Origin of the sequence: Streptomyces sp. NPDC058401, from assembly GCF_042722885.1 — a bacterium.
Classification (GTDB): Bacteria; Actinomycetota; Actinomycetes; order Streptomycetales; family Streptomycetaceae; genus Streptomyces.
This window is the reverse complement of the sequence record NZ_JBHXKA010000004.1, coordinates 51462-107644: the sequence shown is the minus strand read 5'-3', so window position 1 is coordinate 107644 and position 56183 is coordinate 51462. Positions and strand designations below refer to the sequence as shown.

Sequence of the window (56183 nt, the reverse complement as noted above, 5' to 3'; positions counted from 1 at the left end):
GCCGCGAGACGCCCACGTGTTCCATCTTCGCGATCAGCCGCGGCAGCGCCGACTCCGAGGAGGAGGTGGACAGGATCAGCAGGAACTCCCGGCCCAGGTAGCGCAGCAGGGCGAAGACGCTGATCCCCGTACACAGCCGCAGCAGCGTGCCGAGGACCACGAAGACGAAGAGCAGACAGGTCGTGTAGAAGCCGATCATGATGACCGCGAGGGACTTCAGCGCGTCCATTCCGGTCGCCCCGACCACCGCGGCGATCGCGCCGAACGCGCCCACCGGCGCCGCCCACATGATCATCGCGAGCACCCGGAACACCAGCTTCTGCACGTGCCCGATGCCGCGCAGCACCGGCTCGCCCGCCGCGCCCATGGCCTGCAGCGCGAACCCGCAGAGCAGCGCCACCAGCAGGGTCTGCAGCACCTCGCCCCCGGTGAAGGCCGACACCAGCGTGGTCGGGATGATCCCCAGCAGGAACTCCGGCGTGCTCTCGGCGCCGCCGGCCTTGGCCTGTGCCTCGCCCGCGTGCCGGGCCGCCTCGGTCAGGTGCAGCCCGCTGCCCGGCTCCAGCAGATTGCCCACCACCAGCCCGATGGCCAGCGCCACCGTGGACATCACCATGAAGTAGCCGAGCGCCAGCCCGCCCACCGCGCCGACCTTGGCGGCCTTGCGCACCGATCCGATGCCCAGCACGATCGTGCAGAAGATGACCGGAGAGATCATCATCTTGATGAGGTTGACGAAACCGGTGCCCAGCGGCTTGAGCTCCACGGCCGCGCCGGGCGCGGCGAACCCGACGGCGATGCCGAGCAGCACCGCACCGATCACCGCGATGTACAGATAATGCGTCTTGTCGCGCCTGGCGGCCACGATGCCTCCCGGTAGTGCACTTCGCCTCCCCGATGGCGAAGGCGTCCCGGGAGGACCATCGCCCGCCGCTGTGACCCCGGTCACCCTTGCGTTCATAGAGTTCACGCCCGGGTGCACACTGAGCGCCATGTTCCGCTTCCCCCGGCCGCCGCGCAGCCTCGCCGGTCAGCTCTTCGCCATGCAGGTGGTGCTGGTCGCCGCGGTCGTCGCCGGTTGCGCCGTCTTCGCGTACGCGACCGCCCGCGACCAGGCCGAGGAGGCCGCCCGGAGCCAGGCCGGAGCGGTGGCCCGCGCGGTCGCGGACTCCCCGTCGGTACGGGAGGCGGCCCGGGGGAACGGCCACGAGGCCCTACAGCCCTACGCGGAGCGGGTCCGCATCGACGCGGGCGTGGACTTTGTGACGATCATGGCTCCGGACGGACGGCGCTGGACCCACCCCGACCCGATGCGCATCGGCGAACCCTTCCTCGGCAACACCGCCCCCGCCCTGCGCGGCGAGACCTTCAGCGAGACCTACACCGGCACCCTCGGCCCCTCCCTCCGCGTGGTCACCCCGATCACCGACGACGGCCGGGTCATCGGCATGGTCGCCGCCGGGATCACCGTGCGCTCGGTCAGTGCCCGCCTCGCCGCGCGGCTCTCCGCCCTCGCCTGGGTGGCCGGCGGGGCCCTCGCCCTCGGCGGAGCGGGCACCTACGTCGTCAACGCCCGGCTGCGCCGCCACACCCACGGGATGAACGCGGCCGAGCTGAGCCGGATGTACGACTACCACCAGGCGGCCCTGCACGGGGTCCGCGAAGGACTGCTCATGCTCGACGGCCGGCGCCGGATCACCCTCGTCAACGACGCGGGCCGCGAACTCCTCGGCCTGCACGGGGAGGTCAAGGGGACCGCGGCCGCCGACCTCGGCCTGCCCGCCCCCCTCACCGGGGCCCTGCTCTCCGACCGCCCCCGGGTGGACGAGGTCCACCTGACGGTGGACCGCGTGCTCGTGCTCAACAGCGCGCCCGTCGCGGGCGGCGGCCGCCGGGGCACCGTGATCACCCTGCGCGACCACACCGAACTGCTTTCGCTGACCGGAGAGTTGGACCAGGAACGCGGATTCACCCGGGCGCTGCGCGCACAGGCCCACGAGGCGGCCAACCGGCTGCACACCGTGGTCTCCCTCATCGAACTCGGCCGCAGCCGGGAAGCGGTGGACTTCGCCACCGCCGAACTGTCCCTGGCCCAGGCCCTGACCGACGAGGTGATCGCCGCCGTCGGCGAGCCGGTGCTCGTCGCCCTGCTGCTCGGCAAGGCCGCGCAGGCCCACGAACGGGGCGTCGAGCTGGTCGTCACCCCCGACAGCGGAGTCATCGGCGCCGGGCCCGGCGGCCCGCCCGCGCGGGACCTCGTCACCGTGCTCGGAAACCTCGTCGACAACGCCGTCGACGCCCTGACCGGTGTGCCCGGCGGGCGGATCTCCGTCACCATCCGCCCCGACGGCCCGGACGGGCCCCACGGGCGCGGGGTGCTGATCGGCGTGGCCGACAACGGCCCCGGACTCCCCGAGGGAGCGGACGTGTTCCGGCGCGGCTGGTCGGGCAAGGGTGAGGGGCGGGGCCTGGGCCTCGCCCTGGTGCGGCAGGTGGCCGACCGGCACGGCGGCAGCGCAGACGCCGGCCGACTGCCGGACGGAGGCGCGCGGTTCACCGTACGACTGCCGGCGCGCAGGGAGCCGCGCGGGGAAGGGGACGCATGAGCACGTCCGAGGTGCGGGTCCTGGTCGTCGAGGACGATCCGGTGGCCGCCGACGCGCACGCGCTCTACGTCGGGCGGGTGCCCGGCTTCACCGCCGTCGGGGCCGTCCACTCCCTCGCGGAGGCGACCCGGGTCCTGGAACGGACCCGGATCGACCTGCTGCTGCTCGACCTGACCCTGCCCGACGGGCACGGCCTGCGCTTCGCGCGCCGCCTGCGCGCCGCGGGCCACCCCGCCGACGTGATCGTGGTGACCTCGGCGCGGGACCTGGGGGTCGTCCGGGAGAGCGTCTCCCTCGGGGTGGTGCAGTACGTACTGAAGCCCTTCGCCTTCCCCACCCTGCGCGAACGGCTCCTGCGCTACGCCGAGTTCCGCGCGTCGGCGGCGGGCGAGGCGGCCGGCCAGGACGATGTGGACCGCGCGATGGCGGCCCTGCGCTCACCCCGGCCGGCCGAACTCCCCAAGGGCATCGGCGGGCCGACCCTGGACCGGGTCGCCGCGCTGCTGCGGGCGGCCCCCGAGGGGCTGACCGCGGGCGGGACGGCCGAGGCGGCCGGGATCTCCCGGATCACCGCCCGCCGGTACCTGGAACACCTGGTGGACACCGGCCGCGCGGACCGCACCCCCCGGTACGGCCAGGTCGGCCGCCCCGAACTGCACTACCGCTGGCTGGCGGCGGCCCCGGCCGGGGCGAGCACCGGCTCGGTGTCGAAGGTGTAGAACTTCCGGTGGTCCAGCATGTCGGCCGGGGTCACGTCGTTCCACGGCCGCATGGTGTCGTTGAGGTCCACGACGTTCGGGGTGCCGGCGGCCGGCAGGTAGGCCGACTGCGGGTGCAGCGCCTGCCAGTCGGCCCACAGCTTGTCGATGAAGGCGTGGTGCATCCAGAACACCGGGTCGTTGGGGGAGACCCCGGTGGCCATCTGGCCGCCCACCCACACGTGCACCCGGTTGTGCAGGTTGGCCCCGCGCCAGCCCTCCAGGGCGTTGCGGAAACCGCCGGAGGAGCTGTTCCAGGGAGCCGCGTCGTACACCGGCATCGCGAGGACGGCGTCCACCTCGGCCCGGGTCGGCAGCTGGGCCACCCCGGTGCCGAGCGCGCGCCGCAGGTAGGAGCGCCCGTCGACCCGTACGGCTATCTCCCACTTGCCCGCCGCGTACGCGAACGCTCCGTCGAGCACCTGCCCGTCCCGGGCCCGCCCGGTGCCGCCGAGGAAGTCGGCGGCCCAGAGGGAGGAGCGGGCGGTCCGGTCGGCCGTCCAGTCCCAGTAGGGCAGGGCCACCGACGGATCAACCGCCTGCAGCGCCGCCTCGAACTCCAGCAGGAACCGCCGGTGCCAGGGCAGGAAGGAGGGGGAGCGGTGGCCGACCCGGTCACCCGAGTCGGTGTCGCTCATGATGAAGCCGTTGTGCGTGGTGACGAAGCGGTCGTAGCGGCCGGTGCGCTTCAGCTCCAGGAGCGCGGCGACGAACGCCCGCTTCTCCTCGGGGGTGAGCGCGGCCTGGTTCTTGCGGATGGTCATCACATGCCGCCCATCGGGAGGAGGACGGCGCCCTGGAGATCGCGCACGGCGGCGCGGGCGAGCGGGAGCGGGCCGGAGAAGGTCTCGTAGTGGTTGACCACGCTGATCCAGCTGCCGTCGGCGTTCCGCATCACGTGGAGTTCGCGGCCGTCTATGAGGACGGTCGGCAGACCGGGGGACTGGTGGCCCCCGTGGTGGCCGCCGTGGTCGTCCCCGCCGCCCGCGGCGGGGACTATCCGTATCCGGCGGCCCTGGTAGACCTCGTCGACGGTGCCCGCGGGGGTGGCGGGGACAGCGGTACGGGATCCGGTGACGGCGGCGTGCGCGGTGGCGCCTGCGAGGCCGAGGGCGGTGAGTGCGCCGGCAGTGGCGCCCAAGGCCTGTCGGCGGGTGATCTTGTTCATGGCCGAAGAGGTATCAGGGCGCCGAGAACAGAGGACTGCTATCCGGACATGCGCGGATAAGTTGCCGGTCGAACTAGTTGGATGATCTTCCCGTCCGCACCGGCTCCAGCGGTCCGGACGGGAAGACCTATGCAAAAAAGCTTAATGGACAGGAAATCCTGCGGTCACACGGGGTGGCTATGGAAGGGATCACACCGAGGAGTCGGCCGGAAGCCGCAGTGAGAACCGCCCTCCGGGGCCCGGTCCGGCGTTCAGCGTCCCCCCGTGCGCCGCTGCGATGTCCCGCGCGATGGCCAGCCCGAGACCGGTCCCGCCCGCGTCCCGGCTGCGCGAGGCGTCGAGCCGGGTGAAGCGGGTGAAGATCCGCTCCCGGTCCGCCCCGGGGACTCCGCCGCCGTCGTCGCGGACCTCCAGGACGACCTCGCCGGGTCCGGTGGTGACGGTCACCGTGACGGTCTCGCGGGCGTGCCGCTGGGCGTTGTCGAGCAGGTTGTCCAGCACCCGGGCCAACTGCCCGCGGTTCCCGCGGACCAGGGCAGGTGCCCCGGCGGTGCCCGCCTCGGCCGGCGCCGATACCGATGCCGACACCGGTACCCGCCCTTCGGGGCGCCGGGCCAGGGTGTCCCGTACGAGGTCGCCGAGGTCGAGGGTGGTCCGCTCGGGGGTCTGGCCCGCGTCGAGGCGGGCCAGCAACAGCAGGTCGTCCGCGAGCTGCTGTACGCGGATCACGTCGTCCAGCAGCTCTCCGCCGTGCAGGAGCCGCGGATGGGCGATCCCGACCTCCACGTGCGCGCGGAGCGCGGCGATGGGATTGCGCAGCTCGTGCGAGGCGTCGGCGACGAACCGGCGCTGACGGTCCATGGACTCCTCCAGCCGGTCCAGAGTGGAGTTCACCGTCCGGGAGAGCCGGGCGACCTCGTCGCGCGAGGCCGGCACCGGCACCCGGCGGCCCAGGTCCCGCTCGGTGATCTCCGCGACCTCGGTACGGATCGCCTCCACCGGACGCAGGGCCCGCCCGGTGGAGCGCCAGGTGACGGCGGCCACGAGGAGGACCAGCAGCGGGATGCCGGGGACCATGGAGCGCAGGATCAGGCCCTGGGTGTACCGGGCGGTCTCCAGACTGGTGGCGGCGTACACGGTGACCCCCGCACCGTCCGCGGTCTTCGCCCGGACGGCGACGAGCCGGAACGGGTGGGGGCGGGGATCGGGTCGCAGCGCCAGGTCCAGGCTGCGGGCGGCCGCGTCGTGGCCGTCGGCGGGCTCGAAGGAGGCCACGGGGCCGCGGCCGGCCAGGTTGTGGCTCGCGGCGAGGACCCGGCCGTCGTCGGTGACCACTTGGAGCAGGCTGTCCTCACCCTCGGGTACGGCGAGGCGGTCGACGAGCCGCCCCGAGCCGGTCACCCCGGCGACGGCCTCGGCGCGGGTCAGCGCGGTGCGCTCGGCGGAGCCGACCAGCCCGTGGCGGATCACCCCGAGCAGGCCCGCGCAGGCGGCGAGCAGTGCGACGGTGACGATGGCGACGGCCCCGAGCATGGTCCGCACGCGGACCGAGCCGAGCGGCAGCCGGAAGCGGGGGGAGCCGGAGGAGGCGCGGACGACTGAGTGGGGCCGCGGCCGGAGGCGCTTCACGGGGTGGCGGCGGGCTGCGGGACGAGCCGGTAGCCGATCCCGCGCGCGGTGTGCAGCAGCGGCTGCGCGGTGTCCCCGAAGGGGCCGTGGAGCTTGCGGCGCAGCGCGCTCACGTGCACCTCCACCACGTTCGGATCGCTGTCGGCGGGCAGGTCCCAGACCTCCTCCAGCAGGGCGCCCTTGGAGACCGCGACCCCCGGCCGCCGCGCGAGCGCCGCGAGGAGGTCGAACTCCTTGGCGGTGAGCGGGATCTCGGCACCGGCCCGGGTGCACCTCCTGGTCCCGGGCTCCAGTACGAGGTCGCCCGCCTCGACGACGGCCGGCCGGCCGGCGGCCCCGCGCCGCAGCAGGGCGCGCAGGCGGGCCTGGAGCACCAGGTAGGAGAAGGGCTTCGTGAGGTAGTCGTCGGCGCCGGTGTCGAGGCCCTCCGCCTCGTCGTACTCGCTGTCCCTGGCGGTGAGCATCAGGATCGGAGTCCAGAGACCGGCGGCCCGTACGGTCCGGCACACGCGGTGTCCGTCGAGGCCCGGCAGCATCACGTCGAGGATGATCGCGTCGTAGGCGTCGGTGAGCGCGAGCCGCAGACCCTCCTGCCCGTCGTGGGCCACGTCGACCCGGAGCCCCTCGGCCTCGAATCCGCGGCGCAGGACGGAGGTCAGGGAGACCTCGTCCTCGACGATCAATATGCTGCTCATTGTCCGGATCCTACCTATTGGTGTGGGGTCTCCTCAGCGGCGGGTGTGCTGCGACCAGTCGTAGTGGTCCTGTCCGAGGTTGTCGGAGCGGTCGCGGATCTCCTGCTCGGAGGGGCGGCCGGAGCTCCTGCCGTCGCCGCTGCCGCTGCCGTTTTCGGGGTCGTCGCCGTTGTCGTTGCGGCGGTCCTCCTCCTTCTGGTGGCGGGCCACCCCGCCCGTCTTCGCGCCGATGTCGATCGCGTGCCGGACCGGGCCGTCGCTGACCTCGATCTGCCACAGCGGCCCGCCCTCGGTGCCCTGGATGGACAGTTCGGAGACGAAGCCCGCGCCCGCCTTCGCCACGGCGGTGCGGACCGCGTCCTCGCGGTCCACGCTCGCGGCGGCCAGTTTGGCGAGCGGGATCTCCAGGTGCTGGCGGGCCCGTTCCGGCATCCGGTCGGCCCGGTTGCCCAGCAGCGCCCCGGTGGCCGCGTCCACGGTGAGGTTGTGCACGCGCGGCTCGGCGGTCACGACGTCGATCGCCCAGACCTCGGTGCCGTCCTGGGTCTCCAGTTCCACGTCCGTGATCCTGCCGCCGGGCACCGACTCCTCGGCGGTCGCCATGGCCTGGATGCGGGAGGTCTGCGGGCCGCCCTGTTCGGCCGGGCCCTGCTCCGGAGCCGCCGCGGGGGTGCCGGAGGGCTCGGGGGCCGGCGCCGAGGCCGCGGCCGGGGCCGCGCTGCCGGCGGCGCGGGCCTTGTCCACGCCGGCGTCGGAGCCCGAGCCGCCGCAGGCGGTGAGCGAGAGGGTGAGGGCCCCGGCCGCGAGGGTGGCGGCCAGCAGGTGGCGCCGGCGCGCGGCGGCCGGGGCCTTCCCGGCGGCCGTGGCCGTGGCGGTGACTGTCGTGGCGGCGGCGGCGGTGGCGGTCGTGCGGACGTGCATGGGGCCCTCCCGAGCGGCTGTCTCACCGGCTGGTGATGACTCCACTCTCGGGGGCCCTCCTGAACCCTCCCTGAAGCATCCTGAAGGCGACTTCAGGATGATCCGTCCGGGTTGATCCCGATATAGTCCCGCTATGGCTCTCCACGAGACGAAGGACCTGCGTGCCCGCGACGCCGAGACGGACGTGTTCGCGTCCACCCTCAGCGGCGAGATCCTCCCCAAGTACCGGATGCCCGAGGACCACTCGCCCTCCGAGGTGGTCTACGAGCTCCTCCACAACGAGCTGCTCCTCGACGGCAACGCCGCCCAGAACCTGGCCACCTTCTGCACCACGTGGTCGGACGACGGGGTCCACCGGCTGATGAACGAGTGCCTCGACAAGAACATGATCGACAAGGACGAGTACCCGCAGACGGCCGAGATCGAGGCCCGCTGCGTCAACATCCTGGCCGACCTGTGGAACGCCCCCGCCGGCACCACCGGCACCGGCTGTTCCACCACCGGCTCCAGCGAGGCCGCCATGCTCGGCGGCCTCGCCCTCAAGTGGCGCTGGCGCGAGCGCCGCCGCGCCGCCGGCCTGCCCACCGACCGGCCGAACCTGGTCTGCGGCCCCGTCCAGGTGTGCTGGGAGAAGTTCGCGCGGTATTTCGACGTGGAGCTCCGCCAGCTCCCCCTGCTGCCCGGAGCCACCGGACTGAGCCCCGAGCAGCTCGCCGCCAACGTCGACGAGAACACCATCGGCGTCGTCGCCATCCTCGGCGTCACCTACACCTGCGTCTACGAGCCCGTCGCCGAGATCGCCGCCGAACTCGACCGGATCCAGGCCGAGCACGGCTGGGACGTGCCGATCCACGTGGACGCCGCCAGCGGCGGCTTCGTGGCCCCCTTCCTCCACCCCGACGTGGTCTGGGACTTCCGGCTGCCGCGCGTGGCCTCGGTCAACACCTCCGGGCACAAGTACGGCCTCGCCCCGCTGGGCGTCGGCTGGATCGTCTGGCGCACCGCCGATCTGCTCCCGGCGGACCTCGTCTTCTCCGTGGACTACCTCGGCGGGGACATGCCCACCTTCGCCCTCAACTTCTCCCGGCCGGGCGGCGAGATCATCGCCCAGTACTACCTGTTCCTGCGCCTCGGCCGGGGCGGCTACCGCCGGGTCCAGCAGGCCTGCGCCGACACCGCCCAGTACCTGGCCCGGGAGATCGAGACCATCGGCCCCTTCACCCTGCTCTACGACGGCCAGGGCGCGCTGCCCGCCGTCTCCTACCGGCTCACCGACCCGGAGGGAGCCGGCTTCACCCTGTACGACCTCTCCGACCGGCTCCGGATGCGCGGCTGGCAGGTGCCCTCGTACCCGCTGCCGGCCGAGCGGGACGACACGGTGATCCAGCGGGTCCTGATCCGGCACGGGGTGACCCGCGACCAGATCGCCCTGCTCGTCTCCGACCTGCGCCTCGCCGTGGAACACCTGATCGCGCACCCGCAGCCCGTCCCCGCGGCGCCGCCCCGGTCCGGCTTCCACCACTGACCCGGGGTCAGGGGCGTCCGCCCGCACGAGCGGGCCCGGCGGGACGGGCGGCCCCGGCGCTCAGGGCGCCGGCCAGCGCATCCCCAGCTCCGTCAGCGCGGCCGTCCGCTCCGGGGTGAGGGACGCCGCGCGGGAGCGCTGGTTGGCGATCCAGGAGCCGAGGCGCAGGTCGCGGTCGCCGACCCGCTCCACGTGCGCGCGCGGCACCCGCAGGTGGCGCTCGCGGTCGTGGAACCGGCGGGCCGCCTCCAGATGGGCCGCCCACGCGTCCGAGTGGGCGACCCGGGGCCTCGGCCGGTCCGCGCCCTCGGCCGGGGTCACCCCGAGGGTGTGCTCCAGCAGCCAGCGCTGGGCCCAGGCGAGGCGCTCCCAGGACGCGCGCTGGCCGCGCAGCCACACGCCGAGGTCCTCGCCCTGCGCCACGGCCTCCCCGGGGCGCACCGGGAGCCCGCCGCCCGCGTCCAGGTGGACCCGGGTCAGGTGGAAGGCCCGCTGCCAGGAGATGTCCCAGGACGGACACCAGGAGGCGTCGAGAGCTTCCAGAGCCTCCCGGCGCTCCTCGGACAGGGCGCCGGGCCCCTCCCGGCGGGCCGCCGCCCGCTGGTTCTTGACCCAGACCCCGACCGGGGCGCCGCGCCAGGTGGCGTCCACGGGAGGCAGCAGGTGACCGTGCTCGGCGGCCCAGCCGCTCGCCGCCGCGAGCCCCTCCTCGAACGCCACGTCGAAGTGGCTCCACACCATGCCCAGTTCGTCGAGCTGCGCCACCCGCCGGTGGCCGAGCGCCCCGCGCCGGTACGTGCGCCGGGCATCGGCGATCCACTGGCCGAGCGGGAACCGGGCCAGCCCCGGCGGCCACGGAGCCCCGGCTCCCGATTCCTCCCTGGCGGCGGCGTCCGCCCGCGCGTCGGCCCGTACGTCCGTCTTCGCGTCGGCCCGTACGTCCGTCTTCGCGGGCACCTTGAACGCGAAGGGCACCTTGAGGTCCCCGGCGAGCCCGGCATAGATGCGGGCGGCCTCCACCCCGCGCCGCCAGTGCTCGTGCTCCGGGTGCAGGACGCGCAGCCGGACGAAGGCCGCCAGCAGAGCCGGGTCGCGGGGGGTGGAGAAGCTCAGCAGGGACTGCGCGCCGTCGCGCAGCCCGGGGCCGGCCACGGACTCCGCGCCGCCCGCAGCCGGGCGCCGGCTCGGGGCCTGGGGCTGCGCCAGGGACTCGACGAGCCGGGTGTCGTGGGCCCGTAGCGCCTCCAGCAGCCGTGCGAGGTCCCCGTACGCTCGTGAGGTCAGCATCGTCTCCGGGGACTCGCCGGGCCCCAGCAGCACCGGCACCACGAGGGAGGCGACCTTGCCCTCCCCGGGCCGGATGCGCAGCGCCCGGCCGACGGCCTGGACCAGGTCGGGCATGGAACCCCGTACGTCGGCCCAGAACACCGAGTCGCACTCCTTGGTGTCCACGCCCTCGCCCAGCACCCGCACACTGCCCAGGAAGGCCTTGTCCGCGACCCGGTCGTCCGCGAAGGCGGACAGCACCCTGCGCCGGTGCGCCGCCGTGTGCTGGCCGCAGAGCCAGTCCGCCCAGACGGTGCGCGGGTACACCGGACGCGGTGCCCAGCTCTTGGCGCGCAGCCGGGCGGCCACCGCCGGCAGCCCGGCCGCGAAGGCCTCGGCCTCCTTGGTCAGGTGGTGGAAGACGAGGGTGCGCCGGAACCCCTGCTTCACGGCCGCCGTCACCAGCGCCGTCTGGAGCGCCGCGAGCCGCACCCCGCGCACGGCGTCGGAGCGGCCGTCCGCCCCGAGCAGTACCGACGCCTGGAACTCCGGATCGCTGACGTCCACGCAGACCACCCGGTAGGGCGCGCAGATGCCCCGGTCGACGGCCTCCGAGAGGGTCAGGGTGTAGCAGCGCGCGCCGAACGGCCCGTCCGGATCGTCCTCCATGGAGGCCACGAGGTCGCCCCGGCCGCGCACCCCCTCCGGCTGGTCGGAACCCCCGGCGGCCTCGTCGCCCTCGGCGGACGCGGAACCCTCGCCGTCCTGCCAGACCCGCGGAGTTGCCGTCATGTACAGCCGGCGGACCGAAGGGATCCGGACGTTGTCGTGCACCACCGCCCAGGGCTTGCCGATGCGCCCCGAGGTCCGGTGCGCCTCGTCGACCACGATCAGGTCCCAGCCGGGCAGCCCCTCGCGGTGCGCGCCTTCGATGGTGCCCAGGCCGAGCGAGGCGTACGTGGCGTACACCGTGACCCGGTCGACGGGCGGGCCCGCCCAGCCGGCCAGTTCGGCCGGGTCGGTGGTGGTGGGCACCCCCGCGTCCTCGCCGCGCAGCGAACACACGGCGAAGGCACGGCCGGTGCGGCCGCCTTCGCGCCAGGCCGCCGCGGTCTGTACGAGGAGGTCCAGGGAGGGCACCAGCACCAGGACCCGGCCGGCCCGCAGTTCCTCGGCCGTGTGCACGGCCACCAGCGACTTGCCGGAGCCCGTTGCCATGATGACCTGCGTACGGAGCCCGGTCCGTGGGACCCTGCGCCCGGCGGGCAGTTCCAGCGCCCGCACCGCGGCGTCGACGGCCTCGCGCTGGTGCGGACGGAGCCTCTGCCTGCTGATGCGCCCCACCTCCCACCGTGATCTGCCGGTTTGCTTCCAGCTCCTATCTTGCCCCCATTTTGAATCATTGCGGGGAGATCGCGGAGACGGGGGTGCGGCGGAGCGTGGCGGAGCGCGACGCAGCGTGGCGGGAGGGCCCTGCACGCGGGGTGGCGGGGCCCCTCATGCGGGGTAGCGGGAGGCCCTACATCCGGGCCCCGAAGTTCTGCGTCCACCACGGACCGCCCGCGCCCGTGTGGATGCCCACGCCGATGTCCTTGAAGGAGCAGTTGAGGATGTTCTCGCGGTGGCCCTGGCTCTTCATCCAGGAATCCATGACCTGGGCCGCGGTCCGCTGGCCCCTCGCGATGTTCTCGCCGTAGGTGGACCAGCGGTACCCGGCGGCGGTGGTCCGCTTGCCCGGATCCGCGCCGTCCGGGTTGGTGTGCGAGAAGAAGTCCCGCCGCGCCATGTCGTCGGAGTGCCCCTGGGCAGCCGTACGCAGCTGCGCGTCCTCCTTGAGCGGCCCGCAGCCGGCCTTCGCGCGCTCGGAGTTGACCAGGGAGATCACCTGCGCGGCCATGCTGCCGCCCGGCGGGGCGGGAGCCGGGCTCTTCGGCGGGGTGGACTTCGGGGTCGGCTTCGGGGTGGGCGTGGGGGTCGCGCTCGGACTCGGAGTCGCGCTGGGGCTGGGGCTGGGGCTCGTCGAGGCGCTCGGGGAGGCGGACACCGAGGGGCTCGGGGTGGGGGAGGCCGCCTCGGGGGGCAGCGCGGTCCCCGATTGCGGTGCCACGAGCGCGGCCGGCGGCACCTCGGGGGAGCCGGTGCCGGGACGGGTGGCGAGGTAGGTCACCCCGCCTCCCACGACACAGGCGGCGAGCACCGCGCCACCGATGACCCGGCGCCGGCCGCGGGTGCGCCGCTGCTTGCGCAGCGAGGCGCGGCCGTCTCCGGGGCCGCCCGTCACGGCGAACTGCGCTTCGGGGCTGCTGCCGCCGCCCGCGTGACCGCCGCCCGCGTGGCCGCCGCCTGCGTGCCCGGCGTCCGCGGGGGAGCCGCCCGGGCCGTACGCCCCGGCGGCGGTGGCCAGGCCCGCGGAGGCGAAGCCGGAGTCCATGGCGGCCCGTACGCCCGCGACCAGCGCCACCGAGACCGGCAGCAGCGCCAGTCCGGCCAGCAGCCCTTCGGCCGGGACCAGTCCGTTCCACAGCCCGGCGCACCGCAGGCACTCCCGGGCGTGCCTGGCTATTCGCTTGCGCCACAGCGCCGAGGGCAGCCCGTCCCAGCTCGCCGCCATCGCCCGCAGGTCCTCGCAGGGCGGCTGGGCGCCCAGCGCCCGCTCCACCACCCGGGCCGCCTCCAGCTGCGCCTTCATCCGCTGCACCCGTACCGCGGTGTGCCGCGGGGACAGTTCCAGCGCGTCCGCCATCTCCGCGCGGGTCAGCTCCCCGGCGCACTCCAGCCACCACAGGGACAGCAGCGCCCGGTCGTCGGGCTCCAGCCAGCGCGTGGCACGGGCCGTCTCGCGCCGCTGACCCTCCAGCTGGAGCCGTACGACGGTCAGGTCCACGAAGTCGGCGCCGGGATCGGCGAGCTCCCAGGCGGCCTCGAGGCCGCTTTCGCCGGGGGCGCTCCGGCGGGCCTGCCAGTGGGCGCGCACCCGGTTCATGGCGATCGCGACCAGCCAGGACCGGAAGCTGTGGTCGTCGCGCAGGCCGCCCAGCCCGTCGAGCGCCCGCAGCATGGTGTCCTGCACCACGTCGTCCACGTCGACGGACCCGTTCAGGGCCCGCCCGACGATGTTGTAGACCAGCGGCAGATAGGCGCTGACCAGGTCGTCCTGTGCGCGGGGATCGCCCGCGCGGGCCGCGGCCACGAGTGCTGCCGTGTGCTGAGTGCTCATAGAAAAGTCCCTGTCCGTACCGGCGCTCGATGATGCCCAATACCTGGGAGACCGTCGAGGGGGACTTCGATAACGGTTATCCGCCGACCGGTTCCGCGGATGCGGAATCCGGACCGGCCGGCCCCGCTTCCCGGGCCGGGGCGAGGCGGGCGGCCAGCGCGTCGAGATCGGGCAGGAACCAGATGTGGCGCCCCTCGTTCGACTCCCGTACGAGATCGCGCAGGGCCCCGCTCGCCTCCAGGTGGTGTGCGAGATCGCCCACGACCACCAGGCGGACCCGGTAGTTCACGAACTTCTGCATGATCGCCCCGGCGAGCCCGCTGCGCAGGTCGAAGAAGCCGGCGTCCAGGCGTTCCACCGGGACGGCGACGATGTCGGTGCGGTAGAAGGCCCCGCCGATCAGCTGGTCGAGGGCGTCCTGCTCGGTGGCGACGGGCGGGCCGTCGGCGGCGCAGACCAGGACCGGTATGCCGTGGTGTTCCACGAGGAGGTCAGCCACGGTGCGCCGCCCCCGTGGCGGTGGCGGTGCCGGTGTCGTGGCCGTGGCCGGTGTCGTGGTCCAGGGCGTTCCCCATGCCGTTGCCCGGCCCGAGCACCCCGTCGACCAGGTGCAGCAGATCGGCGGTGGTGGCGGCGTCGCCGAGGATCACGATCTTCATGCGGGCCCTCTCCTTGTCGTAGACCGTCTGGACGCGCAGCGTGGCCGGGGTGTCCCGCGGGGACTGCGCGCTCGCCGTGACGAGGTTGGCGAGCCGGTTCGCCGCGTCGGGGCCGATCGCGTCGATCTGCACGATGCTCGACACCTCCAGATGCCGCCGCGGGGCCTCACCGCCGGCGGGAGCCTCCCCACCGGCAGGAGCCTCCTCGTCGGCCGGGGCGGGGAGGCTCGTGAGGGCCTCGAAGTCCGCCCGGCTGATCCGGTACTGCTTGCCGATCCGGACGGCCTTGAGCCGGCCGTCGCGCACGTAGTTCCGGACGGTGCGCACGTGCAGCCCGAGCAGCTCGGCGACCTCGCCGACCGAGTACAGCTCACGTCCTTCGTCACTCATGCTTCCGGATCCTACCCTTAGGTGAGTATGAATAGGGAATGATGCGGAAGGTTAGGGAATCCGGAGGAGGATGTCGAGGAGTCGCTCGGGGGCCCGCAGGGGCAGGTAGTGATCGGCGCCCGCCACCACCTCCCGGCGCGCGCCGGGGATGCCGTCGGCGAGACGGCCTGCGATGACGCCGATCTCGGGGTGGTCGTGATCGCCGACGACGATGGCCGTCGGAACCCCGATCCGGTCCAGCCGGCCGACCGCGGGCGCGTCGGGGTCGAGGGCGTGCCCCTTCTCCGCGGCGGCCCAGGCTTCGGCGTTCTCCCGCACCATGGGCTCGATGACCTCGTAACCGGGCGCCCGGTCGCCCAGGCCCGCCCAGAGCCCGAGCTCCAGCTCGGCGATGCGGCTGCCGACCGATCCGCGGCGGGCCGCGGCGTACGCGTCCGTCCCGGGGCTCCGGGGCCATTCGTGCCCACCGGCGGACGCCGCGATCAGCGTCAGCGACCGGACCCGCTCGGGGTGCTCCAGGGTGAAGTCGAGCGCGACCTCGCCGCCCATGCTCAGGCCGGCGAGTCCCGCGGTCCGGAAGCCGAACCGGTCCAGGACCGCCAGCAGGTCGTCCTCGTAGCGGAAGGGCCCGGTCGGAAGCGTGGAGCGGCCGTGGCCCCTGGCGTCGTAGCGGACCACGGTGCGGTGCCGGGCCAGCCCGGCGAAGACACGGTTCCACACGCGGCCGTCGTGGACCGATCCGTGGAGCAGGACGAGCGGAGGGCCGTCCCCGGCCTTCTCCGCCGAGATGCGGCCTCCGCCGGGAACGTGGATCAACTCGATGGTCATGCCCCCGATTCGATCACGGCGCCGTACCGCCGGGAGGTGCGGGGGCGCCCCGGAAAACCCGCTTCGGCCGGGCCCGGGCATGCTCCTAGGATCACCGGATGACGGATCCCCGCTACCCCGCCAAGCCCCGCCCCGGAGACCGCGTCGCGGTGCTCTCCCCGTCGGCCGGTCTGCCCGCCCTCTTCCCGCACCCCTACGAGCTGGGACTGCGCCGGCTCCGGGAGGAGTTCGGACTGGAGCCGGTGGAGTACCCGAGCACCCGGAAGGCGGGCGCGACGCCGCGGGAGCGGGCCGCCGACCTGCACGCCGCCTTCGCCGACCCCGCGATCAAGGCGGTGATCGCCAGCATCGGCGGCGACGACCAGATCACGGTGCTCCCGCACCTCGACGCCGAGCTCCTGCGCGCCCACCCCAAGCCGTTCTTCGGCTACAGCGACAACACCAACCTGCTCCTGCACCTGCGGGACCTCGGGCTGGTCGCCTACCACGGCGGCTCGGTGATGGTCGAGCTCGGACGGCCCGGCGCCATGAACCCGCTCACGGCCGAGTCCCTGCGGGCGGCCCTGTTCACCTCGGGCGAGTACGAGCTGACCGCCGCCGGCGCAAGCGGGGACGTCAACGGCCCCTGGGACGACCCGCGCACCTTCGACGCCGAACCCGCCATGGAGCCCGCCGGCGGCTGGACCTGGCACAACGCCGACCGGGTGGTCGAGGGCAACAGCTGGGGCGGCAACCTGGAGATCATCTCCTGGCTGCTGATGGCCGACCGTGCGGTGCGGCCCGTCGAGGAGTACGCCGGCGGGGTGCTCTTCCTGGAGACCTCGGAGGACATGCCCCGGGCCCATGACGTCTACTGGATCCTGCGCAGCATGGGGGAGCGCGGACTGCTGCGACAGTTCCCCGCCCTGCTGATGGGCCGGGCGAAGAGCTGGTCCTTCGAGAAGCGCTTCGATGCCGAGGAGCGGGAGCGCTACCGCGCCGAGCAGCGCGAGGCGGTCCTGCGGGCCCTCGGGGAGTACGCCCCCGGCACCATGGCCGTCTTCGACGTGGACCTCGGGCACACCGACCCGCAGCTCGTGATCCCCGTCGGGGGCCGGGTCCGGGTGGACGGCCCGGCCCGCCGCATCCTCGTCACGTACTGACGAACATCCGCCCGAGGTAGCCCCGTTGGGGTTACCTCGGGCGGGTCCGGGGTGACAATGGGGCTCCCACGGGACGTGTTGGGGGCGGCATGTCGGCGTTGCTCTTGAGGGGATCCGGCCGGGCGCGGGGCTGGGCCGGATACCTCGGTTCGGTAGGGCTCGGAGCAGGTGCGGTGGCGCTGGCGGCGGTGTGGACCTCGGGGCCCTGGGCCGCCGGGATCGGCGCGGCCGTCACCACGCTGGCCGGACTCGCCGCCGAGCGGATGAGGCCTTCCGCGGAGGGTCCTGACCCCGGGGCCGCCGGGGAGGTGCTCCGTACGGCGGCGGGCCGGATCCCGCTGCTGCGCCACGTGGACCGCCCCGAACTGGCCGGAGCCCACCCGGCCGAGGCCCCCGCGGCCCCGCCCGCGTACATCCGGCGCGACGCCGAACCGGGGCTGCGCGCCGCCCTGGAGCGGAGCCGCTTCATCCTCGTGGTGGGGGAGTCCACGGCGGGCAAGACCCGGCTCGCCTACGAGGTGGCCCGCAGCCGCTATCCCCGGCACGCCTTCGTCCGCCCGCTCACCCGCGCCGCACTGCCCGAAGCGGTACGCATCGCCGCGAGGCGGCGCCGCGCCGTGCTGTGGCTGGACGATCTGGAGGACTACCTCGGCGCGGGCGGCCTCGGCGCCGCCCAACTGGCCTCCCTGCGAACGACGGTGGTCATCGCGACGATGCGGGTCCAGGAGTACCGGCGCTACGACGCCCGGGAGGAGAGCAGACTCACCGGCTCCGACCGGGACGCCTGGCGGGCCCAGCGCGACCTGCTCCACCAGGCGGCCGTCATCAGACTGCCCCGGCACTGGTCCGCGTCGGAACGCGGCCGGGCCGCCGCCCACCGGGGCGATCCGCGCATCGGGGCCGCACTGCGCGCGGGCGAACGGTTCGGGGTCGCCGAGGTGTTGGCGGCCGGCCCGGAACTCCTGGCGGCCTGGGAGAACGCCTGGGCCCAGGGCGCCAATCCGCGCGGCGCCGCCGTGGTCGCGGCGGCGGTGGACTGCCGCCGGGCCGGACTGCGCCGACCCGTGAGCCGTGCATGGCTGCGCGAGCTGCACGCCCCCTATCTGGCGGCCCGGGGCGGCGGGGACCTCCAGCCGGAGCCGTTCGCGGAGGCGATGGACTGGGCCTGCGCCGCCGCGTACGCCACGAGCGGGCTGCTCATCGGGAACTTCGGGGCCGGATTCACCGCGTTCGACTACCTGTTGAACGCGCCGGGCAACGCCCCCGTGCCCGACCACCTGTGGCGCGGGCTGCTGCCCCTGGTGGAGCCCGCCGACGCCTACGACATGGGGCTCGTCGCCCATCAGGACGGCCGCCTCGCGCGGGCCGTCGAGGCCCTCGCCCTGGCCTCGCGCGGCGGGGTCCCCGGCGCCGAACTGCCGCTGGCCATAGCCGTCGGGGACTCAGGCAAGCCGCGCCGGGCCGCCGCCGACCTCGCCGGGATCGCCCGCAGGCGGGCCGGCCGGCTCGGGCCCAGGCATCCCGACACCCTGGCAGCCAGGCATCAACTGGCCTTCTTTGTAGGGGAGTCAGGGAATCACAGGGCTGCCGCGGCCCAGTTCGCGGAGCTGCTCGCGGATGTCGCCGAGGTGCTGGGGCCCGACCATCCGGACACCCTGGCGGCCCGGCACCAGCTGGCCTACTTCACCGGCGAGGGCGGTGATCACCGGTCGGCCGCCCGGCAGTTGGACCTGCTGCTGGCCGACCGCCTACGGGTCCAGGGCGTCGGGCATCCCCAGGTGCTGGCGACCCGGCGCAGCCTGATCTGGTTCCGGGCCGGGGAACCAGCTGCTGCGGAAGCAGAGTTGGGGCAGCTGCTCGCGGAAGCCGAGGAGGCCGAGGGGATCGGGCCCGACGACCCGCACACGCTCGCGGTCCGGAGCAGCATGGCCTCGCTCGCCGCCCGCGCGGGCCGCACCGCCGAGGCAGTCGAGGCCTGGGCGGAACTCACCGCCGACCGGACCAGGGTGCTCGGCGAGGACCACCCGCACGTGTTCTACTCCCGCCTGGAATGGGCCCGAGCCCTGCTGGCCCGGGACCGGGCCCCCGAGGCGGCCGCGGTGCTGACCGAAGCCCTGGCCCGGGCCGGATCCGTCCTGGAACCGGGCCACCGGCACCTGCGGACGGCCCGGGAACTGCTCACCCGGGCCGGTGGCCACGCCCGGATGCCCTAGGCCTACAGCAGCGGCGCCAGTGCCCGGGTGGCCGCGAGCAGGGAGGGGGCGTAGGCCTCGATCTCGGTGCGGGAGACCAGGAACGTGACGGTGGTGATGCTGACTCCGCCGATCGGGCGGCCCCGGGGGTCGAGGATCGCGGCGCCGATGCAGCGGATGGTCGCCTCGTTCTCCTCGTCGTCCAGGGCGAACCCGCGCTCCCGTACGGCCTCCAGCTCGGCCTCCAGGGCCTGCGGTGTCGTGAGCGTGTTCGGCGTGCGGCGCGGCAGCCCGGCCGAGGCGACCAGCTCGCGGGCCTCGGCCCCGGGCAGGTGGGCCAGGATGCTCTTGCCGATCGCGGTCGTGTGCAGCGGCATCCGCATGCCGACCCGCGAGGCGGTCTGGAAGGGCTGCTCGCTCTCCAGTTTCCGGATGTAGGTGATGGTCTCCCCGCTGTGCAGGGCGAGGTGGACCGCCTGACCGGTGGCCTCCTGCAGGTCCCGCAGGATCCGCTCGATGCTGGCCGGCTCCCCGCCGGTGACCAGGGCGGACAGCCCGCGCAGCCGGGGTCCGACGCCGTAGCGGCTCTCGCCCTCGGAGCGTACGAAGCCCTGCTCGATCAGCGAGGCCAGGATGCGGAAGGTGCTCGACTTCGGCACGGCCGCCGCCGCCACGACATCGGTGAGCCGGTGCGGGCCGCCGGGGGCGGCCACGGCCTCCAGGATCCGCATCGACTTCTCCAGCGCCGTACCCGCGGCGGAGGTCCGGCCGCCGCGGGAAGTGCTTTCGGCCTCTGCGTTCTCGGGCCTTTCGTCCGTGGACAAGGGATCTCCAGAGATGGGTATGGTCTGCATCAGAAGTTCCGTTACACGATACCAAGTTCCAGTACGTGGAACAAATGGAGGGTCCTTTGTCCTGTCACCCGTATGCGGCCATCACCGCGCAGCGCCTGCTGCCGGTCCTGCGCAACGCCGACGCGGACGAGGCCGTCCGCCACACCACCGCCCTGCTCGCCGCCGGCTGCCGCGCCGTCGAACTCACCACCTCCACCCCCGGCTGGGCCGAGGCCGTGGCCCGTACCGTGCCGCTCACCGACGCGCAGGGCCGGCCCGCCCTCATCGGAGTCGGCACCGTCACCACCGCCGCGGCCGCGCGGACCGCGCTCGACGCGGGCGCCGCCTTCCTCATCTCGCCCTACCCGGACCCCGAGGTCCGCGAGGTCGCCGACGAGCGCGGGGCCGTCTTCATCGAGGGCGGCTTCACCCCGGGGGAGATCGCCGCCGCCGTCCGCTCCGGCGGCGCGGCGAAGGTGTTCCCGGCCCACGTGGGCGGCCCGCAGTTCATCCGCTCCCTCAAGGCCGTGCTCCCCGAAGCCCTGATCATCCCGACCGGCGGGATCGCGCCGGGCGAGGTCCGCGACTGGCTCGCCGCCGGGGCCGCCGCCGTCGGGATAGGCAGCGGCCTGCCCGCCGACCCGGGCGAACTGGCCGCCGTCTTCGCCGACCTCGCCCAGCCCTGCTGCGGCCACTGCGCGGGCGCGGAGGTCCGGGCGTGAGCGGGGCCGGGGCCGGGGTCGGGTCCGGGGCCGGGCGTGAGGGCGGGCCCGCTTCCGGGGGGCAGGGGTATGACGTCCTCGTGCTCGGCGAGGTCCTCGTCGAGATCCACGCCGAGACGGCCCTGCGGGACGCCGCCGACGGCACCTCCGCCCGCGTCTCCTTCTCCGGGGACGCCCTCAACGCCGCGGCCGCCGCCGTCGCCGCCGGAGCCCGCACCGCCCTGCTCGCCGTCGTCGGCGAGGACGAGCTGAGCGTCCCGCTGCTGGCCCGCGCCGCCGAACTGGGCGTGGACGTTTCCCACGTACGCCGCTCCCCGCGCCCGAACGGCGCCTACCTGCTCTGCGCCGACACCGAGGGTGACCGCGAGTTCGTGTACTGGCGCACCGCCAGCGCCGGTTCCACCCTCTCGGTGGAACACGTCGAGTCCTGGCGGGAGTTGCTGACCGGCTCCAAGGCCCTCATCACCAGCGGCATCGCCGGCGCCCTGTCGCCGAGCAGCCGCGAAGCCGTCCTGCTCGCCGCCGCGACCGTGCACGAAGCCGGCGGGCACCTCTCCTACGACCCCAACTTCCGCTCCCGGCTCACCAGTCGGGAGGAGGCGCGCACCCTCCTGGCCCGCATCGCCCCGCTGGCCGGGCTGCTGAAGACCTCCTGCCCGGCCGACGCACTGGCCATGGTCGCCACCGACGACCCGGCCGAGGCCGCCGCCCGCTACCGGGCCCTGGGCGCCCGTACCGTCGCGGTCACCGCGGGCGCCGACCGGCTGCTCCTGGACGACGGCGCGCAGGCGGCGTACCTCCCGGTCCCCGTCAACCCCGACCCGGTCGACGCCACCGGCGCCGGGGACTGCTTCACCGGCACCGCCACCGCCCGGCTCGCGCTGGGCGACAGCCTCGCGGACTCCGTCGCGTACGCGATGGCGGCCGCCTCCCTCTCCGTGTCCGGCCGCGGCGGCACCGGACGCATCCCCGATTTCACCGAAACGGCCGCCCTGGCGGCCGCCCACCGCGACCACCTCCTCGGCACAGGACAGGCGACGACATGAGCACTGTGGACAGCAAGGACGCTGCCACCCCGACGACCGTGCGGGCCGAGGGAAGGGGAAGCGCGGAGACGGCGCCGGGCGCACTGCCGCCCCGCCCCAAGGGCCGCAAGAACAACCTGCGCTGGTACATGACGGGCCTGTGCTCCCTGGCCTTCGTCTTCAACTACATGGACCGCACCACCCTCAGCGTGGCGCTCCCGTTCATGGGTGACGACCTGCACATCAGCGAGGCCACCCAGGGCCTGCTGCTCGGCGTGTTCTTCGCCGGGTACGCCTTCTGCCAGCTCCCCGCCGGAAAGCTGATCGACAAGTACGGCGTGAAGCCCGTCTTCGCGATCGGCGCCGTCATCTGGGGCTCGGTCACCGTGCTCACCGGCCTGGTCCGCGGACCGGTCGAGCTGGTCCTCGCCCGGCTCGGCCTCGGCGTCGGCGAGGCCAGCGCCTACCCGGCCTCGGCCAAGGTGGTCTCCCGCTGGTTCCCGAAGCACGAGCGCACGATGGGCAATGCGATCTGGGACTCCGGCTCCCGGATCGGCGCGGTCATCTCGCTCCCGATCATCACGGCGCTCATCGCCTGGGCGGGCTGGCGCATGGCCTTCTACGTCGCGGGCGCGCTCGCGATCGGCTGGGTCCTGCTCTGGTGGAAGGCCTACCACGACCCGCAGGACCACCCGAAGGCCACGGCGGCGGAACTCGACTACATCCGCAAGGGCGGGGCGCGCCTGGAGGACGTGAACGAGGGACGGCAGCACCGCGGTCTCCAAGGTGAAGTGGAGTCAGCTGTTCCGGTACCGCACGGTCTGGGGCATGATGATCGGCTTCTTCTGCCTCAACTACAGCAACTTCTTCTTCATCACCTGGTTCCCCGCCTTCCTCGTCAAGGACCGCGGCTTCAACCTCGCCGAACTCGGCATCTTCGGAATGATCCCCGGATTCGTCGCCATCGGCGGCAGCCTCGGCGGCGGAGCGGTGGCCGACTCCCTCCTCAAGCGCGGCTGGTCCGTCAACCGGGCCCGCAAGACCTGCCTGGTGGCGGGCATGACCGGAGCCTCCGCCATCGCCCCCGCCGTCTTCGTCGAGAACGCGGCCGGCATGATCGCACTGCTCTCCGTCTGCTGCGCCTCGCTCGCCTTCGCCGGCGCCTCGGTGGCCTCGCTGCCCGCCGACGTCGCCCCCGAGCCCGGCCAGGTCTCCTCCCTCGCCGGCATCCAGAACTTCGCCTCCAACATCGCCGGCTTCGTCGGCCCGATCATCACCGGCGCGATCGTCGCGGCCACCGGGTCCTTCATGTTCGCCCTGGCCCTCTCCGGAGCCCTCGCCGTCGTCGGCGCCCTCTCGTACGGCCTGGTGATCAAGAAGGTCGAGCCGCTCCCGGTCCCCTCCTCCTGAACCGCCCCCGACCGACCCCCGCCCCCAACCCCCCGCCCCCACCCCCCCCCTTCCCCCTCTCGAAGAAGCGAGGCAGAACCCGCCATGAGCACGATCGTCGAAGCCAAGGTCATCGTCAGCAGCCCCGGCCGCAACTACGTCACCCTCAAGATCACCACCTCCGACGGGGTCACCGGCATCGGCGACGCCACCCTCAACGGCCGCGAACTGTCCGTCGCCTCCTACCTGGAGGACCACGTCTGCCCGCTGCTCATCGGCAAGGACCCGGCGGCCATCGAGCGGATCTGGCAGTACCTCTACAAGGGCGCCTACTGGCGGCGCGGCCCCGTCACCATGACCGCCATCGCCGCGGTCGACGTGGCCCTGTGGGACATCAAGGGCAAGGTCGCCGGTCTCCCCGTCTACCAGCTCCTCGGCGGCGCCGCCCGCGACGGGGTCACCGTCTACGGCCACGCCAGCGGCAACGACATCCCCCAACTCCTCGACGACGTCGCGAAGTTCCGCGACCGCGGCTTCCGCGCCGTCCGGGCCCAGGCGGCCGTGCCCGGCGTCGCCAAGGTCTACGGCATGCGCAAGGGAGACGGGAACACCTACGAGCCGGCCGACGGGGAACTGCCCTCGGAGGAGTGCTGGGACACCGGCAAGTACCTGGACTGGGTGCCCCGGTACATGGCCGCCGTACGGGAGGAGTTCGGCTACGACTTCCACCTCCTGCACGACGTGCACCACCGGCTGACCCCCATCGAGGCCGCACACCTGGGCAAGTCCCTGGAACCCTTCAGGATGTTCTGGATCGAGGACCCGACCCCGGCCGAGGACCAGGAGGCCTTCCGCCTCATCCGGCAGCACACCACCACCCCGCTGGCCGTCGGCGAGATCTTCAACTCCATCTGGGACTGCCAGCACTTGATCACCGAGCGGCTGATCGACTACATCCGCACCTCGGTCTCCCACGCGGGCGGGATCAGCCACCTCCGCAAGATATTCTCGCTCGCCGAGCTCTACGGCATCCGCTCCGGCTCCCACGGCGCCGGCGACCTCTCGCCGGTCTCCTTCGCCGCCGCCCTGCACGTGGACCTCTCCGTTCAGAACTTCGGGATGCAGGAGTACATGGAGCACCTGCCGCCCTACCAGGAGGTGTTCACCACCTCCTGGACCTTCGAGGACGGCCTCATGCACCCCGGCGACGCCCCCGGGATCGGCGTCGAGTTCGACGAGGAGGCCGCGGCCCGCTTCCCGTACGAGCGCAAGTACCTGCCGGTCAACACCCTCGCGGACGGCTCCGTCCACGACTGGTAGCCGGCCCCGGCGCACCGGGGGCTACGGGGCAACGAGACCGCGGAGCTACGGGGCTGCGAGCAGGGCCGTCTCCTCGGCGGTCAGCCGCAGCGCCCCGGCGGCCACGTTCTCGGCCAGGTGCTCCGGGTTCCCGGTGCCCGGAATGGCGAGGACGTGCGCGCCCCGGCTCAGGGTCCACGCCAGCCGGAGCTGGGCCGGGGACACGCCGTGGGCCCGCGCGAGATCGCGTACCGCCGGGCCCTCCTCGGTGACCCCGCCGGCCTCCTTGCCCGCGCCCGCGATCGCGAAGAAGGGGACGAAGGCGATGCCCTGCTCGCCGCACGCGTCGAGGAAGGCGTGCTCCTCGGCCGGCGAACCGATCCCGTACGCGTTCTGCACGCAGACCACGGGCGCGATGGCCAGCGCCTCGGCGAGGTGGTCCGGCCGGGCGTTGGACACGCCCAGGTGCCTGATCAGCCCGGCCGTGCGCAGCTCGGCGAGCGCCCCGAAGTGCTCGGCGATCGAACCGGTCGTCGCCTGGCGCGGGACGCGCAGGTTGACCACGTCCAGGTGGTCGCGGCCGAGCTGGCGCAGGTTCTCCTCCACCTGCCCGCGCAGCTGCCCGGGCGTCGCCCACCACCACGCGCCGGCGGCATCGCGGCCCGGCCCGACCTTGGTGGTGATGACCAGCTCGTCGCCGTACGGGGCGAGGGCCCGGTTGATGAGCTCGTTGGCGGAGCGGGTCGGGGAGAAGTAGAAGGCGGCCGTGTCGATGTGGTTGACGCCCAGTTCGACGGCCCGCCTCAGCACCCCGGTCACCCGGTCGCGGTCGCTGGGGGAGCCGTCGGCGAGGTGCGTGAGGCGCATCGCGCCGAACCCGATGCGGCGGACCGGGAGGTCGCCGAGGAGCCAGGTGCCGGAGTCGGCGGCGTTGATCTTGTCGGAACTCATCAGGTGAGGGTAGCGGGGTCGGCGATCCAGCCCGCGAACAGCACGAGACCGGACTCCCGGTCGACGGCGAGGAAGCCGAAGGGCCGGTCCACCTCGAACGCGGCCTCCCGGACCCGGTACGACCGCACCCTCGCGGCACCGCGGGACATGCCCACGGCGGTGACGGCCGCCGCCTCGAACCCCTCCGCGTGGAAGCGGGCCACGGCCGACTGACGGGCGGAGCCGACCGCCAGCGGGACGGCGGAGACGCCCGGGAAGTGACCGGGACGGGCGGCCGCGGAGGCGAGCCCGAACAGTGCGGCGTGCGCCAGCAGATCGTGCTCGGCGCGGATGTCGAAGGCCACCGTGCCCACCCGGACCACGGGCCCGGGACGGGCCGAGTCCACGGTGCGCAGCGACAGCCCGGGCCCCGCCCCGCCGTCGGGAAGCTCCCCTGCGGTCGAGGAGGCGAGCGCGCCGGTGACCTCGGAGATCCCGGCCGTCAGTACGTCACCGGGCGCCGCCCCGGGCTCACCGAGCACCAGGTGCACGTCCACTCCGCGGGCGCCGGGCGCGCCCGGGACGCGGAGCAGGGTGACGGGGCCGGCGGGCCCCCGGGCCACTCGGACCCGCTCGGGGAAGGCGTGGGTGAGGGCCAGCCCGCGCAGGGAACGCCCGCCCCACGGGCCGTGCGCGGACCGCACCGGCCGCTCGGCGAAGGGCTGCTCCCAGGTCAGGTGCAGCGCGAGCGCGGAGGCCAGGACCAGGTCGGCCCCCGGCCCGGCCTCGACCGGCATCCTCTCGACGAGGCCGCCGGTGCGATCGGCGGCCCAGGCGTCGAGCGCCTTGCGGTCGGTGTTCTCGTCACCGCTGAGGACGGCCCGGGCCCCGGCGGGGAGCCGGCCGGACCAGCCCGCCTCCAGCGGAAGGTCCCGCCGCGTCCACAGTCCGGTCGCGGCGCGCAGTCCCCGTACGCCGTCCAGCGAGGCCAGCAACTCCCCGGCCGCCCCGGCCGCGGTGCCGGCGGGTATGCCGAGGGCCTCTTCCAGCTCGCCGCGGGCCGGGCCGTCGGCGCCGTCGGCGAGCAGGGCCAGCAGCGGCCAGACCCCAGCGGCGGTGAACACCGTGCCCTCGGCCGCGTCCGCGGACTGCGCCGACCAGCGCGCAGCCCACCGTGCCGTCAGGCGGTTGACCGCCTCCACCGTCGCGTTGTCCATAGAACGGAGCGTACGACGCGAGGAGGAGCGGCACCGATTCAACTCCAGCCCTCGGCATCAGCCTTCGCCCACTCCTCCTCTTCGGCGGCGGAGTGGTCCTGCTCCACGTAGGCGAGGGGCTCGGCCACCCAGCCCGCGGCGAGGACGAGGCGGGAGGTCCGGTGGACGGCGAGGAAGCCGAAGGGGCGGTGGAAGGCGACCTGGGCCCGGCGGACGCGGTACTTGAAGCGGGGTGCGCCGGCGCCGACCGCGCCGATCGCGGTCACGGCCGCCGCCTCGAAGCCCTCGGCGTGGAAGCGCGCCACGGCCGACTGCCGCGCCGAACCGACGGCCAGGGGCCGGCGGCTGATGCCGGGGAAGTGTCCGGTCCGCGCGTCCGAGGCGCTCCTCAGCCCGAACAGCCCGGCGGAGGCGAGGAGATCGTGCTCGGCCTGCACCTCGAAGGCCACGGTCGCGATGCTCAGCCACGGTTGGCGGTCGACGGACGGCACCTGGTCGATGCGCAGGCCGGGCCCCGGATTCCCCTCGGGGAGCAGGCTCGCCCCCGTGGAGGGGATCGCCCGGGTGACGGCCGCGATACCGGCCCGGAGGGTCTGGCCCGGCCGGGCCTGCGGCTCGCCCAGGACGAGGTGGACGTCCACGCCGCCGTTGCCCACCACCTCCAGCAGGGTCACCGGACCCGTCGGCGCATGCGCCACGCGGGCCCGGTCCAGCAGGGCCGTACTACGGCTCAGCCCCTGCACCGTCCCTACGGATCCTGCGGCCCAAGGGCCTTCGTCGATCCAGGTCGGCCAGGGAGTGAAGGGCTGGATCCACCGCAGTCGCAGTGCCAGCGCCGAGGCGAGCACGAAGAGCGTTCCGTCGGTGACGGGGACCGGCATCTTCTCGACGAGGCCGCCGGTGCGGTCGGCGGCCCAGGCGTCGAGCGCCTTGCGGTCGGTGTCCTCGTCGCCGGTGAGCGTGCCACGGGTCCCGGCGGGGAGCCGGTCCGACCAGGCCGCCTCCAGGGGGAGGTCCCGCCGCGTCCACAGGCCGGTCGCGGCGCGCAGTCCCCGTACGCCGTCCAGCGAGGCCAGCAACTCCCGGGCCGCCCCGGCCGCGGTGCCGGCGGATATGCCGAGGGCCTCTTCCAGCTCGCTGCGGGCGGGCCCCGCGGCGCCGTCGGCGAGCAGGGCCAGCAGCGGCCAGACCCCGGCGGCCGTGAACACCGTGCCCGTGCCGTCCGCCGCGTGTCCGGCCCAGCGGGAGGTGAGCGCGTTGACCGCGCGTACCGTCTGCGTCTTCATGCGGGGAGCGTAAGGGTTGGTGCGCCGCCGGGACGGGTCGATTTCCTCGGCCCGGCGGCGCTGTTCGGGGGCGGGGCCGTCAGTGGCCGCGCAGGCCCTCGTCGACCGCGGTCATCAGCTCACCGTCGGCGGTGTCCGCGTCGAGCGACCAGAACATCGCGCCGCCGAGGCCCTCCTCGCGGATGTACCGGGTCTTGGTGCGCAGCACCTGCGGGTCGTCGTACGTCCACAGGGTGGTGCCGTCGAACAGCCAGGCGCTGCCGTTGCGGCGGTCCCGGTGGAGCTTGTAAGTACCGGACGCCGCAAGCTGCTTGAGCTCCTTGTAGTCCGCGTACCCGTTGGCCCAGGCGGCCGGCGCCGGACCGGTCGCGGGCTGCCCCATGCCGTCCCCGCCGCCGCTGACGCCGGTCCAGCCCTGCCCGTAGAACGGCATGCCCATCACGAGCTTGTTCGCGGGCGCGCCGCGCCGCTCCCAGGCGTCCACGGTGCCGTCGACGCTGAAGTCGTTCCTCGCGTAGAGCGCGGACTGCTGGGCGGTGGTCGCCTCCCCGGAGACGTGGAAGTCGTAGCCCTGGAGGGTCACGAAGTCGAGGTCGCGCATGATCCGGCGGACGTCGAAGCCCGCGTCGATCTTGGCGGGGGCGGTCGGCACGAAGGCGGACAGCTCGTACTTCGCCTTCCGCTTCTGGCTGCGGGCGTAGTCGTCGAGCTGCGTGCGGAACTCGCTCACCAGGGCGGTGAAGTTCTTCTTGTCCTCGGGGCGGTAGGTGGTGTCGGTATCGCCCGACGAGCCCGGCCACTCCCAGTCGATGTCGAACCCGTCGAAGATCCCGGCGGCCGAACCCGCGCCGCCGCGGCTGCCGTCCTGCGGGAGGTTGCCCTTGATGTACAGGTCGATGCAGGAGGAGACCAGGGCCTTGCGCGAGGCCGGGGTGAGCGCGGCGTCCGAGAAGTGCGTGGACCAGCTCCAACCGCCAAGGGAGAGAAGGACCTTGAGGCCGGGGTGCTTGGCCTTGAGCTCGCGGAGCTGGTTGAAGTTGCCGGCGAGCGGCTGCACCCAGTCGTCGGCGACACCGTCCACCGAGTTCTCGGCGTCGAGCGGGCGGACGTAGTCGGCCCAGGCGTCGGCCTCACCGGGGATGTTGCCGGTGAAGCACTTGCCTTCCGCGCTGATGTTGCCGAAGGCGTAGTTGATGTGCGTGAGCTTGCTCGCGCTGCCGTTCTTCTCGAGGTCCTGGACCTGGAAGTCCCGTCCGTAGACGCCCCATTGGGTGAAGTAGCCGACCTTCTTGTACGAGCGGCCGTGCCCGGAGCCCTCATGGCCGGAGCCGTCGTGGGCGGGGGCGAAGGCGGTCAGCAGGGAGAGGGAGCAGGCGGCGACTGCCAGCCTGCCGAGCATGCTGCGGCGCATGGGCTTCCTTTGCGGATGCGGTGAGTGGTGCCGGGGAGCGTGCGCTGTGCATGCGGAAACTATTGGTCTGGACCACAGCGGGTCAAGGGGGCGGGGCAACTCGGTACGAACGGACGGGAGTCCGGGAGGGTGGGGATCAGGGGATCAGAGCATCAAGGCAGGCTCCACTGGGCGACGTCGTCGCCGAGGCCGCCGTCGAGGGCGAACTGCACCGCGGCGAGGCCGGCGCCCCGCGGCAGCCGGAAGACGACGGAGCCGGTCGCCGCGGACCCGGGGTCGAGGGTGACGGTGCCGGGGAAGGCGGCACCGGCTTCGGCCTTGCTGCCGGCCTCGGTCGAACTGCCCAGGCCGGCGAACCGGTGCCCCTCGGAGTCCAGCAGATGCGTGGCGGCGGCCGGGGAATCCTCGTACACGGCCGTCCCGGTGTTCTCCAGACGCAGCTCTACGGAAACCAGCCGGTCCGCACCGCCCGGCGAGGGGCCCGCCGGGGTGGAGGCGTCGGCGGGGTCGGCGGGGTCCGCCACCCGCGTGAGGGTTACGTCGAGCCGCTCTCCGGGGGCAGATCCGGTGAGGGAGACGGTCTGACCGGAGGCGTCCGGGCCGGGCCCGGCGCCGGAAACCGGAGGCGCGGGCCCGATGAGCAGGGCCGCGGTCAGCACGGTCAGCGCGCTCAGGGCGGCGAGCGTGCGCGGGCGGCGCCGCTCGGCGGGGCCCGGCCGACCGGGCCCCGGCCGGGCGGAACCGGACACGGCCGCACCACTCTCCACTCCCTCCACGATCCTCCACGGGGACGGGCCCCGCGACCCGCACGCCGGCCGCGCAGACGGGACCCCGGGCAGCCGGGCCTCGTAGGCTGGGCCGCATGCTCACTCTCGCCTCGGACGACCCGCTCGCCGTAGCCGTCACGGCCGCGATCCGGGGCGGTGACCTGGACGGACTCCGTCGGCTGCTGGCCGCGCACCCCGGGCTGGCCGGGGGCCGGATCGTGAAGCGGGGCGAGGCGGCCGGCGAGCGCAGCCTGCTGCACATCGCCGTGGACTGGCCCGGCCACTACCCGCGGACCGCGGAGGTCATCCGCACCCTCGCCGCCGCCGGAGCCGACCCGGGAGCCCGCTTCGTCGGCTCGCACCGGGAAACCCCGCTGCACTGGGCCGCGAGCAACGACGACGTCACCGCGATCGACGCCCTGGTCGAGGCAGGGGCCGACATAGAAGCCCCGGGCTCGGTCCTCGGCGGCGGCGCTCCCCTGACCGACGCGACCGGCTTCGGGCAGTGGAACGCGGCCCGCAGACTCCTCGAACTCGGAGCCCGCCCTACCCTCCACGACGCGGCCACCCTCGGCCTGCTCGCCGTGGTAGAGGTCTCCGTAGCCGCGGGGGCGGAACCCGAGGACATCGCCAGCGCCTTCTGGGGGGCGTGCCACGGGGGTCAACTGTCCACGGCTCAATACCTGTTGTCTCAAGGAGCGGACCTCAACAAACCGGGCCACGGCGGACTGACCCCACTGGACATCGCCCTGACCAGCGAAGACGGACCGCTCCTCGACTGGCTCACGTCCGCAGGCGCTCGCACGCGGGACGAAATTCCTCGAGTTTGATCACCGAATTCAGTGGATCTTCGGCGTGCGCCATGACATGGTTGGTCTCACCGAAGGGGTGTAGCTCAGTTGGTAGAGCACCGGTCTCCAAAACCGGTTGTCGTAGGTTCGAGCCCTGCCACCCCTGCAAGACGAAGTAGCAGCTGAAAGCCCTGTTTTTTTAGCCCCCCGTCCGATCGCGGTCGGGGGGCTTCTCCGTGTTCGGAGTCCACTGAGAGTCCACATCCCCTCGGCGTGGCCGTACTGCCGCCACCGGAGACCGGCTCCGCCGGGGGATCGACGACGGGATGGACGAGGTGGAGCACGTGCAGGGTGACGGGGAGAATGTTCCGCAGAGCCGGAACCGGAAGTGACGGAGTCGCGGTGGGGCTGCGCGGTCGCGCTCGTAGCGGGGCCGGCGGTCGGTGTGCTCGGGTCGGTACTGCTGGCGGGCGGCTGGCGGGCGTGCGGCGTAGGAGTCAACGGCGCGGCCAACGGGCTCGCGCTGATCTTCTACGGAGCCCTGCTCTCGGTCATCGCTGCGGTGTGGTGGGGGGTGCTCATCAGGTACGTGGGGCGGGGGCGGTGGAACCTCGCGGTTGCCCTGTTGGGTGGCACGGTCGGCAGCGCGGTCATGGTGTGGATCTTTGTGGCTCTCCTCCAGGTGCCCCACGGCTACCGCTGCTGACGAGCGGTGCGGTTCCCTCCGTGGCGGCAGCCTCGCTCCGGGTGGCCGCGGTCGTGATCGCCACGGGACTCGCGCGCCGAACCGTGGAGTTCCTCGCCGCGGTGCATCAGCCGGGCGCCGGACTGGGCGAACAGTTCCTCGCGGCCCTTGCCGCGTTCCGGCCGGGGCCCCCGTGCCGCTGGGCGCGGGGATCCCGGTGGTCGTCCGGGTGGCCCCAGGCGGGTGGGTCCGTGGGACCTCGTCGCTCATGGTCTGGGGGCGCCTCGGTGAACCGGACGAGCAGGGGAACGGCAGATGCCCAATGGAGCCGGGTACTCCGGGGCATGGCTCCAGACCGCTGGGGGATCGAGTCTTCGGGGCGGTTCAGTAGGTCGGGCAGAGGTTGGTCTGGGTGGCTGCGACGATCAGGGTGGACTTGACGGGGCCGAAGCCGTTGGGGTGGTTGGGGCCGATGAAGCGCTGGTTCGCGCCCGCCACCCGCTTGGTCGGGTCCTTCTCGCCCTTCATCGACTGACACTGGTCGAGGCCGCGCGAGACGGCCTTGTCGTCCTGGCCGTTGACGATCTCGGGGTCGATCGCGTTCAGTGCGGCCAGGTAGGCGGCGCGCTGCGCGGGTGCGGGGCTCGGCGGGAGGCCGCTGTCGGGGCGGGCCGCGGTGGGGTCGGCGCTGGGCCTGCCGCTCGGATCGGCGCTCGGCACGGTCGAGGTGGAGGGCGTGGTGGGGGCCGGTGCGTCGGAATCGCTGCCGCAGCCGGAGAGGGCGAGGATTCCGACGCCGGTGAGGGCGATGATCGCGTGGTGTCTGCGCATCGGGTCATGGTGGCCCGGGGCCGGGGCCCGTGGGGGCGCTGTGACCGGGCTGTGACAGACGCGGAGCCCCGCGGCCCGTAGCCGTAGCCGTAGCCGTAGCCGTAGCCGTAGCCGTAGCCGTAGCCGTAGCCGTAGCCGTAGCCGTAGCCGTAGCCGTAGCCCGTAGCCCGTAGCCCGTAGCCCGTAGCCGTAGCCCGTAGCCGTAGCCGTAGCCGTAGCCGTAGCCGCAGCCGCAGCCGCAGCCGCAGCCGCAGCCGCAGCCGCAGCCGCAGCCGCAGCCGTAGCCGTAGCCGCACCCGCACCCGCCCCGCAGGAGCGGCCCCGTGTGGCCGGGACCGGTGTGGATGTGCCCGAGGAATGCGGGGGAGCGCCTAGCCTGGGGGGATGACCGCCACCGCGGGGCGTGAGCCCCGGTCCGACCTGCGGGAGTTCCTGCGTTCCCGGCGCGCCCGGATCGGTCCCGAGGAGGTGGGGGCCGCCGCCCATCCGGGGAGGCGGCGGGTGCCCGGGCTTCGGCGGGAAGAGGTCGCGCAGCTCGCGGGGGTCAGCGTCGACTACTACACCCGGCTGGAGCAGGGCCGCACCCTGCACGTGTCCGACGAGGTCCTCGACGCCGTGGCCCGGGCGCTGCGGCTCGATGCCACCGAGCGGTCCCACCTCTTCGACCTGGCCCGGCCGCAGCGGGCTCCCGGGGCCGGGCGCGCCGCCAGGGCCGCGGTCGGCGCGCCCGGTTCCGCGGAGGCCGCCGGCCCGCAGCGGGTCCGGGCGGGGCTGTACCGGGTGCTGGGCGCCCTGGAGGACGGCACCCCGGCGATGATCATGGGGCGCCGGCTCGAGGTGCTGGCCGCGAACCGGCTCGCCGAGGCCCTGTACGCCGACTTCGGCGTGCCGCGGGCGGGCACGTCCGGCCGGGGCGGCCGCAATCTGGCGCGGTTCCTCTTCCTCGACCCCGCCGCCCGCGGGCTCTTCGCGGACTGGGAGGGCGCCGCGCGCGGAGCCGTCGCCGCGCTGCGGTTCTACGCGGGCCGGCACCCGTACGATCCCGCGCTGAGCCCGCTCGTCGAGGAACTGAGCACGCTCGACGGGGACTTCCGGCGTTGGTGGGCCGGACACGATGTGCTCGAACACACCCACGGGACCAAGCGCTTCCGGCATCCCCTCGTCGGTGAACTGGCCCTGGAATACGAGTCCCTCGCCTTCCCGGACGATCCCGGCCAGACCCTCTACCTCTATACGGCCGAGCCGGGATCCCCCTCCGACGAGGCGCTGCGGACCCTTGCCTCCCGGGTGGTCGACGCGGTGCGCGCGCCGCGCTGACGTCGTCCTTCTGGCACACTGGGCCGGGTTATCCAGGCGGTGCAGGACAGGAAACCGGTGCGAATCCGGTGCGGTCCCGCCACTGTGACCGGACACCCCCGTGCGGGGCCCCGGGAGTCAGACACTGACGCACCGCCTCTTCCGGTTCGACCTGGGGACGCGGATCCCCCGGAGAGGCTCCACCATGTCTTCGTACCCCCGTGCGCTGCTGCGCGCGCTCCTGCCCGTCCCCCTCCTGATACCGCTGGCCGCGTGCGCAGGATCGCCCGCGGCGCAGGACGCGAAGCCGGCGGCGGGCGCCGCGCCCGGATTCCCGTACACGGTCACCAACTGCGGTGTCACCAGCACCTATCAGGCGCCGCCGCAGCGCGCGGTCGCGATGAACCAGCACGCCACCGAGATCCTGCTGGCCCTCGGGCTGGAGGGGAAGACGGTCGGGACGGCCTACCTGGACGACGCCGTACTGCCCGCCTACCGGCCCGCGTACGACAAGATCAAGGTGCTGGCGAAGGAGTACCCTTCCAAGGAGATCCTCCTCGGCGCCAACCCCGACTTCGTGTACGGGGGTTACTCCAGCTCCTTCGACAAGGCGCAGGGCCGCGACCGCGAGGGGCTCGCGAAGTCCGGCATCAACTCCCGTCTCAGCGTGGAGTACTGCACCGAGGGCAAGGTCGGCCTGGACCAGCTCAGGACCGAGATCACCGAGGTCGCTCGGACCTTCGGCGTGCCCGAGCGCGGTGAGCGGCTCGTCGCGGACGAACAGCGCCGCATCGAGGCGGTCGGCGCGCGCGTGAAGGACAAGGCCAAGCCCGCCGTCTTCGTCTACGACTCGGGCGAGGCCTCCGCCTTCACCTCGGGCGGCAAGGGCATCGGCAACGAGATCGTCTCGCTGGCGGGCGGGACGAACGTGTTCGCCGACCTCGACGACACCTTCGGCGACGTGTCGTGGGAGAAGGTCATCGAGCGGGGGCCCGAGGTCGTCCTCATCTACGACTACGGCGGCACCACCGTCGAAGCCAAGAAGCAGCGCCTGCTGAACGACCCGGCGCTGGCGCAGGTCCCCGCGGTCAAGAACCAGCGGTTCGTCGTGCTGCCGCTGTCCTCCGCCGTGCTCGGCGTACGCGTCGCCGACGCCGTCGAATCGCTGGGCGGCCAGCTCCACCCCGACGCCGCGTGAGGCTCCGGGCCGCCCGCGCGTCCACCCGTACACCCGTCGTACTGGCCCTGCTCGCCGCCGCCCTGGCCGCGTCGGCCCTGGCGGGGCTGGCCCTGGGACCGGTACGGATCCCTCCCGGCCAGGTGCTCGACATCGTGCTCGCAGGACCGGGGACCCGAGCCGGAACGGGCGCCTTCGGGGCGATCTTGTGGGACGTCCGCATGCCGCGCGTCCTGCTCGGGGCCGTCGTCGGTGCGGGCCTCGCCGTCGCGGGCGCCGTGCTCCAGGCCCTCGTACGCAATCCGCTCGCCGACCCGTTCCTGCTCGGAGCCTCCTCCGGGGCCTCGACCGGGGCGGTGCTGGTGATCGTCTTCGGCGCCGGGTTCCTCGGCTTCGCGGGCGGGACCGCCGTACCGCTCGCCGCCTTCGCCGGGTCGATGGGCGCGCTCGTCACCGTCTACGCCATGGCCCGGCGCGGCGGCACCATGACCACCGGCCGGCTGATCCTCGCCGGAGTCGCCGTCCAGTACGTGCTGTCCGCCCTGACCAGCCTGGTCCTGGTCCTGGCGGCGCACCCCGATCAGATCCGAAGCGTGCTGTTCTGGACCCTCGGCGGGCTCGGCGGGGCGCGCTGGAGCGAACTGGCCCTGCCCACCGGGGCCCTGCTCCTGGGCACCGGGCTGCTCGTCGCCCTGGCCCGGCCGCTCGACCTGCTGCTCGCCGGGGAGGAGGGCGCCCAGACGCTCGGCCTGGACACGGGCCGGTTCCGGGCCGCCGTGTTCGTGCTGACCTCGCTCGTCATCGGCGTACTGGTGGCCTACAGCGGGGCGATCGGCTTCGTGGGGCTGATGGTCCCGCACGCCGCCCGGATGGTCGTCGGCGCCGGGCACCGGGCGCTGCTGCCGGTGGCCGCGCTGGGCGGGGCGGTCTTCCTGACCCTGGCCGACCTGATCGCCCGTACCGCCGCCGCGCCGGAGGAGATCCCGGTGGGCGTGGTCACCGCGCTCGTCGGAGGGCCGTTCTTCCTGTGGATGCTGCGCAGGTCCACCCGTACCGAAGGTGTCGTGGGATGACGGCGGGACGGCCGGAACATCCGGCAGCAGGGGCGGTGCAGGGGCCGGCCACGTCAGGAGAAGCAGCCAAGGCCGCGGAACTCGCCGTCGAGGGCCTGCGCTACGAGATCGACGGGCAGCCGCTGCTGCACGGGATCGACCTCGGCGCCCGCCCCGGGGAGACGGTCGGAGTCGTCGGCCCCAACGGCAGCGGCAAGACGACACTGCTGCGCTGCGTCTACGGCGCCCTGCGCCCGACCGGCGGGCGCGTCCTGCTGGACGGCGCGGACGCGGCCTCGCTGGGTGTGAAGGACCGCGCCCGGCGGGTGGCGGTGGTGCCCCAGGACGCGACCGGCACCTTCGGGCTGACCGTGCGCGAGGTGGTCGCCATGGGTCGCAGCCCGCACAAACGGTTCTGGGAGCAGGACGGACCCGAGGACGTACGCCGCGTGGCGCGGGCCCTGGACACCGTCGGCGCGGCGGCCCTCGCGGACCGCCGCTTCGACGGGCTCTCGGGCGGCGAACGCCAGCGCGCCCTGGTGGCCCGCGCCCTCGTCCAGGACCCCGGACTGCTCGCCCTGGACGAACCGACCAACCACCTGGACATCCGCTACCAGCTGGAGATCCTCGGCCTGGTCCGCACCCTGCCGGCCACCTCCCTGCTGGTCCTGCACGACCTCAACCTGGCCGCGATGTACTGCGACCGGCTGTACGTCCTGGCGGGCGGGCGGGTGGCGGCCTCCGGCACCCCGGCGGAGGTGCTGACGGACGAGCTCCTGGCCGAGGTCTACGGGGTGCGCACCCGTATCGGCACCCATCCGACGACGGGTGTGCCGCACATCGTCTACCTCCCGGAGGACGGGTCCGCTACTGAGCCGGCCCGGCCTTGAAACCGCCGTACGGGACGGTGATCAGTTCCATGCCGTGGCCCGAGGGGTCCTGGAAGTAGACGCCGCGGCCGCCGTCGTTGTGGTTGATCTCGCCGGGGTGCCGGCCGTGCGGGTCGCCGAAGTAGGTGATCTTCGCCCGCTTGATCTTCTCGAAGGCCTCGTCGAACTCGGCCTCGGAAACGAGGAACGCGTAGTGCTGCGGGGTGATGGACTCGGCGGCGATGGTCGCGAAGTCGAGGGTGACGCCGTTGCCGGTCTCGACGGGGATGAAGGGGCCCCAGGGGGCTCCGACCTCCAGGCCGAGGAAGTACGCCAGGAATTCGGCCGACTCCCGGTGGTCACGGGAGAAGATGATCGTGTGGTTGAGCTGGACCGTCATGAGTGGATGCCTCCGAAAGGCACGTCCCGGCACCTCCATGCCTCACCCGGACGGTGACCGACACGCGATGCCGCGACATGATCCTAAACAGGCCTCGCGGGAGGAGTCCAGTGAGTTCGGGCGCAGTGGACTCCTCCCGCACAGTGCCGGGCCTCGCGCGCCGTGAGCCTCACGCGCCCGGACCCCCGTACACCGCCTTCACGTTGTCCTGCGCCGGATGCGTCCGTCCCGCCGGGCCGGCCGCGAAGGCGCGGAGCAGGTTCTCCGTCACCCGGGTGGTCAGGGCGCCCGCGCGTGCGTCCAGGCCGTGGTTGGCTCCGCTGCGGCCGTCGCCCTTCGCGTCGAGGGCCTCCACCCAGCGCATCGTCCCCGTCGCGAAGACTGCGGCGCCGCTCGGGGTCGTGTAGTACGCCGTGTCCTGGTGGCTGGGCCGGCCGTCGCAGACCACGGGGGAGTGGGCCAGGATCTCGATCGGGCGCGGGGTGGTGAAACCGGTGTTGACCTTGTCGTACTCCACGCCGACCAGGTGCGGGAAGCTGTCGCCGGCCTTCGCGCCGGTGCCCTCGAAGAGCCAGTGGCCCGGGTTGGTCACCACGTACGGGGCGTCCACCGGGTAGCCGTCGTAGATCACGCCGAGCAGCGAGCTCTCCGGATCGGCGCCCGGCGGGGAACGGAAGTCGACGGTGGCGGGGTGGCCGCGCTTGAAGCCGGGATCCTGCTCGTAGGAGGACTTGTAGCAGACCACCGTGCGGTCCGGCCCGAGCTCTGAGGCTTCCAGCCGGATCCGGCGGTAGCAGCAGTTCGCTCCCAGGATCGCGACGTTGGTGCCCGCGTCCCGGGCCGCCGTGACGTGCGCGCGCTGCTCGGGCGACCAGTACTCGTCGTGTCCGAGGGAGAGGACCGCCGCGGCCCCCTCCAGCAGTCGCTTCTCCCGGGCCAGGTCGGTGGTCGTCGTGTACGCCAGGGGGATGCCGAGCCGCTCGGCGAGCGCGAGCAGCGGAGCCTCGTACACGAGGAAGAGGCCCGCGCCGTCGTCGTACTCGTAGGGCCGGTCGAAGGTCACGGCGAGCGAGCGCGAGGCGTATCCGCCGCTGGGGCCGTCGTAACTGCCGTAGCCTCCCCAGCGGTTGTACGCCTGCCAGGTCGCCACCGCGTTGACCACGACGGTACGTCCGGCCGTGGCGGCGGACCGCACGGTGACGGGGACGAACCGCTGGCCCTCGCCGCCCTGCGCGTCGAGGCGCAGCAGGTAGCAGCCCTCGGGCCAGTCCTTGGTCTCGACGGTGGTGCTACGGGCCCACCGGGTGCGGACCGTACGCGTCGAGGCCTCCACCGTGTGGTCGGGCTGGCGCACCCCGGGCAGGGCCTCGGAGTGCCAGACCAGCCGGGCCCGGGCGCCGCCGTACCAGCCCATGCGGTAGGCGGAGACGGTGAACCGGGGTGCGGTGGTGGAGACGTGCAGGCCGAAGGACTCGCCGGGCAGGACGCTGACCCGGTCGGCGAAGCCCTCGATGGCGCGGGCCGGGCCGGCCTTGGCGACCTGCCAGTCGGCGTTCCCCGGGCGGGCGTTCTCGGCCCGGACGTCGAAGCCGTGGGCGCCCTCCTTCTGCTGCGGCGAGCCGGACGGCTCCGGGGTCCCGCCGGAGCCCGCCCCGTCCGCCCTGTCCGGTTTCCCGGTGCCCCCGTTCGCGCAGCCGGCCACGGCCCCCAGCCCGGCGGCGGTGGCGGCCGCCCCCGTCGCCAGGGCGAGGAACCGCCGCCTGCCCGCGCCTTCGCCGTCCCCGGATATGTGCTCCTGATCCATGCAGGTCACGCTATGTCACCCTGTGGGCTCCGCTTCTACCGCCCCGCGGGCGTCCGGGGATCCGGTGGGCCGGCGATCACCCCAGCCTCACCTTCACCACCTGGCTCGCCCTCTCCAGTGCGGTGAGGCTGCCGAAGCCGAGCTGGAGCGCGGTCCCGGTGCTCGCCGAGACCACGCTCGCCGGCTGGGACAGCACCTGGGCGACGGGCCGGTTCCAGACGAGGGTCAGTCCCGACAGGGTGCGCGTCGGGTCCGAGACGCAGACCACGGCCGTGCCGTCGCCGGGCTCCCGCACCGTCACCGAACACGGCGCGCTCGCCTGGAGGGCGCCGATCGTCGCGGGCTGCCAGAAGTTCACCCCGGTGAAGCCGAGCGAGCCCACCGCCACCCCCTGGGCGGTCGGGTTGTTGGCGAGCACCGTGAGCCATCCGGTGGCGGCGGACCGGGCCGAGGTCTGGGCGGCCGAGGCGCCCGGCATCAGCTGGTAGACGTAGCTGCCGGCGGCCGGGTTCGTCCCGTGGTCGTACCAGAGGGTGAGGTAGCGCCGGGTGAGGGCCGTGGTGGAAGCGCTCCGGTTGATATCGCTCCACCGGCCGGTGCGGGCCTCCCGCAGCGCCCGGAAGGTGCCCGAACCCGAGATCACATAGCCGCCGAAGCCGGCCAGGTGCGCCCAGCCGGGCCCGGGGAAGGAAGCGGTCCAGCCCAGGGTGGCCGGCTGGACCGTGCCGCTCACGGTCAGGGCGTGGGCGCCGGTCGCGCCCAGGTTCCGGTTGTCGATGACCGTGTCCACCCCGGCGCCGTCGGTGGAACTGATCCCGGCGCCCAGGCAGACCACCGTGTCGTCGAGGAAGAACCAGGACTTGCGGGCCGTGAGCGTGCTCCCCAGACCCTTCAGGTGCTGGCCCACCGAGGCGAACTCCCCGTCGGTCGTACCGCCCACCCAGGTGGCGTCCGGCCGGGAGGCACCCCAGTCGCCCCCGGCTCCGTCGGCCAGCGGCTTGCGGGAGGCGGTGGTCCCGGGCAGCCGGTAGGGATCGACCGTGGGCCAGAACGCGTCCGAGTACTGGCCGTTGCCGTACGTGGAGCCCCACCAGGCGAGCATCCCGCTGCCCGTGTGCCAGCCGCGCAGGTTCTCGCCGTTGCCCGTCTCGTAGTGCGTGATCCGCTTCGAGGACATGGACAGGGAGGCAGCCCACCCCGGCCTGCGGTGCGTGGCCCGGTCCATCGAGGGGAACAGCCGGTGCGCCACCGGCTCGGGCACGGCCGTCACCGCGGCGTCCGCCGCGACCTCGGAGAGCCGGGCCAGGGCCGACAGGCCCTGGGTGGCGTCCGCCAGCGGGGGGCCGTAGTAGTCCCGCGCCGTCCAGCCCTTCACCAGGCCGCGCCAGCGCGTCCGTTCGGCGGTGCTCGCACCCTCGGCGAGGAGCAGGATCGCGGCGAGGACGGAGTGCCCGCGGGTGTGGTCGTCCAGTTGGGCCTGGAGCGGATCGGCGACCTGGACCCCCCGGCTGGGGGCCCGTCCCGATACGGCGTCCATCATCAAACCGTTGTAGAGGAACGGCGCCCACGCGTGCTCCACCGCGTCGAAGACGATCTGGGCGCCGGGGTCGGTGACCTCCCAGGCCGTCCCCTTCAACAGGCCGAACAGCATGCCCAGTCCGCCGAGCATGACCGAACCGTACGAACCGGTGTACGCGACGTAGGTGTGCTGGATGAAGGAGCCGTCCCGATAGAGCCCGTCGCCGGAGGTGACGTACGGAAACACCGGGGTGAGCGCGTCCCGGGCCAGGGCGATCTTCGCGTCGTCGCCGCCGGCCACACCGCGCAGCGCGAGCACCCGGCACAGGTCCACCCGGTTCGCCCCGGTGCTGGTCCCCGTGTACGAGCCGACCGTGGAATCCGGTACGAAGTGGTCCACGGCGGCGCAGTAGGCGGAGAGCTGGGCCGCGGAGAGCTGGCCGTACATCAGGACGATGGTGTCGAGCAGCGCCTGGGGGGCGCCGATCTGCCAGCACCACCAGTTTCCGTACCGCGCCTGGCCGGCGTTGTAGACCTGGGCGTGGAGGTGGTCCAGTCCGGTCAGCACGGCCGTGCGCAGCGCGGCGTCCCCGGTGAGCCCGGTGCCCGGTCTGACGTAGGCCTCCGCCATGCCCCGCAGCCGGTAGTAGCTCTGCGCCATCCACTCGGGGTCGGTGGTGAAGACCTGATCGGGCCAGAGCGAACCGGTCGCCGGGGCCATAGAGGAACGCCACTGGCCGGCCTGCGCGCCCAGCGCGGCCAGGCGGGTGCGGAAGGGCTCCGCGGTGGGGGAGGACACGGTCCCCAGGAGGAGGCCCTGCCACACCGCGCGCATGGCTGCGTGCACCGAGGTCACGGTCCCGGCTGTCGCCGGGAGGACGGGGGTGCCGAGCAGCACCACACTGCCACCGACCGCCGTGAGGAAGGCACGACGGCTCCACACATCTGTCATCACAGTCTCCTTTGACTGAAACGCTGATTCGCCCGAAACGCTGCGGCCCCCGTGTACTGCTGCCCCCGTGTACTTCGGCCCCGTGTACTTCGGCCCCGTGTACTCCAGCCCCCGTGTACTGCGGCTCACGCACCCCCCTTCACCTCATGCGACGTGCTCGCGGTAGCGGTCGATCACCTCCCGCAGCACCTCTCCGCCGTCGCGCGCCCACAGCCCGGGGTTGAAGATCTCCACCTCGACCGGCCCCAGGTATCCGGCGGAGTCGGTCAGCTCCCGGAAGGCCCTCAGGTCGATCGAACCGTCGCCCAGCTGTCCCCGCCCCAGCAGCACGCCCTCGGGGAGCGGCGTCACCCAGTCGGCGACCTGGACGGACACGATCCGCCCGCCCTCGCCGGCCCGCCGGACCTCCGAAGGCAGCCGCTCGTCCCACCACAGGTGGTAGGAGTCGACGACCACCCCGACGCGCTCCGCCGGGAACTCCTCGGCGATGTCCAGGGCCTGACCGAGGGTGGAGACCACGCAGCGGTCCGCCGCGTACATCGGGTGCAGCGGCTCGATCCCCAGGCGCACCCCGAGCCCGGCGGCGTACGGGACCAGCTCGCCCAGGATGTCCACGATCCGCCTCCGGGCTCCCGCCAGGTCCCGGTCTCCGGCCGGCAGGCCGCCCGAGACCAGGAGCAGCGCGTCGGCGCCCAGCTCGGCGGCTTCCTCCACGGCGCGGCGGTTGTCGGCCAGGGCTGCCGCCCGCCCGTCGGGATCGGCGGCGGTGAAGAAGCCGCCCCGGCACAGCGAGCTGACCCGCAGTCCGGCACCGGCCACCAGCTTCGCGGTCTCCCGGACCCCGAACCGCTGGACGGGATCGCGCCACAGCCCGACCGCCCCGACCCCGGCCGCGGCGCAGCCGGCGACCAGCTCGGGAAGGGACCACTGGCGGATCGTCTCCTGGTTCAGGCTGAACCGGGCAGGAGCCGCGGCCGGGCTCACGCGGCCACCCCGTGCAGTGCGAGCAGCTGCCGCATCCGGGCCTCCGCGAGCTCCGGGTCCGGGAACAGGCCGAGGCCGTCGGCCAGTTCGTAGGCGGTGGCCAGATGGGGCAGCGAGCGGGCCGAATGCAGCCCGCCCACCATCGCGAAGTGCTCCTGGTGCCCGGCGAGCCAGGCCAGCAGCACGACGCCCGTCTTGTAGTAGCGGGTGGGCGGGGCGAACAGGTGCCGGGACAGCGCCACCGTCGGATCCAGCAGCTCCCGGAATCCGGCCGTATCGCCTTGGTCGAGGGCGAGCGCCGCCCGCGCGGCGATCGGGGCGATCGGGTCGAAGATCCCCAGGAGGGCGTCGCTGGCCAGCTCGCCGTCCCCGGCGATCAGTTCCGGATAGTGGTAGTCGTCGCCCGTGTAGCAGCGCACGCCCGCGGGCAGCCGCCGCCGGACGTCCACCTCGCGCTCCGCGTCGAGCAGCGAGACCTTGATGCCGTCGACCTTCTCCGGATACTCGGAAATGATCTTCAGGAAGACGTCCGTGGCCGCGTCCAGGTCCGCGTGCCCCCAGTACCCCTCCAGCGCCGGATCGAACATCGGCCCCAGCCAGTGCAGGACCACCGGGCGGGAACTCTGCCGCAGCAGCCTGCCGTACACCTCCAGATAGTCCTCCGGGCCGCTCGCCACCGCGGCCAGCGCCCGCGAGGCCATCAGCACGGCCGTCGCCCCGCACTCCTCGACGTGCGCCAGCTGCTCCTCGTACGCCGCGGTGACGGCGGCCAGGGTGTGCGCGGTGTCCGGAGCCAGCTGGTCGGTGCCCGCGCCGCAGACGATGCGGCCGCCCACCGACCGGGCCTCGGCGGTCGAACGGCGGATCAGCTCGGCAGCGCCCGGCCAGTCCAGGCCCATCCCGCGCTGCGCCGTGTCCATGGCCTCGGCGACCCCGAGACCCTGCGACCACAGCGTGTGCCGGAAGGCCAGCGTGGAGTCCCAGTCGATCACCGGGCCGGATTCCGCCGAGGCGGCCAGGGGGTCGGCCACCACGTGTGCGGCGGAATAGAAGGTGCGGCTGCGGGCCGGGCCGCAGGCGACCGGTGCCAGGGGCGTGGTCCCGGGCGTGTGGAGGCGCAGCCCGCCGTCCGCCGAGGGGAGCCGGATGCTCACAGCGCCACCTCCGGGACCACGAGCCGCCGGCCCTCGGCCGAGGAGCGCAGCCCGAGATCGGCCAGCTGCACCCCGCGGGCCCCGGCCAGCAGGTCCCACTGCCAGGGCTCGTCCCGTACGACATGGCGCAGGAACAGCTCCCACTGGGCCTTGAAGCCGTTGTCGGCGGGGGTGTTGTCCGGGACCTCCTGCCATTGGTCGCGGAACCTCTCGGTCAGCGGCAGGTCCGGGTTCCACACCGGCTTCGGGGTCGTCGCGCGGTGCTGGATCCGGCAGCCGCGCAGCCCGGCGACCGCCGAGCCGTGCGTGCCGTCCACCTGGAACTCCACGAGCTCGTCGCGGTTGACCCGCACCGCCCAGGAGGAGTTGATCTGCGCGACGGCGCCCCCCTCCAGCTCGAAGATGCCGTACGCCGCGTCGTCCGCGGTGGCCTCGTACGGCTTGCCCTCCTCGTCCCAGCGGCGGCCGATGTGGGTGCGCGTCAGCGCCTGCACCGTGCGGACCCGGCCGAACAGCTCGTGCAGCAGGTACTCCCAGTGCGGGAACATGTCGGCGACGATGCCGCCGCCGTCCTGGGAGCGGTAGTTCCAGGACGGGCGCTGGGCGGACTGCCAGTCGCCCTCGAAGACCCAGTACCCGAACTCCCCGCGCACCGACAGGATCTCGCCGAAGAAGCCGCCGTCGATGAGCCGCTTGAGCTTCAGCAGACCCGGCAGGAACAGCTTGTCCTGCACCACCCCGTGCTTGACCCCGGCCGCGTCGGCCAGTCGCGCGATCTCCAGCGAGGACTCGAAGGTGAGGGCGGTGGGCTTCTCGCAGTACACGTGCTTGCCGGCCGCCACGGCCTGCCGCACGGCCGCCTCGCGGGCGCTGGTGACCTGGGCGTCGAAATAGATCTCGACCTCGGGGTCGGCCAGGACCGCGGCCAGGTCGGTGCTCACGTGCTCCAGGCCGTGCCGCTCCGCGATGGCCCGCAGGGCCTCCTCGCGGCGGCCGACCAGCACCGGCTCCGGCCACAGCACCGTGCCGTCGCCGAGGTCGAGCCCGCCCTGCTCGCGCAGGGCGAGCAGGGAGCGGACCAGGTGCTGGCGGTATCCCATCCGCCCGGTGACGCCGTTCATGGCGATCTTGATCGTCCTGCGCTGCACGGTGTCCCCTCCTTCGTGTTGTTGCGGTGTTGCTCGTACGGAGATTTGGAGAGAACAGCATAGAAAGCGCTTTCTCTCCGGTCAGGCTAGAGCCGGGAAGTGTCGCCGTGCAAGACTCTTACGGGTGATAGAAAGCGCTTTCTTCATCGGCGACTATGGAGATCCACGCATCGGGTGAGACGATGACCCGGGACGGAACGGAAGGAGGGGACGATGGCGGTCACACTCGCCGAAGTGGCGTTGCACGCGGGCGTATCGCCCGCCACGGTCTCGCGCGTACTGAACGGCGGGTACCCGGTGGCGGGCACCACCAGAACCCGCGTGGAGCGGGCGGTCGAGGACCTCGGCTACATCGCCAACGGCCCCGCGCGGGCCCTCGCCGCAGCGACCTCCGACCTGATCGGCGTGCTCGTCCACGACGTCGCGGACAGCTTCTTCGGGATCCTCGCCGGATCCCTGCAGAGCGCCCTGGCACCCGGCGGGCCCGGCGGCGCGCGCCGCCTCGCCGTCGTCTGCAACACCGAGGGCGCGCCGGCCGCCGAGCTCGACTACCTCGCCCTCCTGGAGGGCCAGCGGGCCGGCGGAGTCGTCCTGACCGGCGGCGCCGTCGAGGAGCCGGAGCACACCCGGGCGCTCGCAGCCCGCCTCGCCCGCATCGCGGCCACCGGCGCCCCGGTGGTGCTCTGCGGGCGGCCCCCGCTGCCCATGCCCGCCGGACTCCCCGTGGCCACCGTCATGTTCGACGACCGGGGCGGCGCCTTCCGGCTCGCCGAGCACCTGCTGACGCTCGGCCACCGGAACATCGCCTACGTGGCCGGCCCGCCCGGACTGAGCACCACCCGGGAGCGGCTCGCCGGACACCAGGACGCCCTGCGCGACCACGACCCCGCACTGCCCGCACACTGCGCGGGCCTCACCGTGCACGCGGGCTTCGAGCGGTCCGCCGGATACGACGCCACCCGGGAACTGCTCCGCCGCGGAGCCCCCTTCACCGCGGTGGCCGCCGCCAACGACACCGTCGCCACCGGGGTGGCCGCAGCCCTGCGCGAGGCCGGCCTGCGGATACCCGAGGACGTCTCCGTCGCCGGCTTCGACGACCTGCCCGTCTGCGTCGACACCGCCCCCGCCCTCACCACCGTCAGGCTGCCGCTGCGCGAGGCCGGCGTACTCGCGGCCCAGCTCGTCACGGGCCGCAGAGCCCTGCCGCCGGGCGGCATCACCACGCTGCCCGCCGAGCTGACGGTGCGCGCCTCCACCGCACCGCCACCCGCCACCGCACCGGCCGCCACCGCGCCGCCCGTCACCGCACCGCCCGCCACCGGGCTCCCCGCTGCCACCGAAGGGGGCCGCCGGTGAGGTACGCCTTCTCCACCCTCGGCCTGCCCGGCACCCCGCTGGAGCGCGGCGCGGAGCTCGCCGCCAGGCACGGCTACCAGGGCCTCGAACTGCGGGCCCACCCCGAGGAGCCGCTGCACCCCGCCAGCTCCGCGGGCGACCGCGCGGCGGGCCTGCGCACCCTGACCGCCGCGGGCGTCACCGTCCTCGGAGTCGCGGGCTACGCCCGGGTGGCCGCGCCCGGACCCGACGAGCCGGTGCTCGCCGAGATCCAGGACCTGGTCCGGCTCGCCGCCGACCTCGAAGCCCCCTACGTACGGGTCTTCCCCGGCGGCGGTGAACCGCTCCCGGCCGACGCCGACGACCACGCGGTCCGCAGACTCCGGGCCGTCGCACCCCTCGCCGAGCGGCACGGGGTGCGGATCCTGCTGGAGACCCACGACTCGCACCGCACCGCCGCCGCCACGGCCCGGGTCCTCGACCGGGTCGCGCAACCGGGCGCGGGCGCGCTGTGGGACGTACTGCACACCTGGCTCGGGGGCGAATCGCCGGCCGAGTCCAGCCGGGCCCTCGCCGCGCACCTGGGGTACGTCCAGGTCAAGGACGTGGCCTCCGCGCAGGAGCTGACCCCGCTCGGACTCGGCGGGGGAGCACTGCCGCTCGCCGAGGCGGTGGCCCTCGCACCGCGTGAGGGCTGGCTCTGCTGGGAGTACGAGAAGCGCTGGTACCCCGGCGCGGGCGGACTGCCGGAGTTGCTCGGCCCGGGCCGCGCGTACTTGGAGCGGCTGGTCCGCGAGACGGATCGCTGAGAGCCTCAGCGGTCCTCGCTGGACTCCTTCGTGTCGAACGCCTGGGCGACGGCAAGGCTGTCTTCGTAGACGTGGTGGCGGGTGACGAGGCCGTCTTCGGCGGTGAGGTGCAAAGCGAACCGGGCGCGGTAGGCGCGTCCGGTGGAGCGGGCGGTCTGGCGGATCTCGCCGAGCACGACCGCGTCGTTGCCGTCGACGAGGATGCGCTCGATGACGGTCGCCGCCTGCCCGGGCACGTGGTGCTCGGCCAGCTCGCGATAGTGCGCAGCGGCATCGGCACGGGTGGCACGGTGGCGGATCCACGGGGTGGCGGCCCGACCGTGCTCGGCCTCCGGCCAGTCCAGCTTCCAGTCGCCCCGCTCGGCATACATCTCGGCGATGCGTTCGGGATCGCCCTCGCCGATCCGTCGCAACAGTTCCTCCACCACGGCGCGGGTGGTCACAGGTGCGGCCATGGACACGACTCATCACTCCGATCCGGGCTCGGCGTCCGACTGACGCGGCGAGATCACCATTCTCGGCAGGGACGGCGGACCGATGCCATTACCTCCCAGGTAACGGGACGGGCCGGGCAGGCCCAGAGAGAGACGGTCTAGGCGGAGTGGCCGAGCCGGGCCGGGTCGACGGCGTGGCGGAAGCCGAACCCCCGGGCGTACCGCTCCACTTCCTCGACCGCCGATGCCGCCAGCCGGTGCAGCTCCCCGCCCAGGGAGCCGGCCACGTGCGGGGTGAGCAGCACATTGGGCAGGTCGTACAGCGGGGAGTCGGCGGGCAGTACCTCCGGCTCGGTGTGGTCGAGCACCGCGTGCAGCCGCCCCGAGACCAGCTCCGCGGTCAGCGCCGCGGTGTCGACGAGTGAGCCCCGCGCGGTATTCACGAGGGTGGCCCCGTCCGGCATCAGGGCCAGCCGGGACGCGTCCAGCAGCCGCCGGGTCTGCGGCAGTTCGGGGGCGTGCAGGCTCACCACATCGCTGCGGGAGAGCAGTTCGTCCAGGGCGACGGCCTCGGCGCCGAGGGCGGCGAGCTCGGCCGGATCGGCGTACGGATCGTGCACGAGCACCCGTAGGTCGAAGGGGCGCAGCAGCTCCAGCACGCGGCGGCCGATGAGGGAGGCGCCGACCAGGCCGACGGTGCGGCGGTAGTTGCCGACGGCGGGGTAGTGGCGCAGCGGGTCGAGGTGGCCGCGGGCGGTCCGGTAGGCGTGAGCGGAGTCCAGGACGCGCTTGTTGGCGAACAGGATGGCGGCGAGGGTGTACTCCGCGACCGGCAGGGCGTTCGCGGCGGCCGAGCTGGAGACGAGCAGCCCCCGCTCCCAACAGGCCTCGGTGACATGGTGTTTGACACTGCCCGCGGCATGCACGACCGCCCGGAGCTCCGGCATCAGCTCCAGCGCCCGCGCGTCCAGCGGAGGGCAGCCCCACCCGGTGAACAGCACCTCGGCCTCGGCCAGCCGCTGCCGCAGGGCGTCCTCGGAACGGGCGGAGCCGAAGTCGGTGACGAGCAGCCCGGGGTCCACATCGGCGACCCGGACCAGCTCCGGAAGGATCCGCTCACCGAGGACGGCGGCCCGGGTCCCGGCACTCATCGCGAGCACGGTGACCGGCCGGCGGGGTGCGGCGGGAGGGGACAGGGGGAGCGAGGGGGTGGAGTCGGAGGCGGGGTGGGTCACTTGACGGCTCCTGCGGTGAGATCCGGAGTCCCGATGGTCACAAACCCCGGCCGCGCCGCCGGGACCGACACGAGGAGGCCCCGGGGCCGCCGCTCCCCAAAGAGGCGGCCCCGGAGCTGTTCGCGGGCTCATCCTTCGGGCGGGTGATCTTGTCGTCAAGAGCGAATTCGCCATTCGATCGAAACGCACACTCAAAACGCACAACCGGGGCGGGCTACGGGCGGACGGTCAGCCGGGGGAGCAGGTCCAGATGCTGCCGCGGCCCCTCCCGCCCCGTTCCGCGGTCCTCCAGCCGGTCCAGCAGCATGCCCGCCGCCCGCGCCCCCACCTCGCGCTTGGCCGGGGCCACCGCCGACAGGGGTACGTCGGCCAGCTCGGCCACCTCGTCGTCGTACGTGATCACCGCCAGGTCCTCCGGCACCCGCACCCCCCGCGCCTGGAGCCGCGGGATCAGCATGATCGCGTCGGTGTCGCTGTGGATGAGGGCAGCGGTCACGCCCCCCTCGGCCACCGCCGCGCACAGGTAGTCCAGGGTCCGCGCGAAGGCCTCCGCCTCGGCGGGCGCCGCCGCCCCGGCCGCCGTGCCCGCCCCGGCCGCAGGCCATGTCCCGGCCGCGGGCCACGCAGGCGCCGGCTCCAGCCCGAGGGTGGCCACGGCCGCCGCGAAGCCGGTCCGCAGCCGCCCCGCCGTCGGGGTCTCCCGGCAGGCCAGCGCGATCCGCTTGTGCCCGCGTTCCGCCAGGTGCGCCACGGCCCGTGCCGCACCGTCCGCGTGGTCGGAGGCCACCCGGTCCAGGGCCGCCGCCGGATGACCCGGCGGGGCCCACCGCTCCACCAGGACGGTCGGCACCGGCAGTTCGGCCGTCCACGCCCCCTCGCCGGGTCCGGGAGCTCCGGCCTCCCAGTTCGGGGTCAGCAGCAGCCCGTCGGCCCCCGTGGAGAGCAGCCGGTCCGCCTGCGTGCGGTCCTCGCCCGCCAGGTACCGGGTCAGTCCCACGGCGAGCCGGGCACCCCGCGCCTCGACCACCTCGCGGGCCCCCCGTACGACGTCCGCGTAGTAGTACTCGGCGGTCGGCACGACCATCCCGATGACCAGCCCGCCGCCCCGGCCCGTACCCGAGCCCGAGCCCGTTCCTGTGCCCGAGCCGGCGCCGCCGTGCTCCGCCCCCGCAGGGTCGGGCTCGAGCCGGCTGATCACCCCGTGCATGCGCCGGATCTCGCCCCGTGCCGCCATCGCCTCGACGTCCCGCCGCAGGGTCACGGGGGAGATGCCCAGCTCCCTGGCGAGGTCCGCGACGCGTGCACTGCCCCGCGCCCGGACGAGGGAGAGGACGCGGGCCTGGCGCTGGTCGACATGCGGTCTCAAGGATCCCCCTGCGGTGTGCCTGGTCCGTGGCCGTGGCCCGAGGTGCGCGTGCGGCTCGATTCCACCACAGAAAGCCGAAACGATCGATTCGATCGAACCCGATCAACCGAAGGACCTCGGCCTCGGCCTCGACGTCATCCGGGCCGCGGCGGGCGAACTGCTGGGTCGCCGGCCGGCGAGGTCCTCGACCGGTTCCGTGCCATGGACTTCGACCCGGAGACCGGCGCGGGCGGGGACATCGTCGGCGCCGGGGTCGCGCTCGACCAGGAGCGGCCCTACGCCGTGGAACTCCAGGACTCGTTCCCGCGACCGCCGCGCTCACCCGGCCCCCGGCCCCCGGCCACCGGCGCCGACATCCGCGAAGTCTTTTGCGATCGTGTGAACTTCTACGCGACCACCGCACTCGCCGCGGCGGTCGCGGCGGCCGACCCCGACCTCGCGGTCTGCTTCGTGGACGAGGGCCGGGCCATCGGAAAGCGGCTCGCCGACCTCTTCTGAGGGTGCCTGCGGGGGGAGTCCCGTAGGAGGTCTGGGCCGCCCCCACCACGACCCCGGGGGGTCGCGGGCGATCTACACTGCCGTCCTGTCGATCATGTGCCGGACGAGTGCGGAGGAACGAAAACCATGCGCCATCTCCCCCTGGGCAGTTCAGGTCTCCAGGTCTCGGCGATCGGGCTCGGCTGCAACAACTTCGGCGGCCGCCTCGACGCCCGGGCCACCCGCACCGTCGTCGACGCCGCCCTCGACGCGGGCATCACCCTCCTCGACACCGCCGACATCTACGGGGGCGCCGGTGGCTCCGAAAGCCACCTCGGCGAGGCCCTCAAGGGCCGCCGGGACCAGGTCGTCCTGGCCACCAAGTTCGGCTACGACGGCGTGGACATGGGCTACGGACCCGCCGCCGGCTCCCGCGGCGGCCGGGCCTACATCCGGCGCGCCGTCGAAGCCTCGCTGACCCGCCTGCAGACCGACCACATCGACCTCTACCAACTCCACAGCCCCGACCCGGCCGTTCCGGTGGCCGAAACCCTCGCCGCGCTCACCGAACTCGTCACCGAGGGCAAGGTCCGCTACATCGGCCACTCCAACTTCAGCGGCTGGCAGCTCGCGGAAGCCGCCCACGTGGCCCGGGAGACCGGTGCGGCCCCCTTCGTATCGGCCCAGAACGAATGGTCGCTGCTCCGGCGTTCGGCGGAGCGCGAGCTCGTCCCGGCCGCCGTCCACTACGGAGTCGGCGTACTGCCGTACTTCCCGCTGGCCAACGGGCTGCTGACCGGCAAGATCCGCCGCGGCGCCCCCGTCCCCGCGGGCTCCCGCCTCGAAGGCCGCGACGCCTACCTCACCGACGAGCGCCTCGACACCGTGGAAGCCCTGGCGGCGCTGGCCGACAAGCACGGGCGCACCGTCCTGGAACTCGCCGTCGGCTGGCTCTCCGCCCAGCCCGGCTGCGCCTCCGTCATCGCGGGCGCCACCTCCGCCGAGCAGGTGCGGGCCAACGCGGCCGTCGCCGACCGGCCGCTCGACGCCGAGCTCCTGGCGGAGGTCGACGCCGTCGCGGGAGCCGCCGCAGGCTGACCGGATCCTGCCCTCAGGAGGCCCCGGGCGAAGGACTGCCGGAAGCGGACCCCGACGGGGACGCCGACGGGGACCCTGACGGGGAGGCAGATGCGGACCCCGACGCGGACGCCGATGCGGACGCCGAAGCCGAGTCCGAAGCCGATGGCGACGGGCTCGGCGAGGCGCTTCCCGTCGGAGCCCCCGTCAGCACCTCCACCTGCCCGGTGTCCAGCGAGTAGTAGGCGCCGACGACGGCCAGCGCGCCCTTCCCCACCAGGGGTGCCAGGTCCGCGTTGGCCCGCAGTTCGTCGGCCGTCACCTTGATCTGATTGCGGATCATCGTGTCGACCGGGTCGGAGCCCGGGTCCTTGACCGTCAGCTCGTACGCCGGCACCAGCGCCCTTTCGATGGCCCGCAGGTTGCCGGGCAGCGGCTTGCCGTCCCGCAACGCCTTGTACGAGGCGTCGATGGCCCCGCAGCGCTGGTGCCCGAGGACCATGATCAGCGGGGTGGCAGACGTGATGGGCCCGTACTCCACCGATCCGGTCACCACCGGGCCGACCGCCTGCCCGCCCGTGCGCAGCACGAACAGGTCGCCGAGCCCGGTGTCGAAGAGCAGCTCCGGCGGCACCCGGGAGTCGATGCAGGCCAGGATCACGCCGAAGGGATCCTGCGCCTGCGCCACCAGTTCGCGGCGGTCCGGATCCCGGTCGGGGTGGTTGAGGCTGCCGCTCACCCAGCGCTTGTTGCCCTCCATCAGGCGGCTGTACGCGCCTTCGGGGGTGCTCGGCCGGGGCTCGGGCGCGGCCGTCGTCGCCTTCGGGGCGCTCTTCGCCGAGCAGCCCGTGAGCAGGGCCGCGGCGGCGGTGAGGCCCCCCGCCAGGACGAACCTGCGGGGCGGAAGTCCTGCTCTGTCCATGGGTCGTACCCCTCGGTGCCGTTCGGACGCGTCCGTACGCCCTGACCGGGGCGATTCTTGGGGGGCCCGGGCCGCGGGTGCGGAAGGCACACACGGGTCGGCCCGGGTTGCCCCCCGACGGCCGAACCTCAGGACACGATGTCCTTGCGGGCGAACCCGCGGAACGCGAGCGCGAACAGCACCACCGCGTACGAGACCGACACCACCGTTCCCTTGATCATGCCGCCCCATTCGAGCTGCGGCTGCAAGGCGTCGGCCCACGCGAACTGCCAGTGCGCCGGCAGGAACTCCCGCCAGGACCCCAGCGCGGTCACCGCGTCCAGCACGTTGCCGACGATGGTGAGACCGACCGCCCCGCCCACCGCGCCCAGCGGGGCGTCCGTCCGCGTCGACAGCCAGAACGCCAGCCCGGCCGTGACCAGCTGAGACACGAAGACGAACGCCACGGCGATCGCGAGCCGCCCGATGGTCTCCCCGGCCGGCAGCGAGCCGCCCGCGGGGAGTTCCAGCGGCCCCCACCCGTAGGCCGCCGTACCCGCGGCGAGTGCCACCAGGGGCAGCAGCACCATCGCGGCCAGGCTGAACCCGAGGGCCACCACCAGCTTGCTCCACAGCAGCCGGGCCCTGGGCACGGGCGAGGCCAGCAGGTACCGCAGCGAGGACCAGCTGGCCTCCGAGGCCACCGTGTCCCCGCAGAACAGCGCCACCGGCACCACCAGCAGGAACCCGGCCGACACGAACAGGCAGGTGGCCGCGAAGTTCGCGCCCGAGGCCGTCGCCGTGTCGATCAGGGTGATCCGGCCGTCGTTGCCGCCGCGGCTGCCGGGGCCGCCGCCGACCGCGAAGGCGATCATCAGGATGAAGGGCAGCGCGGCCAGGATGCCGCCCATCACCAGCGTCCGCCGCCGGCGCCACTGCCGCAGCGCCTCCACGCGCAGCGGCAGCGTCCGGTTCGCCCGGTAGCCGTGGGCGACCTCGCGGCCGATGCCGTCCGGCGTCACGTCGCCGGGCGCGGGCGAACCCGCGTTCGGCTGGGCATTCGCATCCGTCACGGTGTTCATGCCGCGCCTCCGATCAGGGTGAGGAACGCGTCTTCCAGCCGCCGGTGCGGTCCCACTCCGGACACCGGCACCTCCAGCCGTACGAGTTCGGCGATCAGCTCGGCGGCGCTCGCACCGTCCAGCCGTACGAGCAGACCGTCCTCGGCGCTCGCCACGGACTCCACTCCCTCCAGTGCGGCGATCTTCCCGGCGACCGCCTCGTCCACCGGCTCGGCCAGGGACACCAGCAGGACGTCGCCGCCGCCGGTGATCTCGGCGACCTCGCCCGCCTGGACGAGCCGCCCGCGGTCCATGACGACCAGGTGCGTGCAGGACTGCTCGACCTCCGACAGCAGGTGGCTGGAGACGATGACCGTCCGCCCGCCGGCCGCGTACCGGATCATCACGTCGCGCATCTCGCGGATCTGCGGCGGGTCCAGCCCGTTGGTCGGCTCGTCGAGGATCAGCAGGTCCGGCATGCCGAGCATGGCCTGTGCGATCGCGAGGCGCTGGCGCATGCCCTGCGAGTACGTCCGTACCGCCCGCTCCAGCGCGTCGCCGAGCCCGGCGATCTCCAGGGCCTCCTCCATGTGGGAGTCCCCGGCCGGGCGGCCCGTGGCCTGCCAGTACAGCTCCAGGTTGGCGCGCCCCGTCAGGTGCGGCAGGAAGCCGGCACCCTCCACGAACGCCCCCACCCGCGAGAGCACGGGCGCACCCGCCCGGACCTGGTGTCCGAAGACCCGGATCTCCCCGGCGTCCGGAGTGATCAGGCCCATCAGCATCCGCAGGGTCGTGGTCTTGCCCGCGCCGTTGGGTCCGAGCAGGCCGAGCACCTGGCCGCGCTCCACCCGGAAGGACAGGTCCCGTACGGCGTAGCGGTCCTGCGACTTGGCGTAGCGCTTGGTCAGCCCGGTGATCTCCAGCGGTACGCCGGCCAGAGCCGGGTCGGGCTGCGACCCGCCGGCCCGGCCACCGCCCGGCCCCCGGCCGGTCCTGCGGAGCCCCACCAGCGCCGCGGCCAGCAGCGCGGCCCCGAGCGGCATCCACCAGGTCCAGGCGGGCAGTCCGGTGGACGCCGTGCGCACCCCGCCCGCGACGGGCACGGCCAGGGGGCCCTGCGCCGAGACGGTGTACGTCGCCGGGGCGGCGGGGGAGGCGTAGCCGAGGTCGGTGGCGGCGACGACGAGCCGCAGCCGGTGCCCGGCCTCGACCGCGTGGTCGATCGCGGGCAGCTTCAGCTCGACGGTCTTGTCCTGCTGCGCGCCCTCCACCCGGACCGGGGCCACCAGCTGACTCGGCAGCACCTGCCGGCGGCCGTCGGGGCTGACGTCGTACACCTTGCCGAACAGGACGGCCGAACCGTCCTCAGCTGTAGACCTCACCTTTAGGGTGATGGTCGGGGTCCCGGTGATCCGGGTTTCCGTCGTCAGCGGCTCCGATTCGAAGCGGGCGTTCTGCCCGGGGAAGTCCAGCGAGAGGCCGCCCCCGAGGGCGGCGAGCTGCCCGCCGATGCCCGGCAGCGCGGACAGCGCAGGCGGGGCCCCGCCCGCCGGGTTGGCGAAGGTCTGCTCCCGGCCGGCCAGCGCGAACTCGCGCGGCCCGGACAGCAGCCCGGGATACGTGGAGCCGCTCGCTCCGCGCAGGGTGACCTGGCCGTCCGTGGAGTCGATGCCGCCGGAGCGCGAGACGCGGAAGGCGGGGCCGGTGTCCACGGCCGTGTCGTCCTTGAGGTAGCGGTCGAACCAGGTCTCCACCCGGTCCTCGACCCGGTCCGCCTCGCGCATGCCCCCGTCGTGGCCGCCGGCCGCCCAGTCCACGGAGACGGGCGCACCGTTGGCGGCGATCGCCCGGGCCATCGCATCGGCCTGGTCCAGCGGGAAGAGGGAGTCGTCCTGGCCCTGCGTGATCAGGGTCGGCACCTTGATCGCGCCGCCCACCGCAGAGGGACTGCGCCGCTCCAGCAGCGCGCGGGCCTCCGGGTCCGGCTTTCCGGCCACCGCGACCCGTTCGTACATGGCGCACAGCTCCGGCTGGAAACGTCCGCAGCCGGGCGCGGCCGGGGCCGCCTGCGGGGCGGCGCCCGGGGCGGAAGCCCCAGGCTGCAGCCCGCCCGCGGAACCGGTGGTGAAGAAGAGACCCGCCCACAGCTTCTTGAAGACGCCGTTCGGGAAGAGGGAGTCCGCGAGGTTCCAGTAGGTGATCGACGGGGCGATGGCGTCCACGCGGGGGTCGGTCCCGGCGGCGAGCAGCGAAACCGCCCCGCCGTACGAGCCGCCCGCGATGCCGATGCGGGGGTCTCCCGCCGCGTCGAGGCGCACGCCCGGCCGGGCGGCGATCCAGTCGATCAGCCGGGAGACGTCCTTGACCTCGTAGTCGGGGTCGTTCAGCCCGATCTTCCCGCCGGAGCGGCCGAAGCCGCGCGCCGACCAGGTCAGCACGGCGTAGCCGTCGCGGGCGAGGCGCTCGGCCTGCGGACGCATGTCCTCCTTGCTGCCGCCGAAGCCGTGGGCGAGGAGCACGGCGGGACGGTTCGCGCCGCGGTCCTCCCCGGTCGTGAAGTACGAGAGGTCGATCCCGGCGCCGGGCATGTCGAGGACCTTGTCCTCGCGGCGCACGGACGGGGCGTCGCCGGCCGCGGCGGTGGCCGTCAGGGTGCCAGCCCCCGCGACGACGGCGAGCGCGGCGGCGCCCGCGAGCAGGCGGCTTCGGCGGCGCCGGGGCAGTCGGAGCTTCATACGGGAACCCTAAGCGCCAGGCCGCCGGTGGCGGGGCTCCCGCAGGCTGAACTGTCGACGTCCTCAAGGACTACGTGGCCTGCCGCGTGTACCGCGCCTGCGGTATGCGATGCCCGGCGGGGCGGGGCGGGGCGGGGCGGGGCGGGGCGGGGTGGGGTGCCGGGTCTGGCTCGGGGCGCGGCCCCGCCTTCGGTTCCCCGGCCCGGACCGGGGGCGC

Annotated in this window: 49 protein-coding genes, 1 tRNA gene, 1 pseudogene and 1 riboswitch (1 of these 52 only partly in view); of the genes and pseudogenes, 21 read left to right on the top strand and 30 right to left on the bottom strand. The window is 73.8% G+C overall.

Annotated features, from left to right (window positions below):
* Positions 1-865 carry the 5' portion of a cation:dicarboxylate symporter family transporter gene (locus ACFWNV_RS02740; RefSeq protein WP_383939422.1) on the bottom strand. The gene continues 488 nt to the left of window position 1, outside the view, so only the first 865 of its 1353 coding nucleotides appear in the window; its start codon is at positions 863-865; its stop codon lies beyond the left edge, outside the window.
* Positions 866-992: 127 nt separating this feature from the next.
* On the opposite strand from ACFWNV_RS02740, the gene ACFWNV_RS02735 reads away from it, so the two are divergent.
* Both ACFWNV_RS02735 and ACFWNV_RS02730 read left to right on the top strand, forming a co-directional pair.
* Positions 993-2606 carry an ATP-binding protein gene (locus ACFWNV_RS02735; RefSeq protein WP_383939419.1) on the top strand — a complete coding sequence of 538 codons (1614 nt, stop codon included), beginning with the start codon at positions 993-995 and terminating at the stop codon, positions 2604-2606.
* Positions 2603-3325: a response regulator gene (locus ACFWNV_RS02730; protein WP_383939416.1), complete on the top strand. Its 723-nt coding sequence runs from the start codon at positions 2603-2605 to the stop codon at positions 3323-3325. The genes ACFWNV_RS02735 and ACFWNV_RS02730 overlap by 4 nt, the downstream gene beginning before the upstream one ends.
* Here ACFWNV_RS02730 and ACFWNV_RS02725 read toward each other — a convergent pair.
* The 5 genes from ACFWNV_RS02725 to ACFWNV_RS02705 all read right to left on the bottom strand — a co-directional run bounded on the left by ACFWNV_RS02725 (position 3265) and on the right by ACFWNV_RS02705 (position 7777).
* Complete coding sequence (locus tag ACFWNV_RS02725) at positions 3265-4128, bottom strand: tyrosinase family protein (RefSeq protein ID WP_383939413.1); 864 nt, start codon at positions 4126-4128, stop codon at positions 3265-3267. The genes ACFWNV_RS02730 and ACFWNV_RS02725 overlap by 61 nt on opposite strands.
* Positions 4128-4532 (bottom strand): tyrosinase family oxidase copper chaperone, encoded by a 405-nt coding sequence (locus ACFWNV_RS02720; protein WP_383939410.1) that lies wholly within the window; start codon positions 4530-4532, stop codon positions 4128-4130. The genes ACFWNV_RS02725 and ACFWNV_RS02720 overlap by 1 nt, the downstream gene beginning before the upstream one ends.
* 189 nt (positions 4533-4721) lie before the next feature.
* Positions 4722-6161: a sensor histidine kinase gene (locus tag ACFWNV_RS02715; RefSeq protein ID WP_383939407.1), complete on the bottom strand. Its 1440-nt coding sequence runs from the start codon at positions 6159-6161 to the stop codon at positions 4722-4724.
* Positions 6158-6856: a response regulator transcription factor gene (locus ACFWNV_RS02710; RefSeq protein WP_383939404.1), complete on the bottom strand. Its 699-nt coding sequence runs from the start codon at positions 6854-6856 to the stop codon at positions 6158-6160. Before ACFWNV_RS02710 ends, ACFWNV_RS02715 begins: the two co-directional genes overlap by 4 nt.
* Positions 6857-6889: 33 nt before the next feature.
* Positions 6890-7777, bottom strand: coding sequence for a PepSY domain-containing protein (locus tag ACFWNV_RS02705; RefSeq protein ID WP_383939401.1), 888 nt, complete (start codon positions 7775-7777; stop codon positions 6890-6892).
* A 133-nt stretch (positions 7778-7910) separates the two neighbouring features.
* On the opposite strand from ACFWNV_RS02705, the gene ACFWNV_RS02700 reads away from it, so the two are divergent.
* Complete coding sequence (locus ACFWNV_RS02700) at positions 7911-9302, top strand: glutamate decarboxylase (protein WP_383939398.1); 1392 nt, start codon at positions 7911-7913, stop codon at positions 9300-9302.
* A 60-nt stretch (positions 9303-9362) separates the two neighbouring features.
* Here ACFWNV_RS02700 and ACFWNV_RS02695 read toward each other — a convergent pair whose 3' ends face one another.
* The 5 genes from ACFWNV_RS02695 to ACFWNV_RS02675 form a co-directional block, all read right to left on the bottom strand.
* Positions 9363-11912, bottom strand: coding sequence for a Helicase associated domain protein (locus ACFWNV_RS02695; protein WP_383939395.1), 2550 nt, complete (start codon positions 11910-11912; stop codon positions 9363-9365).
* A 175-nt stretch (positions 11913-12087) separates the two neighbouring features.
* Entirely contained in the window at positions 12088-13785 is a 1698-nt protein-coding gene (locus ACFWNV_RS02690) for a sigma-70 family RNA polymerase sigma factor (RefSeq protein ID WP_383939392.1), read from the bottom strand.
* A 76-nt stretch (positions 13786-13861) separates the two neighbouring features.
* Complete coding sequence (locus tag ACFWNV_RS02685) at positions 13862-14284, bottom strand: DUF4180 domain-containing protein (protein WP_383939389.1); 423 nt, start codon at positions 14282-14284, stop codon at positions 13862-13864.
* Positions 14277-14834 (bottom strand): helix-turn-helix domain-containing protein, encoded by a 558-nt coding sequence (locus tag ACFWNV_RS02680; RefSeq protein ID WP_383939386.1) that lies wholly within the window; start codon positions 14832-14834, stop codon positions 14277-14279. Before ACFWNV_RS02680 ends, ACFWNV_RS02685 begins: the two co-directional genes overlap by 8 nt.
* 51 nt (positions 14835-14885) lie before the next feature.
* Positions 14886-15662, bottom strand: coding sequence for an alpha/beta fold hydrolase (locus ACFWNV_RS02675; protein WP_383939383.1), 777 nt, complete (start codon positions 15660-15662; stop codon positions 14886-14888).
* A gap of 98 nt (positions 15663-15760) precedes the next feature.
* Between ACFWNV_RS02675 and ACFWNV_RS02670 the strand changes: the two genes are divergently transcribed.
* Positions 15761-16804: a S66 peptidase family protein gene (locus ACFWNV_RS02670; protein ID WP_383939381.1), complete on the top strand. Its 1044-nt coding sequence runs from the start codon at positions 15761-15763 to the stop codon at positions 16802-16804.
* 89 nt (positions 16805-16893) lie between these two features.
* Positions 16894-19017: a tetratricopeptide repeat protein gene (locus ACFWNV_RS02665; RefSeq protein WP_383939378.1), complete on the top strand. Its 2124-nt coding sequence runs from the start codon at positions 16894-16896 to the stop codon at positions 19015-19017.
* 2 nt (positions 19018-19019) lie between these two features.
* Here ACFWNV_RS02665 and ACFWNV_RS02660 read toward each other — a convergent pair whose 3' ends face one another.
* Positions 19020-19820 (bottom strand): IclR family transcriptional regulator, encoded by an 801-nt coding sequence (locus ACFWNV_RS02660; RefSeq protein WP_383939375.1) that lies wholly within the window; start codon positions 19818-19820, stop codon positions 19020-19022.
* Between the two features lie 86 nt (positions 19821-19906).
* Between ACFWNV_RS02660 and ACFWNV_RS02655 the strand changes: the two genes are divergently transcribed.
* The 5 genes and pseudogenes from ACFWNV_RS02655 (at position 19907) to manD (ending at position 24285) form a co-directional block, all read left to right on the top strand.
* Positions 19907-20551, top strand: a complete 645-nt coding sequence (locus tag ACFWNV_RS02655; RefSeq protein ID WP_383939372.1) for a bifunctional 4-hydroxy-2-oxoglutarate aldolase/2-dehydro-3-deoxy-phosphogluconate aldolase — start codon at positions 19907-19909, stop codon at positions 20549-20551.
* Between the two features lie 80 nt (positions 20552-20631).
* Positions 20632-21597, top strand: a complete 966-nt coding sequence (locus tag ACFWNV_RS02650) for a sugar kinase (RefSeq protein ID WP_383939371.1) — start codon at positions 20632-20634, stop codon at positions 21595-21597.
* Positions 21594-22226, top strand: a pseudogene (locus ACFWNV_RS02645) (MFS transporter); the annotation flags it as partial. The gene ACFWNV_RS02650 and the pseudogene ACFWNV_RS02645, both read left to right, overlap by 4 nt.
* A gap of 136 nt (positions 22227-22362) precedes the next feature.
* Positions 22363-22986, top strand: a complete 624-nt coding sequence (locus ACFWNV_RS02640; protein WP_383939368.1) for an MFS transporter — start codon at positions 22363-22365, stop codon at positions 22984-22986.
* A gap of 84 nt (positions 22987-23070) precedes the next feature.
* A complete protein-coding gene (gene manD, locus ACFWNV_RS02635; protein WP_383939365.1) occupies positions 23071-24285 on the top strand; it encodes a D-mannonate dehydratase ManD in 1215 nt (404 codons plus the stop codon).
* Positions 24286-24330: 45 nt separating this feature from the next.
* On the opposite strand, the gene ACFWNV_RS02630 is transcribed toward manD, so the two are convergent.
* The 5 genes from ACFWNV_RS02630 to ACFWNV_RS02610 all read right to left on the bottom strand — a co-directional run bounded on the left by ACFWNV_RS02630 (position 24331) and on the right by ACFWNV_RS02610 (position 29857).
* Positions 24331-25215 (bottom strand): aldo/keto reductase, encoded by an 885-nt coding sequence (locus ACFWNV_RS02630; protein ID WP_383939362.1) that lies wholly within the window; start codon positions 25213-25215, stop codon positions 24331-24333.
* Positions 25215-26411: a serpin family protein gene (locus tag ACFWNV_RS02625; protein WP_383939360.1), complete on the bottom strand. Its 1197-nt coding sequence runs from the start codon at positions 26409-26411 to the stop codon at positions 25215-25217. The genes ACFWNV_RS02630 and ACFWNV_RS02625 overlap by 1 nt, the downstream gene beginning before the upstream one ends.
* 38 nt (positions 26412-26449) lie before the next feature.
* Positions 26450-27697: a serpin family protein gene (locus ACFWNV_RS02620; RefSeq protein ID WP_383939357.1), complete on the bottom strand. Its 1248-nt coding sequence runs from the start codon at positions 27695-27697 to the stop codon at positions 26450-26452.
* Between the two features lie 79 nt (positions 27698-27776).
* Entirely contained in the window at positions 27777-29108 is a 1332-nt protein-coding gene (locus ACFWNV_RS02615; protein WP_383939354.1) for a glycoside hydrolase family 18 protein, read from the bottom strand.
* 152 nt (positions 29109-29260) lie between these two features.
* Positions 29261-29857, bottom strand: coding sequence for a hypothetical protein (locus tag ACFWNV_RS02610; RefSeq protein WP_383939351.1), 597 nt, complete (start codon positions 29855-29857; stop codon positions 29261-29263).
* 113 nt (positions 29858-29970) lie between these two features.
* Here ACFWNV_RS02610 and ACFWNV_RS02605 point away from each other — a divergent pair, with 113 nt between their 5' ends.
* From ACFWNV_RS02605 to ACFWNV_RS02595, 3 genes are all read left to right on the top strand, one after another.
* Entirely contained in the window at positions 29971-30705 is a 735-nt protein-coding gene (locus ACFWNV_RS02605) for an ankyrin repeat domain-containing protein (protein ID WP_383939348.1), read from the top strand.
* Positions 30706-30759: 54 nt separating this feature from the next.
* Positions 30760-30832: transfer RNA gene (locus tag ACFWNV_RS02600), tRNA-Trp, on the top strand.
* 222 nt (positions 30833-31054) lie between these two features.
* A complete protein-coding gene (locus ACFWNV_RS02595; RefSeq protein ID WP_383939345.1) occupies positions 31055-31372 on the top strand; it encodes a hypothetical protein in 318 nt (105 codons plus the stop codon).
* Between the two features lie 363 nt (positions 31373-31735).
* Here the strand turns inward: ACFWNV_RS02595 and ACFWNV_RS02590 are convergent, their stop codons facing one another.
* Positions 31736-32182 (bottom strand): hypothetical protein, encoded by a 447-nt coding sequence (locus tag ACFWNV_RS02590; protein WP_383939342.1) that lies wholly within the window; start codon positions 32180-32182, stop codon positions 31736-31738.
* 384 nt (positions 32183-32566) lie between these two features.
* Between ACFWNV_RS02590 and ACFWNV_RS02585 the strand changes: the two genes are divergently transcribed.
* The 4 genes from ACFWNV_RS02585 (at position 32567) to ACFWNV_RS02570 (ending at position 36597) form a co-directional block, all read left to right on the top strand.
* A complete protein-coding gene (locus ACFWNV_RS02585) occupies positions 32567-33499 on the top strand; it encodes a helix-turn-helix transcriptional regulator (RefSeq protein ID WP_383939339.1) in 933 nt (310 codons plus the stop codon).
* A gap of 46 nt (positions 33500-33545) precedes the next feature.
* Positions 33546-33626, top strand: a riboswitch (cobalamin riboswitch).
* A 57-nt stretch (positions 33627-33683) separates the two neighbouring features.
* Positions 33684-34676 carry an ABC transporter substrate-binding protein gene (locus ACFWNV_RS02580; RefSeq protein ID WP_383939336.1) on the top strand — a complete coding sequence of 331 codons (993 nt, stop codon included), beginning with the start codon at positions 33684-33686 and terminating at the stop codon, positions 34674-34676.
* Positions 34673-35728 (top strand): FecCD family ABC transporter permease, encoded by a 1056-nt coding sequence (locus ACFWNV_RS02575; protein ID WP_383939333.1) that lies wholly within the window; start codon positions 34673-34675, stop codon positions 35726-35728. The genes ACFWNV_RS02580 and ACFWNV_RS02575 overlap by 4 nt, the downstream gene beginning before the upstream one ends.
* Positions 35725-36597 (top strand): ABC transporter ATP-binding protein, encoded by an 873-nt coding sequence (locus tag ACFWNV_RS02570; RefSeq protein ID WP_383939331.1) that lies wholly within the window; start codon positions 35725-35727, stop codon positions 36595-36597. The genes ACFWNV_RS02575 and ACFWNV_RS02570 overlap by 4 nt, the downstream gene beginning before the upstream one ends.
* On the opposite strand, the gene ACFWNV_RS02565 is transcribed toward ACFWNV_RS02570, so the two are convergent.
* The 6 genes from ACFWNV_RS02565 to ACFWNV_RS02540 all read right to left on the bottom strand — a co-directional run bounded on the left by ACFWNV_RS02565 (position 36575) and on the right by ACFWNV_RS02540 (position 44509).
* Positions 36575-36976, bottom strand: coding sequence for a VOC family protein (locus ACFWNV_RS02565; protein WP_383939328.1), 402 nt, complete (start codon positions 36974-36976; stop codon positions 36575-36577). The genes ACFWNV_RS02570 and ACFWNV_RS02565 overlap by 23 nt on opposite strands.
* Positions 36977-37145: 169 nt before the next feature.
* Positions 37146-38780 (bottom strand): N,N-dimethylformamidase beta subunit family domain-containing protein, encoded by a 1635-nt coding sequence (locus tag ACFWNV_RS02560; RefSeq protein WP_383939325.1) that lies wholly within the window; start codon positions 38778-38780, stop codon positions 37146-37148.
* Between the two features lie 76 nt (positions 38781-38856).
* Positions 38857-41250 carry a polysaccharide lyase 8 family protein gene (locus ACFWNV_RS02555; RefSeq protein ID WP_383939322.1) on the bottom strand — a complete coding sequence of 798 codons (2394 nt, stop codon included), beginning with the start codon at positions 41248-41250 and terminating at the stop codon, positions 38857-38859.
* Positions 41251-41394: 144 nt separating this feature from the next.
* Entirely contained in the window at positions 41395-42234 is an 840-nt protein-coding gene (locus ACFWNV_RS02550; protein WP_383939320.1) for a sugar phosphate isomerase/epimerase family protein, read from the bottom strand.
* On the bottom strand, positions 42231-43388 hold the full coding sequence (locus tag ACFWNV_RS02545) for a dihydrodipicolinate synthase family protein (RefSeq protein WP_383939317.1): 1158 nt from the start codon (positions 43386-43388) through the stop codon (positions 42231-42233). The genes ACFWNV_RS02550 and ACFWNV_RS02545 overlap by 4 nt, the downstream gene beginning before the upstream one ends.
* Entirely contained in the window at positions 43385-44509 is a 1125-nt protein-coding gene (locus tag ACFWNV_RS02540; protein ID WP_383939529.1) for a Gfo/Idh/MocA family protein, read from the bottom strand. The genes ACFWNV_RS02545 and ACFWNV_RS02540 overlap by 4 nt, the downstream gene beginning before the upstream one ends.
* A 240-nt stretch (positions 44510-44749) precedes the next feature.
* Between ACFWNV_RS02540 and ACFWNV_RS02535 the strand changes: the two genes are divergently transcribed.
* Both ACFWNV_RS02535 and ACFWNV_RS02530 read left to right on the top strand, forming a co-directional pair.
* Positions 44750-45892, top strand: coding sequence for a LacI family DNA-binding transcriptional regulator (locus tag ACFWNV_RS02535; RefSeq protein ID WP_383939314.1), 1143 nt, complete (start codon positions 44750-44752; stop codon positions 45890-45892).
* Complete coding sequence (locus ACFWNV_RS02530; protein WP_383939311.1) at positions 45889-46680, top strand: sugar phosphate isomerase/epimerase family protein; 792 nt, start codon at positions 45889-45891, stop codon at positions 46678-46680. The genes ACFWNV_RS02535 and ACFWNV_RS02530 overlap by 4 nt, the downstream gene beginning before the upstream one ends.
* A 5-nt stretch (positions 46681-46685) precedes the next feature.
* Here ACFWNV_RS02530 and ACFWNV_RS02525 read toward each other — a convergent pair whose 3' ends face one another.
* From ACFWNV_RS02525 to ACFWNV_RS02515, 3 genes are all read right to left on the bottom strand, one after another.
* Positions 46686-47135 (bottom strand): nuclear transport factor 2 family protein, encoded by a 450-nt coding sequence (locus ACFWNV_RS02525; RefSeq protein ID WP_383939308.1) that lies wholly within the window; start codon positions 47133-47135, stop codon positions 46686-46688.
* Positions 47136-47272: 137 nt separating this feature from the next.
* Positions 47273-48265, bottom strand: a complete 993-nt coding sequence (locus ACFWNV_RS02520) for a hydroxyacid dehydrogenase (RefSeq protein WP_383939526.1) — start codon at positions 48263-48265, stop codon at positions 47273-47275.
* Positions 48266-48563: 298 nt separating this feature from the next.
* Positions 48564-49715, bottom strand: a complete 1152-nt coding sequence (locus tag ACFWNV_RS02515; protein WP_383939305.1) for a substrate-binding domain-containing protein — start codon at positions 49713-49715, stop codon at positions 48564-48566.
* Positions 49716-49916: 201 nt separating this feature from the next.
* Here ACFWNV_RS02515 and ACFWNV_RS02510 point away from each other — a divergent pair, with 201 nt between their 5' ends.
* Both ACFWNV_RS02510 and ACFWNV_RS02505 read left to right on the top strand, forming a co-directional pair.
* Positions 49917-50213, top strand: a complete 297-nt coding sequence (locus tag ACFWNV_RS02510) for a hypothetical protein (protein ID WP_383939303.1) — start codon at positions 49917-49919, stop codon at positions 50211-50213.
* 126 nt (positions 50214-50339) lie between these two features.
* Positions 50340-51290 carry an aldo/keto reductase gene (locus ACFWNV_RS02505; RefSeq protein WP_383939300.1) on the top strand — a complete coding sequence of 317 codons (951 nt, stop codon included), beginning with the start codon at positions 50340-50342 and terminating at the stop codon, positions 51288-51290.
* A gap of 13 nt (positions 51291-51303) precedes the next feature.
* Here the strand turns inward: ACFWNV_RS02505 and ACFWNV_RS02500 are convergent, their stop codons facing one another.
* The 3 genes from ACFWNV_RS02500 to ACFWNV_RS02490 form a co-directional block, all read right to left on the bottom strand.
* Entirely contained in the window at positions 51304-52191 is an 888-nt protein-coding gene (locus ACFWNV_RS02500) for a carbonic anhydrase (RefSeq protein ID WP_383939297.1), read from the bottom strand.
* A gap of 128 nt (positions 52192-52319) precedes the next feature.
* Positions 52320-53252, bottom strand: a complete 933-nt coding sequence (locus tag ACFWNV_RS02495; RefSeq protein WP_383939294.1) for an ABC transporter permease — start codon at positions 53250-53252, stop codon at positions 52320-52322.
* Positions 53249-55966, bottom strand: a complete 2718-nt coding sequence (locus tag ACFWNV_RS02490; protein WP_383939292.1) for an alpha/beta fold hydrolase — start codon at positions 55964-55966, stop codon at positions 53249-53251. The genes ACFWNV_RS02495 and ACFWNV_RS02490 overlap by 4 nt, the downstream gene beginning before the upstream one ends.
* Positions 55967-56183: the final 217 nt, after the last annotated feature.

Coding starts and splice junctions, on each gene's coding strand:
- ACFWNV_RS02500 (WP_383939297.1), bottom strand. CDS start 52,191: ATGGACAGAGCAGGACTTCCGCCCCGCAGGTTCGTCCTGGCGGGGGGC.
- ACFWNV_RS02540 (WP_383939529.1), bottom strand. CDS start 44,509: ATGAACGGCGTCACCGGGCGGATGGGATACCGCCAGCACCTGGTCCGC.
- ACFWNV_RS02700 (WP_383939398.1), top strand. CDS start 7,911: ATGGCTCTCCACGAGACGAAGGACCTGCGTGCCCGCGACGCCGAGACG.
- ACFWNV_RS02505 (WP_383939300.1), top strand. CDS start 50,340: ATGCGCCATCTCCCCCTGGGCAGTTCAGGTCTCCAGGTCTCGGCGATC.
- ACFWNV_RS02725 (WP_383939413.1), bottom strand. CDS start 4,128: ATGACCATCCGCAAGAACCAGGCCGCGCTCACCCCCGAGGAGAAGCGG.
- ACFWNV_RS02520 (WP_383939526.1), bottom strand. CDS start 48,265: ATGAGTGCCGGGACCCGGGCCGCCGTCCTCGGTGAGCGGATCCTTCCG.
- ACFWNV_RS02495 (WP_383939294.1), bottom strand. CDS start 53,252: ATGAACACCGTGACGGATGCGAATGCCCAGCCGAACGCGGGTTCGCCC.
- ACFWNV_RS02620 (WP_383939357.1), bottom strand. CDS start 27,697: ATGAAGACGCAGACGGTACGCGCGGTCAACGCGCTCACCTCCCGCTGG.
- ACFWNV_RS02665 (WP_383939378.1), top strand. CDS start 16,894: ATGTCGGCGTTGCTCTTGAGGGGATCCGGCCGGGCGCGGGGCTGGGCC.
- ACFWNV_RS02720 (WP_383939410.1), bottom strand. CDS start 4,532: ATGAACAAGATCACCCGCCGACAGGCCTTGGGCGCCACTGCCGGCGCA.
- ACFWNV_RS02670 (WP_383939381.1), top strand. CDS start 15,761: ATGACGGATCCCCGCTACCCCGCCAAGCCCCGCCCCGGAGACCGCGTC.
- ACFWNV_RS02580 (WP_383939336.1), top strand. CDS start 33,684: ATGTCTTCGTACCCCCGTGCGCTGCTGCGCGCGCTCCTGCCCGTCCCC.
- ACFWNV_RS02535 (WP_383939314.1), top strand. CDS start 44,750: ATGGCGGTCACACTCGCCGAAGTGGCGTTGCACGCGGGCGTATCGCCC.
- ACFWNV_RS02525 (WP_383939308.1), bottom strand. CDS start 47,135: ATGGCCGCACCTGTGACCACCCGCGCCGTGGTGGAGGAACTGTTGCGA.
- ACFWNV_RS02710 (WP_383939404.1), bottom strand. CDS start 6,856: ATGAGCAGCATATTGATCGTCGAGGACGAGGTCTCCCTGACCTCCGTC.
- ACFWNV_RS02570 (WP_383939331.1), top strand. CDS start 35,725: ATGACGGCGGGACGGCCGGAACATCCGGCAGCAGGGGCGGTGCAGGGG.
- ACFWNV_RS02690 (WP_383939392.1), bottom strand. CDS start 13,785: ATGAGCACTCAGCACACGGCAGCACTCGTGGCCGCGGCCCGCGCGGGC.
- manD (WP_383939365.1), top strand. CDS start 23,071: ATGAGCACGATCGTCGAAGCCAAGGTCATCGTCAGCAGCCCCGGCCGC.
- ACFWNV_RS02735 (WP_383939419.1), top strand. CDS start 993: ATGTTCCGCTTCCCCCGGCCGCCGCGCAGCCTCGCCGGTCAGCTCTTC.
- ACFWNV_RS02675 (WP_383939383.1), bottom strand. CDS start 15,662: ATGACCATCGAGTTGATCCACGTTCCCGGCGGAGGCCGCATCTCGGCG.
- ACFWNV_RS02705 (WP_383939401.1), bottom strand. CDS start 7,777: ATGCACGTCCGCACGACCGCCACCGCCGCCGCCGCCACGACAGTCACC.
- ACFWNV_RS02510 (WP_383939303.1), top strand. CDS start 49,917: ATGGACTTCGACCCGGAGACCGGCGCGGGCGGGGACATCGTCGGCGCC.
- ACFWNV_RS02605 (WP_383939348.1), top strand. CDS start 29,971: ATGCTCACTCTCGCCTCGGACGACCCGCTCGCCGTAGCCGTCACGGCC.
- ACFWNV_RS02630 (WP_383939362.1), bottom strand. CDS start 25,215: ATGAGTTCCGACAAGATCAACGCCGCCGACTCCGGCACCTGGCTCCTC.
- ACFWNV_RS02560 (WP_383939325.1), bottom strand. CDS start 38,780: ATGGATCAGGAGCACATATCCGGGGACGGCGAAGGCGCGGGCAGGCGG.
- ACFWNV_RS02625 (WP_383939360.1), bottom strand. CDS start 26,411: ATGGACAACGCGACGGTGGAGGCGGTCAACCGCCTGACGGCACGGTGG.
- ACFWNV_RS02490 (WP_383939292.1), bottom strand. CDS start 55,966: ATGAAGCTCCGACTGCCCCGGCGCCGCCGAAGCCGCCTGCTCGCGGGC.
- ACFWNV_RS02555 (WP_383939322.1), bottom strand. CDS start 41,250: ATGACAGATGTGTGGAGCCGTCGTGCCTTCCTCACGGCGGTCGGTGGC.
- ACFWNV_RS02615 (WP_383939354.1), bottom strand. CDS start 29,108: ATGCGCCGCAGCATGCTCGGCAGGCTGGCAGTCGCCGCCTGCTCCCTC.
- ACFWNV_RS02590 (WP_383939342.1), bottom strand. CDS start 32,182: ATGCGCAGACACCACGCGATCATCGCCCTCACCGGCGTCGGAATCCTC.
- ACFWNV_RS02730 (WP_383939416.1), top strand. CDS start 2,603: ATGAGCACGTCCGAGGTGCGGGTCCTGGTCGTCGAGGACGATCCGGTG.
- ACFWNV_RS02585 (WP_383939339.1), top strand. CDS start 32,567: ATGACCGCCACCGCGGGGCGTGAGCCCCGGTCCGACCTGCGGGAGTTC.
- ACFWNV_RS02565 (WP_383939328.1), bottom strand. CDS start 36,976: ATGACGGTCCAGCTCAACCACACGATCATCTTCTCCCGTGACCACCGG.
- ACFWNV_RS02680 (WP_383939386.1), bottom strand. CDS start 14,834: ATGAGTGACGAAGGACGTGAGCTGTACTCGGTCGGCGAGGTCGCCGAG.